A 56,604-nucleotide genomic window follows, 5' to 3' on the forward strand; every position below is an offset into this window, starting at 1 on the left:
GGCATCCGCTGCTGAACCGGGAGCTGACCACGGTGGCGGTCGTGGACGGCCGGCCGGCCGCCTTCACCGCCGCTCACACGGACGGCGGCACCCGTTATTCCACGGCCATGACGGGCACCGCCCGCGCCTTCCGGGGCCGGGGTCTGGCGAAGCTGGTCAAGAACGACTCCCTGCATCGTGCCCGCGCGGCGGGTTACCGGGAGGCGATCACGGGCAACGACACCTGCAACGGCCCGATGCTCGCGGTCAACACGTGGTTCGGGTACGAAGTCTGCGCGACGGAGGTGCGGTATGTCCGTGAACTCGGCTGAGCCGGGGACCGCGGTGGACGTGGTCCTGCTCAAGGCGGGCCGCACGAAGATCCGTTATCCGGGCGGGCTGCTCGGCGACGACGGCACCCGGATCACCGTCCGCGCCGCCTGGGCGGGCACCGCCGTCCGCGACTTCGGTTTCGTCCGCTTCGAGGCCGGTGACGTCTTCACCGAGTACTACTGGCGCGACCGCTGGTACGCGATCAAGGAGGTCCGGTCGGGTACGGGGGTCCTGAAGGGCTGGTACTGCGACATCACGCGCCCGGCGGTGCTGTCGGGCGGCGAGCTGCTCGTGGAGGATCTCGACCTGGACCTGTGGCGGTCGGCCGACGGGACGGACGTACGACGGCTGGACGAGGACGAGTTCGCCGCGAGCGGTCTGGCGGAGCGCGATCCGGCGGCGGCCGCCGCCGCCGTGGCCGCGCTGGACACCCTGGAACACCTCGCCCGCACCGCCGGTTTCCCGGCCCTGCTGGCCCAGGAGCCGCGCGAGCACCCCACGTGACCGTCCGGCGACAGACCGCCATGACGAGTGACAGGCACCACTGAGGCATCAATGACAGCCGCATCGTGACCGCCGCCACTGACAGGGCCGCGACGATGAGGAACTCTCGCGAAAAGGGTCTGCCTCCGTGAGAACACGGAACCCGGTGGACTCGCTAGGAGGCAGCCATGCGCCGTGTGACCGTGCAGAAGCCCCTGAAGTCGACGGACTCCCGCCGGGTCCGCGAAGAGTGCGACGAGCGCCCCTCCGGCCGGCCCGAGGTCCGCAAGGACATCGCCCGCACCTGGTGGCCGGACGCGTGAGCCGCCCGCCCCGCGCGGTTACCTGAGCGCAGCCTGAGCACTGCCTTAACGCGGCCATAAGGATCTCCGTCGCCCGCCCCGGGCGGGCGACTTCGCGCTCCCGTCGGTCTAGCTTGCTGATCACCCCCACGGGTTCCGGCCCCCGCCGACCCCCGCAGCAAGCGACCGTTCGAGCGTCTCCCGAGGAGTTCCCCATGCCCGCACCCCGCAGGGCCGCCGCCGTCGCCGTCCTCGGCGCCGTCCCGCTCGCCGTGGGCGCGCTCGGCGCCGCGCCGGCGTCCGCGCACGGTTCGATGGGCGACCCGGTCAGCCGGGTCGCCCAGTGCTACGCCGAGGGTCCGGAGAGCCCGGACTCGGCGGCGTGCCGGGCGGCGGTCGCGGCGGGCGGCGCCCAGGCCCTCTACGACTGGAACGGCGTCCGCATCGGCGACGCGGCCGGCCGGCACCAGGAGCGGGTCCCGGACGGCAAGCTGTGCAGCGCCGGCGACCCGGAGTTCACGGGCCTGGACCTGGCCCGCGCCGACTGGCCGGCGACCCGGGTGAGCAGCGGCGCGTACACGTTCAGCTACCGGGTGACCGCCCCGCACAAGGGCACCTTCGAGGTGTACCTCACCAAGCCCGGCTACGACCCGGCCCGGCCGTTGGCCTGGAGCGACCTGGACCTGTCCGCGCCGGTGGCGACGGTCACCGACCCGGTCGCCTCGGGCGGCTTCTACACCTTCTCCGGCACCCTCCCCGAGCGCACCGGCACGCACCTGCTGTACGCGGTGTGGCAGCGCTCGGACAGCCCGGAGGCGTTCTACTCCTGCTCGGACATCGCCTTCGACGGCACGGACGCGGAAGCCGGCGCCGGGGGCGCGACCGGCACCGGCCCGGCCACCGAGGGGGCCGACGGGACCGGCGAGGCCCCCGCGAACGCCGCCCCCGCGGCCTCCGCCCCCTCCGACGAACAGATCGAGGCCGGTGCCGACAGGTCGACGATCGAGCACCACGGCCACGGCGACCAGGACGCCACCACGACGACCGACCCGACGACCGGTCCGGCCACCGACCCGGCGCCCGCGCCCGAAGCATCTGCCGCGCCCGGCCGGCCGGAGGCGGCGGGCGCCGGTGAGTCCCTCGCCGAGACCGGCGGGGACGGCAGCACCCCGTACATCGCCGTCGTCGGCGCCGCCGCCCTGGCCCTCGGCGCCGCCGCCCTCTTCGCCTCGGTCCGCCGCCGCGCCTCCCGCGCCCGCTGACCGGTGACCCGGGTCTGTCCGCCGGCTCAGGGCGGACGGACCCGGGTCACCCGCTACGCCGCGAGCGTCCCCGGTATCACCGCCCGGGGCCCGAATCGGGCGCGGGCGCGGTCCGCGGCCTGTTCGATGCGGCGGACCTTTTCGTCCACGGGGTCGAAGGTGAGCTGGTGGGTGGCCTGTTCGGCGGGGGTGAGGCCCTCGGCGCGCAGGGCGACGGCGCGGACGCGGGCGCGCTGGAGGCCGAGCGCCTCGTACATCGCGTAGGCCGTGTCCGTCAGGGCGGCCGAGTGCGCGGTCGGCTCCCGCAGGGTGCGGGTGCGGACGGTCGCCGACCGGTCGGCGTAGCGCACGGTGAGGGTGAGGGTGCGGCAGATCCTGTCGAGGTTGCGCAGCCGGGTGCCGAGTTCCTCGGTGGCCGAGAGCAGGGCGCGGCGGTGCCGCTCGGGGTCCAGTTCGTCGCGGGTGAAGGGGCGTTCGGTGGCCAGGATGGGGGTCCCCCCGCTCGCGCGAAGCCGGGAGTGGGGGAGGGAGATCCCGTTGGGGACCACCCGGCCGCGGTCGACGCCGTTGGCCTTCTCGTGCAGTTCGCGGCCGGTCCGCGCGCCGACCAGACGCTGGAGGGTGGACAGGGGCGCGGCGGCGACCCGGCCGAGGGTGTCGAGGCCGTACTCGCACAGGGTGCGGGCGGTCGCGGCGCCGACGCCGGGCAGCGCGGCGACGGGCTTGCCGGCGAGGAAGCCGGCCACGTCGTCCCGGGGCACCGCGCGGGTCAGTCCGGGCCGGGCCTCCCGCAGCGCCATGCGGGCCAGCATCGGGCCCGGCCCGGCGCCGATCACGCAGTCGACGCCGTGCAGGGCGAGGGCGCGGACCCGGATCACCGACGCCAGTTCCACGGCGTCGCGCCCGAAGTACCGTTCGGCGCCCCGCAGATCGGCCAGCGCCCCGTCCGGCGGCAGCGCCTCGACGACCGGCGTGAACTCCTCCAGCAGGCCGAGCAGCCCCGGCAGGGCCGCCTCGTCCATGGGCGGCAACTGGAAACGTACGCAGAGAATGGTCATCCCGCACTCCCCGGACTCTGGTGCCACAACTTCCTTCCCACCGCGGGCCCTTCGCCCGCGGGGCGCAGATCGGCCCAGGGGTGCATCTCGTACCCCGTGGGCATGCGGAGGGTCCGCCGGCGCTCCATCTCGTCCGGCGCCGCGGAGCCGGCCGGCGCGGGCCGCCCGTCCGAGCCGGCCAGGCGGCGCCGAGCGGGGCCGTCCTCGGCGGCGTCGCCCCTGGTGGCGCCCCCGGCCAGGCGGGCCGCGACCCCGTCGAGGCCCTCCTGGCGCCGCACCTCCACCAGCTCCGCCAGGTTCCAGGCCGCGGCGCCCACCACGCTGAGGCTGCGCGGGCCGCGGCGCTGCACCACCCCGCGTACCAGCAGCAGCCAGGAGTGGAAGACGGTGTGGGCGCAGGCGTCGTGGGAGTCGTCGAAGAAGGCGAGGTCGACCAGGCCGGTGCTGTCGTCCAGGGTGGTGAAGACGACCCGCCGGCCGGACCGGACCGGAGGCGTCTGCGTGGCCGCCTTCGCGCCCGCGACCAGCACCGTCTCCCCGTGCCTGGCCTCACGCAACCGGCGCGCGGAGACCACGCCGAGTTCGTCGAGGAAGGCCCGGTGGTCGTCCATCAGATTGCGTGAGGCGTCCATCGACAGCACGCCCAGTTCGGCGCTGAGCCGCTCGGCCGAGGTGAGGTCGGGCAGCCCGGCGGAGGCGGTCCGCCGCCCGCCGGATGGGGGTACCTCCCACACGTCAAGTAGTGGGGGAGGGAGCTGCTCGCCGCGTCCGCCGCGGGCGCCCCGGTGCAGCTCGGTCAGGTGCAGTTGCAGGTCGCGGCGGTTGGCGCCGAACGCGTCGAGCGCGCCGACCTGGGCGAGGCGGCCGGCCAGCGGACGGCTGGGCCGGGCCCGTTCCCAGAAGTCGAGCAGGGAGGCGTACGGCTGCCCGGCGGCGATCCGGTCCGCCTCGGCCCCGCTGATGCCGTGCACGTCGGAGAGGGCCAGCCGCAGCCCCCACACCCCGGATTCAGACACCAGTTCGACCCTGTGTGCGACCCCGGACTTGTTCACGTCCAGCGGCAGGATCGGCACCCCGCGCCGCCGCGCGTCCGCGAGCAGCAGCCGCTTGGGGTACATGCCGGGGTCGTGGGTGAGCAGCCCGGCGTAGAAGGCGGCCGGGTGGTGGGCCTTCAGCCACGCCGACTGGTACGTCGGCACCGCGAAGGCCACCGCGTGCGCCTTGCAGAAGCCGTACGACCCGAACGCCTCGACGATCTCCCAGGTCCGCCCGATCGTCTCCGCGTCGTACCCGTTCGCCGCGGCGCTCTGCGCGAACCACACCTTGATCCGCCCCTGCGACTGCGGGTCGGACAGCCCGCGCCGCACCCGGTCCGCCTCGCCGCGTCCGCAGCCGGTCATGATGTCCACGATGTCGATGACCTGCTCGTGGAAGACGACGACCCCGTAGGTGCTCTCCAGCGGCCCCGCGAGGTCGGGGTGCGGGTAGCGCACCGGCGCCCGCCCGTGCCGCGCCTCGATGAAGGGGCGCACCATGTCGGCGGCGACCGGGCCGGGGCGGAAGAGGGAGATGTCCACCACCAGGTCGTGGAAGGCCGAGGGCTGGAGCCGGCCGACCAGGTCCCGCTGGCCCGGCGACTCGATCTGGAAGCAGCCCAGCGTCTCGGCGGACCGGATCAGCGCGTACGTCGCCGGATCGCCGTCCGGTACGGCGTCCAGGTCGACCCCGGTCCCCGTCGCCCGCTCCACCTCGGCGACCGCGTGCGCCATCGCCGACTGCATCCGCACGCCCAGCACGTCCAGCTTGAGCAGCCCCAGCTCCTCCACGTCGTCCTTGTCGAACTGGGCCATGGGGAACCCCTCGCCGCCGGTCGGCATGACCGGCGTACGGGACAGGAGGGAGGCGTCGGAGAGCAGTACGCCGCAGGGGTGCATGGCGACGCCGCGCGGGAGGGCGTCGAGGGCCTCGACCAGTTCCCAGAGCCTGCCGTACTTCTCCTGCTCGCCCGCCAGTTGCCTCAGCTCGGGCAGCTCCGCCAGCGCCGCGCGGGCGTCGCGGGCGCGGATGTGCGGGAAGGACTTGGCGACGCGGTCGATCTCGGCCGGGTCCATGGACAGCGCGGCGCCCACGTCCCGGACGGCGTGCCGGACCCGGTACGTCTCCGGCATCGCGACGGTCGCGACCCGCTCGGCGCCGAACCGGCCGATGATCGCGCGGTAGACCTCCAGGCGGCGCGCGGACTCCACGTCGATGTCGATGTCGGGCAGGACCACCCGCTCCTTGGAGAGGAACCGTTCCATCAGCAGCCCGTGCTCCACCGGGTCGGCGTGCGCGATGCCGAGGAGGTGGTTGACGAGCGAACCGGCGCCGGAGCCTCGCGCGGCGACCCGGATGCCCATCTCCCGTACGTCGTCCACCACTTGGGCGACGGTGAGGAAGTAGGAGGCGAAGCCGTGGTGGGCGATGATGTCCAGCTCGTGGTGCATCCGCTCCCAGTACGCGCGCCGCCGGTCGTACCCCTTGCGGACCATCCCCGCCGCCGCCCGGGAGGCGAGGGCCCGCTGGGCGGTGCGGCGCCCGGCGCCGACGAGGTGCGGTTCGGGAAAGTGGACGGTGCCCATGCCGAGGTCGTCCTCGGGGTCGACCAGGCACTCGGCGGCCGCCGCCCGGGTCTGTTCCAGGAGCCGGTGGGCGGTGTCGCGGCGGAAGCCGGCCGCCTCGACGATCCGCTCGGCGGCCCCGGCCATGGCGGTGGCGTCCTTGAGCCACGCCTCGCCGGAGTCCCGTTCCCCGGTGACGTCGACCGGGACCAGGCGGCGGGCGGCGTCCAGCACGTCGGCGACCGGGCCCTGGCCGGGATCGGCGTACCGGACGGCGTTGGTCAGCACCGGCCGGACGCGCTGCTCGGCGGCGAAGCCCACGGTGCGGGCGGCCAGCCGCAGGGAGCCGGGTCCGGTGCCGGTGCGGCCGTGCCAGACGGCCTCCAGGCGCAGGGCGTCGCCGTACACCTCCCGCCAGGGCGCGAGGAGCCGCGCCGCGCGGTCGGGGCGGCCGGCGGCGAGGGCGCGGCCGACGTCGGAGTCGGGGCCGAGCAGCACGGTCAGGCCGTCGGCGTGGTTGTCGGACCAGGCCAGCAGGGGGTTCCCGGGGGCGCGGTGGGCGGCGGAGACCAGCCGGCACAGGTCGGCCCAGCCCCGGGCGCCGTCCCGGGCGAGGAAGGTGACGCGCTGGGCCGACTCGTCGACGAAGGCGCCGCCGCGCACGGGGGTACGGCGCCGGTCCCGGCGTACGGAGGTGTCCGTGCGGCCGGGGCCGGAGTCGGGGGCGGCCACCGCCAGACCGGCGCCGAACAGCGGGCGGACGCCCTCCTTGGCGCACGCCTTGGCGAAGCGGACCGTGCCCGCGAGGGAGTCGCGGTCGGTGAGGGCGAGGGCGTCCAGGCCCCGCTCGGCGGCGCGCTCGGCCAGCTTCTCCGGGTGCGAGGCGCCGTAGCGCAGGGAGAACCCGGAGACGGTGCGCAGATGCGGGAACCCCGGCACAAGCACCTCCCGCACTGATGAGCTTCCACGTCCTATCGAACGCCTGTTCCAACTACCTCTCCCACCATACCTCCATCTTCGAATACGTGTGCGACATCCGTTCGGCCCCGCCCCACCTGCGCGAACACCCTCCGGCCAGGACCGTGGGGACATGTCGCACACCACCGGCGCCGCGTCGCAAAAGGGCTCCTTCCTGAACGAGCTGAGGGACGCCGTCACCCCGCGGGCCACGCTGCTGGTGCTCGGCGTGCTCGCGCTCCAGTTGCTGTTCATCGCCTCCTACGTCGGCGCGCTGCACGATCCCGAGCCGAGGGACGTGCCCTTCGGGGTGGCCGCGCCCGGAGCCGCCGCCGGGCGGACGGTGGCCAAGCTGGCAGGGCTGCCCGGTACGCCGCTGGACCCGCGCGTGGTGCGGGACGAGGCGGACGCCCGGAAGAAGATCATGGACCGGGAGATCGACGGCGCCCTGGTCGTGGACCCGCGCGGCACCCGGGACACCCTGCTGGTCGCCTCCGGCGGCGGCACCGCCCTCGTCACCACCCTGGAGGGCCTGGTCACCGAGGTGGAGCGGGCCGGGCGGCGGACCGTGCGGACCGTCGACGTGGCCCCCGCCTCGGCCCGCGACTTCGACGGGCTGTCGTCCTTCTACCTGGTCGTCGGCTGGTGCGTCGGCGGCTATCTGTGCGCCTCGATCCTCGCCATCAGCACCGGCGCCCGGCCCGCCGACCCGCGCCGGGCGGCGATCCGGCTGATCGTGATGGCGCTGGTCGCGATCGTCGGCGGGCTCGGCGGCGCGGTGATCGTCGGGCCGGTGCTGGGCGCGCTGCCGGGCGCCGTGGTCGACCTGTGGGGGCTGGGCGCGCTGATCACCTTCGCGGTGGGCGCCGCCACCCTCGCCCTCCAGGGCGTCTTCGGGATCGTCGGCATCGGGCTGGCGATCCTGCTGGTGGTGGTCGCGGGCAACCCGAGCGCGGGCGGTGCCTTCCCGCTGCCGATGCTGCCGCCGTTCTGGAAGGCGATCGGCCCGGCGCTGCCGCCGGGCGCGGGCACCTGGGCGGCCCGCTCGGTCGCGTACTTCAGGAGCAACGACCTGACCCTGTCCCTGCTGGTGCTGTGGGCGTGGGCGGTGGCGGGGACGGCGATCACGATGCTGGCGGCGGTACTGCGCCGGCGGCGGGAGGGGACGCGGCTGCCGACCCAGGCGGGCTGACCCGAAGGGGCCCGGGAGGCCCACGGCGGGGCCTCCCGGGCCGGCGGGGCTCAGCCGATCCGCGTCCCGGTCGCCGCCAGGGCCTCGGTGACCGGCTGGAAGAAGGTCTCCCCGCCCCGGGCGCAGTCGCCGCTGCCGCCGGAGGTGAGGCCGATCGCGTCGCCGCCGGAGAACAGCGGGCCGCCGCTGTCGCCGGGCTCGGCGCACACGTCGGTCCGGATCAGGCCCTCGACGATGTCGCCGTTGCCGTAGTTCACGGTGGCGTCGAGGCCGGTGACGGTGCCGGAGCGCACCTGGGTGGTGGAGCCGCTGCGGGTCACCGCCATGCCGACGGCGGCCTCGGCGGCGCCGGTGATCGGCTGCGCGGTGCCGTCGTAGAGGTCGACCTCGCTCGGGTGGTCCACGTCGGCGGTGTACTGGACCAGGCCGTAGTCGTCGCCGGGGAAGCTGGAGGCCACGGTGCGGCCGATGACGGTGCCGGAGGAGTCCGACCAGGTGGAGACGGACCCGGTGCAGTGGCCGGCGGTGAGGAAGTACGGCTCGCCGCCCCTGGTCACGTTGAAGCCGAGCGAGCAGCGGCCGCCGCCGCCGGTGATGGCGTCGCCGCCCGCGAGGAAGGGCCGGTACTCGCCCCGGGTGCGCCGGAGTTCGGCCCGGCCGCCGAGGTCGCCGACCGCCTTCGCCAGCCCGGCCCACTCGGCCTTGGAGACGGTGCGGTCGGCGGTGACGACGACCTTGTTGGCGGTGGGGTCGGTCACCCAGGAGGTGCCCGGGACGGCGGCGTCCCGCTCCAGTGCGGTGCGCGCTCTTTTGAGGTCGGCCAGGGAGTTCGCGACGACTCTGGCCCTCGCGCCGGCCGCCTCGGCGGTCCGGGCGGCGCCGTCGTCGAGCACGTTGACGACCAGGTGCCGGGACGCCGCGTCGTAGTACGTGCCGGCCGCGGCGTCGCCGAGGTCCTCCAGCAGGGTCGAGGCGAGCTTTCCGGCCGCCGTGACGGACAGGGTCTGGGGTGCGGGGGCCGCCGGTGCCTCGCCGGCGTTCGCGGTCTGAAAGGTGACGGCCGCGGCGACCAGGGCGGCGATACCCGCTCCGGCCACGGCGGCGCGCCGCCCGGGGGTGCGTCGGTGCTTCAACTCGGGTCCTCCTGTGGGGGGTCGGCCCGAGAGACGTGGGATTCGCGCGGGCCGGAAGGACGGTTGGCCTGGAATCCACTGTTCCGAAACGCACAGGTGGCACACAAGGCCGGCCCGGAGACGTGCGCACGACAACTCCAGTGCGGCCACACGTCCTTCACCGCCCGCCCGCCCCGCCGACCCGTCCGCTTCGCAAACACCACGGACGGGTGACCTTCCGGCGGCCGACGGGGTCTGCTGCTGTCCGGAACCGGTCCCTGCCGCCGGGCCTTCTCCCGCTCCACCGGGAAGGGCGGCACCGGGGCGGAGTCCTTCCCGGCGGCCGCGGACGAGGGGGAGCCCCCGCACGACTGGCGTGCGGGGGCTCCCGGGACTACTGGTTCCGTCCGGTGACGTCCGCTCAGTAGACGTTGACGCCGTAGGCGCTCAGCGCCTCGGTGACCGGCTGGAAGAAGGTCGTACCGCCGGAGGTGCAGTTGCCGCTGCCGCCGGAGGTCAGACCGTAGGCGATGCCGCTGCTGCTGTACAGCGGGCCGCCGGAGTCGCCGGGCTCGGCGCAGACCGTGGTCTGGATCAGGCCCGAGACGATGTCGCCGCCGCCGTAGTTGACGGTGGCGTTCAGGGCGGTGACCCGGCCGCTGCGCGTACCGGTGGTCGAGCCGGTCCTGATGACGGTGGTGCCCACCGGCGGGGTGGCCGCGCTGGTGATGTCCACGCCGCCCGCGGTGCCGGGCCGGCTGACGGACCCGGTGTACCGCACGATCCCGTAGTCGTTGCCCGGGAAGCTGGAACCGGCGGTCGCGCCGATGACTGTGGTGCGCGCGGAGTTGGAGTACCAGTTACCGGCGCCGTCGGTGCAGTGACCGGCGGTCAGGAAGTACTGGGTGCCACTGCTGTTCTGGACGTTGAAGCCCAGGGAGCAGCGCCAACTGTCCGCGTAGATGGCGTCGCCACCCTGGATCAGCTTGCTGAACGTGCCGGGCGTGCGCTTGATCGTCAGCGCGCCGGCGTTCTCGCCGGCCTGCTTCTTGATCTTGGCTATCTCGGCCGCGGACACCGTGCTGTCGGCGGTGACCACGACCTTGCCGCTCTTGCTGTCGACCGCCCAGGCGGTGCCCGGGACGTCGGCCTTCAGCACGGAGCCGCTGGCGCTCTTGAGTTCGGCGGAGCTGAAGGTGCTGGGCGCGTCCGAGGCGTTCGCGCTCGGTACCGCGATCGCTGCGGCGGCCACGAGGCCGGTCGAGACGGCGATCAGCCGGGTTCGTCTCGTGATACCGCTGCGGGGGGTGGTGCGCTTGATCCTCACTTTTCGTTCCTCCACGGGGGAAGTCGGGGGCCCATTCGTGGGGTTGTGGGCCCGTGAGGCGCAGCCAGGGGTCCGGACGTCCGGATTCCAGAACACAGCGTGCCCCTGACAAGCGCTGAGGGGGAGTATTCGGCCGAACGGCCGGTCGGCGCAAGGGTGCCTTTCGGCCGTCGGCCGTCGGCCGGACGTCCGCCCGGCTCACGCCGGCGCGCGCTCTCCCGCCTCGATCGCCAGGTCCAGGGTGTTGCCCGGGGGCGGGAAGGGGCAGATGAAGTGGTCGGCGAACGCGCACGGCGGCAGCAGCGCGCGGTTGAGATCGACCGTCGTACGGCCCTGCCCGTCCGGCGCCGGCGGCCGCAGGAACCGGAAGCGGTAACTGCTCACCCCGCTGGTGGCGTCGGCGAACACCGCCCACAGCGAGCCGTCCTCCTCGACCGACACCTGGAGGGTCAGCTCCCGCCCGTCCAGCGTGAAGGCCAGTTCCCCGGCGAGCCCGAGCCCGCGCTCCCGCCCGTCGGCGTTCGGCACCCGCACCCTGCGGTCCCCGTCGCCGTAGGGCGTGAACCGTCCGGGCACCGACCAGCGCGGATCGTACGGGGTGGCCTCGATGCCCCGGAACGCCCGGCGCGCCTCGGCGTCCGGGTCGAAGTCCCGTACGCCCCAGGAGCCTTCGCGCACCAGCACGACCAGCTTCCGCTCGCCGTGCGCCACCCGGGCCGCGCCGGCCGGGCCGTGGTCGGCGGTGAGCAGCGTCCGGCCGGTGAAGGGCCGCCCGTCCAGGGTCAGCCCGTCACCCTCCTCGGCGGTCAGCACCACCGCGTCCCGGCCGGACGTCCAGTTCCCGGGGATGCCGGGGAGCCGGCCGTCCGGGTAGTCCTCCAGCCAGTACGTGCCGGTCAGCGCGAGCGGCCCGTGCGGCGCCGTCACCGCCGCCACCCGCTGCTCGTGCCACCGCTGCCACTCGTCCGATACGTCCGTCGTCATGGCCCCAGCCTGCCACGCGACCGGAACACCACCGGTCAGCACCCGCCCTCGGTCCACGCCGGACCGATCACGTCCACGCCGGACCGATCACGTCCACGCCGGGCCGGTCAGCACCCGCAGTCGCACCCGCAGTCGCAGCCGTCGCAGCAGCCGTCGCAGCAGCCGTCCTCGCCGCAGCACTGGCAGCACTGGCAGCAGTCGCCGCACCCGCCGCAGTCGCAGTTGCCGCACTGCGCCTGCTTGCGCTCGCCGGTCCAGGGGTCGGAGTAGGTGCCGCAGCACAACTGGCAGGTGCAGGCCAGCCCCAGCCACACCGCGCACCCCGCGAGGAGCCCCCGCCGGTTGCGCGGCGGCTGCGGGGGCGGCGGGGCGGCCGGGCCCCCGGGGGTGCCGGGCGGGGCGTAGGGCCCGGCGGCACGGGGAGCGGAGGGGTGCGGGGCGGTGGAGGCGTGGGCGCAGGACGCGGTGTCGAAGGCGCGGTCGACGGAGGTGCGCAGCTCGTGCACGAGCAGCCGGTGGACCAGCCGCCCGTCGGTGAACTCCGCCTCGCGCAGCGCCAGCTTCACCCCGCGCACGGCGTCGTCGGCGAGCCGCCGGGCCTCGGCGAGCGGCGTCCCGGTGGCGGTGAGCGGGTTCCAGGCACCCGACGCGGCGTCCGCCTCCCGGTCCTCCACGGCGTCCAGGAGATGGGCGAGCCGCCCGAAGAGGCGCCCGGCCTCGGCGAGCGGTCCGGCGTTGCCCGGCCGGCCGGCGAGACGGGCGGTGTGCGCGAAGGCGGCGGCGGTGGCCGTCTCGGTCGGCTCGGTGACCGCGAGGACCGGCGTCCCCGGGCCCGCGAGGGCCTCGACGCCGGACTGCCGGTCCACCGCGTCGAGCAGGACGGCGGTGTCGAAGCCGACGGCGGTGCCGGTCCGCGCCCCGGCCGCGTCCCAGCGCGCGGCGACCCGGCGGGCGGCGCGCGCCACCGGCCGGCGGGCCAGCAGACCGTCACCGTCGGTGACGTGATCGCGGACCTTGGCCGAGGCCAGCACCAGGGAGACCGCCGCCGCGAGCCGCGCTCCCTCACCCCGCGCGACGGACGCGGTGCGCATCCCGCGCAGTGGGCAGGGCCCCGCCGTCCGGCGCCGTCCCCCGCCCGTCCCGGCCTGAGCCTCCGTCAACACCGATATCAGCAGGCCGTCATAATTGGTGACGATCCGCGCGAACTGGCCGTGGTCCCCGCGCAGCGCGAGGCACAATCCGCACAAATGGGCCATCCACTGGCTGGTGAGGCTCTCCCCGAGCCGGTGCCGGCAGGGCCTGACGATTCCGAACATGACGCTTCCCCCGTGGTGACGACGACGCTGAGCCGCGGCATCGTACCGATCGAGGACTTCACCCGGACGCCCTGCCCGTCACCCGTCCGCCGAGAAGAGTCATATTTCACTCACAGTCAGCACCCGTTTGGGAACCGACCCTTGGGACACATGGACTCTCGACGGAACCGCTGTGCACCAGTACCGTCACAAACCCCCCGCGCGGCGTCTATCCACTTGGCGCGACGTCCGCATCATGGATGACCATAGGGATGCGGAAAGCAAGGAAGACCGCTTGAGAGGAGGCGTCCATGGGATCGGTACGCAAGGCGAGTGCGTGGCTCGGCCTCGTCGACGACAACGATGACGAGCGCTACTACGACGACGACTACTCCGAGGGCCCCGAGACCCAGGACGCCTGGGTCACGGACCCGCGGGTGAAGGTGGCCGCGGACACCGCCGAGGAGCGGGGCCGCCGCATCGGCACCGTGACACCGGACAGCTTCCGGGACGCGCGGGCCATCGGCGAGCTGTTCCGGGAAGGGGTCCCGGTCATCATCAACCTCACGGCCATGGACGCCGGCGACGCCAAGCGGGTGGTCGACTTCGCGGCCGGCCTGATCTTCGGGCTGCGCGGGTCGATCGAGCGGGTCTCCAGCCGGGTCTTCCTGCTGAGCCCGGCCGACACCCAGGTCATCAGCGGCGAGCCCGCCGCCCACCGGTCGGACGGCTTCTTCAACCAGAGCTGAGGCGGGGCCGCGCACCACGGCCCCGCCCGCACGTCCCCTCCTCTTTCTTCTACCGGAACGCGTCGAGTCCGGTGAGCGCCTTGCCCAGCACGAGCTGGTGCATCTCGACGGTGCCCTCGTAGGTGAGCACCGATTCCAGGTTGGTCGCGTGCCGCATGACGGGATACTCCAGGGAGATCCCGTTGGCCCCGAGGACCGTCCGCGCGGTCCGGCAGATCTCGATCGCCTCCCGTACGTTGTTGAGCTTCCCGAAGCTGACCTGCTCGGGACGGAGGCTCCCCGCGTCCATCCGCCGCCCCAGGTGATGGGCGAGCAGAATCCCCTTGTGCAGTTCGACCGCCATGTCGGCGAGCTTGGCCTGGGTGAGCTGGAACCCGCCGATCGGCCGCCCGAACTGCTCCCGCGTCCGCGCGTACTCCACGGCCGCCTCGAAGCAGGTCCGGGCCGCGCCCATGGCGCCCCAGACGATGCCGTAACGGGCGTGCGAGAGACAACTGAGCGGCCCGCGCAGCCCGGTGACCTCCGGGAGCACCGCGTCGGCGGGCAGCCGTACGTCGTCCAGGACGAGTTCGCTGGTGACGGAGGCGCGCAGGGACCACTTGTGCTTGATCTCCGGCGCGGAGAAACCGGGGCTGTCGGTCGGGACCACGAAACCCCGGATGCCGTCGTCGGTCCGCGCCCACACCACGGCGACGCCGGCCACCGACCCGTTGGTGATCCACATCTTGCGGCCGCTGAGCACCCAGTCCGAGCCGTCGCGCTTGGCGTACGTGCGCATGGCGGCGGGGTCGGAGCCGTGGTCGGGCTCGGTCAGACCGAAGCAGCCGATGACCTCGCCGGCGGCCATGCGCGGCAGCCAGGTCCGCTTCTGCTCCTCGCTGCCGAAGCGGTGGATGGCGTACATGGCGAGGGAGCCCTGCACGGAGACCAGGGAGCGGATGCCGGAGTCGGCGGCCTCCAGCTCCAGGCAGGCCAGTCCGTACTGGACCGCGCTCGCGCCGGCGCAGCCGTAGCCGGTGAGCGACATGCCGAGGGCGCCGATCGCGCCGAGTTCGCGGGCGAGGTCGCGCAGGACGGGCAGCTCGCCCTTCTCGTACCAGTCGGCGACGTGCGGCAGGACGCGGTCGGCGGCCCAGGTGCGCACGGTGTCACGGACGGCGAGGTCCTCGGGGGACAGCAGGTCGTCGAGGCCGAGGGGGTCGGCGGGGTTGAAGGACGCGGACATGGGACACCCTCCGGGAACTTTGAAAACTAGCAGTGCTAGTCACGGCTCGGGGCCGACGTTACGACGCGGTGCCCCGCACGTCCACCCGGCCGCCGATACGGCGGCGCACCCCGCTGGCGACGTTCACCCTCCGTCGGACAGTAACCGGGGGCGGGACCGGCCGGCCGGGCGGTCCGGCGGCCGGTCGATAATCGAGCCCGTGACCGATCTTGTGACGAGCGCGGCGCCGGACCTCCGCCCCGCCGTGCGCCGGGCCGCCCCCGCGCTGCTGGGCTACGCGGCCGTACGCGCCCTGGGCCTGCTGGCACTGGCCCTGTGGAGTGCCGCACGCGACAAGAGCGCGTACACGCTGCTGACCGCCCGCTGGGACTCCCTCTGGTACGCCCGGGTCGCCGCCGGGGGCTACGGCCACGAGGTGCGACTGCCGAACGGCGACGTCCACTCCGACCTGGCGTTCTTCCCGCTGCTGCCCTGGCTGGAGCGGCTCGGCGCGGCGGTGACGCCGCTGTCGTACGCCGATGCCGGCTTCGTGGTGAGCCTGCTCGCCTCGCTCGCCGCGGCCTGGGGGATCTTCGCGGTCGGGGAGCTGGTGGCCGGGCGGCGCGCCGGGGTCTGCCTGGTGCTGCTGTGGGCCGTGCTGCCGGTCGGGATCGTGCAGTCGATGGCGTACAGCGAGTCGCTGTTCACCGCGCTGGCGGCCTGGTCGCTGTACGCGGTGCTGACCGGCCGCTGGGTGACGGCCGGGGGCCTCGCCCTGCTGGCCGGGCTGACGCGTCCGGTGGGGCTGGCCGTCGCGGCGGCGGTGTGGGCGGGCGCCCTCGCGGCCCTCGCCCGCGGCCCGGTCCCCGGCGGGCGGGCGCGGCCGGTCCTCGGCATGGCCCTCGCTCCCCTGGGCGCCGCCGGGTACGTCCTGTGGGTCGGCCGCCGCACCGGCGGGGGCCCGCTCGGCTACCTTGACGTCCAGGCCGGATGGCGCAACGGGTTCGACGGCGGCCTGGCCTTCGCCCGCTTCGTCGCCGAAAAGTTCACGTCGTTCCCGGCCGCCCTCGCGGGCCTCGGCCTGACCGCCGGCGTGGCCCTGGTGGTGTGGCTGTACGTCGTCGGCGTACGGCGGCGCCTGCCGCTTCCGCTGCTGGTGTACGGGGGGATCGTCACCGCGCTGGCGCTGTGCGCGTCGGGGTACTTCGGCTCCAAGCCGCGGCTGCTGCTGCCCGCGTTCCCGCTGCTGCTGCCGCTCGCCGCGGCCCTCGCCCGGCCGCGCGCCGCACGGTCCGCGCTGGTCGTGGCGGGTGTGGCGGTGGGGTCGGCGGTGTACGGGGCGTTCTGGCTGAACGGCACCGGTCCGCCCTGACCGCCCGGACACGCCCGGTGAGCGGCGGGAGAATTCGACCCGAGCTTTCGGTGAACGAATTCATAAGCACGATAAAACCGTCACCTTGAATGATCAAAAGAAATGCAGGGCACCGACGGCATGATGAACGGAATCCCGGGAATTAGGGTTCGTTCTGAGAGGAATCCCACATCACATCGTCATCACAAAGCCGTTGATTCGGCGGGGATCGCTCCTCACTCGCTGTAACGTCGATTGGGTGCGTACCGAACGGAACCTCACCCGTCTGGACCGGGTGTTCGCGAGGCTGGACCGTGAACCGGAACGGCCGGCCCATCTCGACGTGCCGAAGATGAGCCGGCACCGGATTGCGTTGCTCTCCGGGTCCCTCGCCGTCTATGTGGCGATCGTGTGGGCGGTGGTGATCACCTCCTGGCTGGTCCGGCTCGACTGGCAGGTCATGTTCTTCCGGCCGTACCAGCAGTGGCCGGAGATCCACGCGTTCGTCGACTACTACGTGGTGCTGGGCCAGCGCGGCCCCACCGCCGTGATGGTCGCCGCGTGGCTGGGCTGGCGCTCCTGGCGGCAGCGCACGCTGCGCCCGCTGCTGGCGCTCGGCGCCTCCCTGCTGCTGCTGAACGTCACCGTGGGCGCCGCCAAGTACGGCATGGGCCGCCTGGGACCGCACTACGCGACCACCGTCGGCTCGAACGAGATGTGGGCCGGCGGCGATATATTTCCGAGCGGTCACACCGCCAACGCCGTGGTGACCTGGGGCATCCTGGCCTATCTGGCCTCCACGCCCAGAGCGCGCCGCTGGCTGTCCGCCGTGTCCGCGGTGACCTCGCTCGGGGTCGGCATGTCCACCGTGTACCTCGGTACGCACTGGCTGAGCGATGTGATCCTCGGCTGGATCGCCGGGCTGCTGATCCTGCTGGCGCTGCCGTGGTGCGAGCCGCTGATCGCCCGCTCGGAGGCGTGGCTCCTCGGGCTGCGCGACCGCTGGTCCTCCCGGCCCGGCCGCCCGGCGACGACGCCCGTGGTGCTCGCCCCGGCCGTCACCGACCAGGACGCCCCGGCGCGCGAGCCGGTCTCGACGGCCCGCTCCCGGGGGGCCCACCTGGCCCCGGGCCCGCACACCGCCCGCTCCGAGCGCACGCCGGTCACCCCGGCGGGCAGCCGCCGTCCGACGCCGCACTCCGACCGGCATCCCCGGGGCACGGCCCCGGCCGCCCGGCCCCTCTCGGGGAGCTGACCCGGCGGCCGGCCGGCGCGGGGACCGGTACGCACGCCCCTCCCCGCGCCGTCGCCGCCGCCCGGGTCAGCCCTTCCAGGCCCGGGTCACCCGCCCGTCCCGTACTTCGAAGTTGAGCCGCCCCGCGCGGTACTCCATGGTGACGATCGCCCCGGGCGGCAGGGACCGCACCGTCGACCAGCCGCGCTCCCGCGCCCGCCGCTCGGCCGCGCCGGAGTCGAGGCCCACGTAGGCGTCCGGGCTGTCCTGGGGTTCGTCCGGGGGTGTCGGAATCGGTGCCATGGCGCCACGCTAAGCCCTGCCCGGCGGCCAGGGAACCCCGGCCCGGCGGACCGCGCGCACGATGGCCCCGGGCAGGGGCGGGTATCCGCCGCCGGTCACACTTCTGTCACAGGATCACGACACGCGTTTCGGCGGAACTCCGTCACACGGACGAGCGGTTCGGCGGTGCCGTCCGGAGCAATGGCGGGACATTATCCCGGGCCGTATCAACCCTTCGAATAACCGGGCGAAAAGGACCGGCCGAAAAAGGGCGCCCGAACCTTCATTCCCCCTCCGTTCGCCCCTTCGCCCAGGCGCGGCCGAAAACATTCGGGAAATCCGCGGACGCACAGCGGCGCCACATCGCGCGCACCTCACCTCCGTACGCCCTCTGTCGGGCGGGCCGTGGCGCGAGCATCATGGCGGGCCCGGGAGACGATCGGCGAAGGGGCGGGCGAGCGATGGGAACGCAGACCGTGCGGCCGGCGACCGGTCCGGCGGGCACGCGGCGGCCGGGCCGAGCGGTGATCGGCTGGCTGACCACCACGGACCACAAGAAGATCGGCCATCTCTACCTGGTCACGTCGTTCGTGTTCTTCCTGGTCGCCGGGGTCATGGCGCTGCTGATGCGCGCCGAACTGGCCCGGCCGGGACTCCAGCTCGTCGACAACCAGCAGTTCAACCAGTTGTTCACGATGCACGGCACGATCATGCTGCTGCTGTTCGCGACGCCGAGCTTCGCGGGCTTCGCCAATGAGCTGATGCCGCTCCAGATCGGCGCCCCGGACGTGGCCTTCCCCCGGCTGAACATGCTGTCGTACTGGCTGTTCCTGTTCGGCGGGCTGATCGTGCTGGGGTCGCTGCTGGTGCCGTCGGGGCCGGCCGCGTTCGGCTGGTTCGCCTACGCGCCGCTCAACAGCCAGGTGCACTCCCCCGGCATCGGCGCCGATATGTGGATCATGGGGCTGGCGCTGTCGGGGTTCGGGACGATCCTCGGCGCGGTCAACTTCCTCACCACGATCGTGGGGATGCGCGCGCCCGGCATGACCATGTTCCGGATGCCGATCTTCGTGTGGAACACGCTGTTCACGTCGATCCTGATCCTGGTCGCCTTCCCGGTGCTGGCGGCGGCCCTGCTGGTCCTGGAGGCGGACCGGCGGTTCGGCTCGCAGGTGTTCGCCTCGGCCAACGGCGGGGCGCTGCTGTGGCAGCACCTGTTCTGGTTCTTCGGGCACCCGGAGGTCTACATCATCGCGCTGCCGTTCTTCGGCATCGTCAGCGAGATCATCCCGGTCTTCGCCCGCAAGCCCCTGTTCGGCTATCTGACGCTGGTGGCGGCCACCATGGCGATCACCGGTCTGTCGCTGGTGGTGTGGGCGCACCACATGTTCGCCACGGGTGCGGTGCTGCTGCCGTTCTTCTCGTTCCTGAGCTTCCTGATCGCGGTGCCGACGGGCGTGAAGTTCTTCAACTGGACCGGCACCATGCTCAAGGGCTCGCTCTCCTTCGAGACGCCGATGCTGTGGGCGACCGGCTTCCTGGTGTCGTTCCTGTTCGGCGGGCTGACCGGGGTGATCCTGGCGTCGCCGCCGCTGGACTTCCACGTCACCGACACGTACTTCGTCGTCGCCCACTTCCACTACGTCGTCTTCGGCACCGTGGTCTTCGCGACCTTCGCCGGCTTCTTCTTCTGGTGGCCGAAGTTCACCGGGAAGATGCTGGACGAACGGCTCGGCAAGATCCAGTTCTGGACGCTGTTCACGGGCTTCCACACCACGTTCCTGGTGCAGCACTGGCTGGGCGCGGAGGGGATGCCGCGCCGGTACGCGGACTACCTCGCCGCCGACGGCTTCACCGCGCTGAACACCCTGTCGACCATCGGCGCGTTCCTGCTCGGCTTCTCCACCCTGCCGTTCCTCTACAACGTCTGGAAGACCGCGAAGTACGGCACGAAGGTCGACGTCGACGACCCCTGGGGCTACGGCCGCTCCCTGGAATGGGCCACCTCCTGCCCGCCGCCCCGGCACAACTTCACGGCGCTGCCCCGGGTCCGCTCGGAGTCCCCGGCGTTCGACCTGCACCATCCCCGGTACGCGGCCGAGGCCCCGCAGCCCGAGCCACAGCGGCATCAAGCCGATCCCGAGCACTCCTGACCGCCTCGACCAGCTCGGGCGGCTCCAGCACCTCGAAGTCGTAGCCCAGCATCATCACGTGCACCACCAGGCCGTCCAGGCTCGCGGCGCCGGTGCGCAGCAGGCAGCTTCCCGGCCCCTCCGCCGCCAGCACTCCGTCCGACGGCGACACCCGCCCGGCCGCCTCGGCCAGGGGCACCAGCAGCCGGACCACGGCACGGGCGGCGTACGCGTGGGTGGAGACGCCCCGGGAGACATAGGCGGCCAGGTCCTCGGCGGGCGGCTCGCGCGGCGTGAAGCGCGGCCCGTGCGGCGGCCGGGGGGTGACGCGGTCCACCCGGAAGGTCCGCCAGCCGGCGCGGTCCGGGTCGTAGGCGACCAGGTACCAGCGGCGTTCGGTGCACACCAGGCGGTACGGCTCGACGGTGCGGCGGGTGACGGTGCCGTCGTGGCCCCGGTACTCCAGGCGCAGTCGCTCGGCGTCCCGGCACAGGCGGGCCAGTTCGGTCAGGACGGCGGGGTCGACGGCGGCGGGCCCCGGGCCGCGCAGCATCGGCACGGTGAACGCGGTGAGCGCGCCGACCCGGCGGCGCAGCTTGTGCGGCAGCACCTGCTCCAGCTTGGCCAGGGCCCGCACCGAGGTCTCGCCGATGCCCTCGATGCCCTGCCCGGCGGCGGTGCGCAGGCCGACGGCGACGGCGACGGCCTCGTCGTCGTCCAGCAGCAGCGGCGGGAGTTCGGCGCCCGCGCCGAGCCGGTAGCCGCCGCCGGTGCCGGAACTGGCGTTGACCGGGTAGCCCAGCTCGCGCAGCTTGTCCACGTCCCGGCGGACGGTGCGGGGGGTGACGCCGAGGCGGTCGGCGAGGTCGGCGCCGGACCATTCGCGGTGGGCCTGGAGGAGGGAGAGCAGGCGCAGGAGGCGTGCCGAGGTCTCGAGCATGGGGCGAGTCTGGCAGCCCTCGCGGTCAGGTGCCGTCCGCGACGGCGGCGGGCACGGCACGGCCGGCCCCGGCGGTGAGGCGGGCGGGCGCGGCACGGCCGGCCTCGGCGGCGAGGCGGGCGGGCGCGGCACGGCCGGCCTCGGCGGCGAGGCGGGCGGACCGCGACACCCCGGCCTCGGCCCGTACCGCGCGAAGGGCCGCAATCGCCGCGTCCGGGGCCGGAGTTGATCGGTTGCGACCGGTTCCGGCCGGGCGGTTCGATTCCGTGCGCCGCGGGGCGTGACTCCCGCCGCGGATCGGGCGTTGTCTTCTTCATGAGCCGGGGACCCGCCCCGACCACGGGCCGGGAGCCGCCCGGTCCCGCCATGTACCGCATTCCGAGGGAGTCACCCGTGCCGCGCATGCTCGACGTCAGCGACGAGGTACGCGCCGAGATCGGCGACGAAGAAGCCGAGCGCCTGCTCGCCGGAGAGACCGCCCCGGGCAGTTACGACTGCACCTCCTGCCGTACCCCGGGCGACTGCGAGCTGGAGCGCACCAGCACCGTGCTGTTCGTCGGGGAGGAGACCGCCGTCCTCGCCTTCGCCCACGCGGGCTGTCTGCCCTCCCAGGTCGTCGAGGTGACCGAGGAACAGCTCCGGGGGGCGGTGAAATCCATCAACGGGGACACCGTCGACCACGAACCGGAGAAGTCCGTACCCGAGCAGGCGGTCCTCGGCGTGACCAGCGGACTGGTCCTGATCGCCGGGGAGCTGCACCCGGCGCTGGTCGTGGAGCCGACCGCGCCCGTGGTGCGGCCCGGCGGCCACGGGCCCGACGACGAGTTCCTGCTCCTCCTGACCGAGCAGGGCTTCCTGCCGGTCGCCGACCTGGCCGCCGTCCCGCCCGTGCTGCACGGCTGGTCCGTGCTGCTCGCCGCCGGCCAGTTGCACGCGGTGCTCCAGCCGGGCGGCGAGAGCGGCCGGCCCATCGCCTGGTGGCAGGCGCACCAGCCGCTCCAGGTCACCGAGGGCTGGCGGACGGCGGCCAACAAGCACCAGCAGGTGCTGCTGTTCGCCGCGCCGGTCGGATCGATCGGCCGGCAGCCCCGCGAGGACCTGCTGCGCGACGCCCTGGACAAGGCCGCGGCCCGCGGCAAGCTGGTCGCCGCGGCGCTGCCGCTCGCGGGCACCTGACCGGCCCCGGCGCCGGGGAGGCGCTGCTCAGCCGCATCCCTTCGGCCCCGGGGTCGTTTGCACAGATGTGCACGCATACGACGCCTTCCACCGCCAGGGCGGCCCCTCGGCCACGCCGATCTACGACGCGCTCTACGCCGAGTACCTCCGGTCCTTCCGCTCGCTGCCGGGCGACCGCAGCGGCGAGGAAGAGCTCGGGTTCATCTCGTTCCGGCTCATTCCGCGCAGCAGGGGCGCGTACAGCGCCTACAGCGCCGGGGCGCACACCGCCCGGCTGGGCGTGCACCACCACGTCCCGGCGCTGCCACCGGGCCCGCGCAGAGGCGCCTGACCGCAAGACGGTGAGACGGAAGGAAGGGCGGTCCCGCCGGGACCGCCCTTCCTTCCGTCTTCCGCTCGCTTCTTCCGCTTACTTCTTCTTGGCGCCGCGCTTCTCGCGCACCCGCACCGAGATGTGGATCGGCGTCCCCTCGAAGCCGAACTCCTCGCGCAGCCGGCGCTCGATGAAGCGCCGGTAACCGGCCTCGATGAAGCCGGAGGCGAACAGCACGAACCGCGGCGGCTTGGTGCCCGCCTGGGTGCCGAACAGGATGCGCGGCTGCTTGCCGCCCCGGATCGGGTGCGGGTGGGCGGCGACCAGCTCGCCGAGGAACGCGTTGAGCCGGCCGGTCGGGACCCGGGTCTCCCAGCCCGCCAGGGCCGTCTCGATCGCCGGGACCAGCTTCTCCATGTGGCGCCCGGTGCGCGCCGAGACGTTGACCCGGGGCGCCCACGCCACCTGGCCCAGCTCGGTCTCGATCTCCCGCTCCAGGTAGTAGCGGCGCTCCTCGTCCAGGTTGTCCCACTTGTTGAAGGCCAGGACGACCGCCCGGCCGGCCTCCACCGCCATGGTGACGATCCGCTGGTCCTGCACCGAGATCGACTCCGAGGCGTCGATCAGGATGACGGCGACCTCGGCCTTCTCGACGGCCGCGGCGGTGCGCAGCGAGGCGTAGTAGTCGGCACCCTGCTGGAGGTGGACGCGCTTGCGGATGCCCGCCGTGTCGACGAACTTCCAGGTGACGCCGCCCAGCTCGATCAGCTCGTCGACCGGGTCGCGGGTGGTTCCGGCCAGTTCGTTGACGACGACGCGCTCCTCGCCCGCCACCTTGTTCAGCAGCGAGGACTTGCCGACGTTCGGGCGGCCGATCAGGGCGATGCGGCGCGGTCCGCCGACCCCGCCGCCGCCGAAGGTCTGCTCCGGGGCCTCGGGCAGCGCCTCCAGGACCCGGTCCAGCATGTCGCCGGTGCCGCGGCCGTGCAGCGCGGAGACCGGGTGCGGCTCGCCGAGGCCCAGCGACCACAGGGCGGCCGCGTCGGCCTCGCCGCTGGGGCCGTCGACCTTGTTGGCGCAGAGCACGACCGGCTTGCCGGCCTTGCGCAGCAGCCGGACGACGGCCTCGTCGGTGTCGGTGGCGCCGACCTTGGCGTCCACCACGAAGACCACCGCGTCGGCGGCCTCGATGGCGTACTCGGCCTGCGCGGCGACCGAGGCGTCGATGCCCAGCACGTCCTGCTCCCAGCCGCCGGTGTCGACGACCTTGAAGCGGCGGCCCGCCCACTCGGCCTCGTAGGTGACGCGGTCGCGGGTGACGCCCGGCTTGTCCTCGACGACCGCCTCGCGGCGGCCGATGATCCGGTTCACCAGGGTCGACTTGCCGACATTGGGGCGGCCGACGACGGCGAGGACGGGCAGCGGGCCGTGCCCGGCCGCCTCGATCGCGCCCTCGACCTCCTCGATGTCGAAGCCCTCTTCCGCGGCCAGCTCCATGAACTGCGCGTATTCGGCGTCGCCAAGCGCCCCGTGGTCGTGCTCCTCGCCCGAGCCGCCGGAGTGGATGTCGTCGTTCATGAAGTCCGTACCTCGTTCATCGTGGTGATCGGTGGAGCACCTCTGTACCGGGTGATCCACTACTCAAGTGTTACCTAGCGCCCGGTGAGGCGCCTGGCGTTCCCCAGGTGCGCGGTGAGCTGCTTCTGGATGCGCTCGGTCGCCTCGTCCAGCGCCTTGCGTGTGCGCCGCCCGCTGCCGTCGCCCGCCTCGAAGGGGTCGCCGAAGACGACGTCCACGCGGGAGCGCAGCGGGGGCAGCGCCTTTATCAACCGTCCGGGCCGCTCCGAGCTTCCCAGGACGGCGATCGGGACGATCGGGGCGCCGCCGCGGAGCGCGAAGTACGCGAGGCCCGCGCGGAGCGAGGCGAAGTCGCCCTCGCCCCGGGTGCCCTCGGGGAATATGCCGAGGACCCCGCCGGCGGACAGCACGTCGAGCGCCCGGCCGATCGCCGTGCGGTCGGTGGTGGTGCGGTCGACCTCGACCTGGCCGATGGCGGTCAGGAACGGGTCGAGCGGGCCGACGAACGCCTCCTTCTTGATCAGGAAGTGCGTCGGCCGGGGTGCCACGCCCATGACCATAGGCCCGTCGATGTTGTGGGAGTGGTTGACGGCGAAGATCACCGGGCCGGTCGCGGGCACCTTCCAGGCGCCGAGCACGCGCGGCCGCCACAGGCCGTACATCAGGCCGACGCCGATGCGCCGCCCGATCTCGGCTCCCCGCTCGGACGGTGCTGTCACTTGGCCGCCCGCTTCTCCTCGACGAGGGTGACGACGCACTCGACGACCTGCGGCAGGGTGAGGTCGGTGGTGTCCACCTCGACGGCGTCGTCGGCCTTGGCCAGCGGGGAGGTCTTGCGGCTGGAGTCGGCCGCGTCCCGCTTGATCAGGGCCTCCCGGGTGGCCCGCACGTCGGCGCCGTTCAGCTCGCCGCTGCGGCGGGCGGCGCGGGCCTCGGCGGAGGCGGTGAGGAAGATCTTCAGGTCGGCGTCCGGCAGGACGGTGGTGCCGATGTCACGGCCCTCGACGACGATGCCGAGCGGCGCCGAGGCGGCGATCGAGCGCTGCAGCTCGGTGATCCGGGCCCGCACCTCGGGGACGGCGCTGACCGCGCTGACCTCGGCGGTGACCTCCTGGGTGCGGATCGGGCCGGCCACGTCCACGCCGTCGACGGTGATGGTGGGCTCGTGCGGGTCGGTGCCGGAGAGGATCTCGGGCTTGCCGGCCGCGGCGGCGACCGCGTGCGGGTCGTCGGTGTCGATGCCGTTGGTCACCATCCACCAGGTGATCGCCCGGTACTGGGCGCCGGTGTCCAGGTAGCTCAGGCCGAGCTGCGCGGCGACGGCCTTCGACGTGCTCGACTTGCCCGTGCCGGAGGGGCCGTCGATGGCGACAATCACTGCCGGGGCGGTCGGGGCGGCGCCGTTATCCACGGGGGGACACCTTCCTGGTGCGGTGTGGTGAGTGCGGTGCGGGGCACGAGCGCGCCCCGCACCAGGTTACTGGCTCCCCGCGAGCCTTCGGACCGGTGTGCGGTCCGGCCCCCGGCGGCCGGGACCGTACGGGGCTCGGACCTCCGCCACCGGGACCGGTACCGGCCGGACCGTCACTGCCGGATCGCCCAGCCCCGCTCCCGCAGGGCCGTCGTGAGTCCGGCGGCGGCCTGCGGTTCCACCGTGAGCTGCACCAGGCCGGCCTGCTGCCCGGTGGCGTGCTCGATGCGTACGTCCTCGATGTTGACGCCCGCCAGCCCCGCGTCGGCGAAGATCCGCGCCAACTGGCCGGGCTGGTCGTCGATGAGCACGGCGACGGTCTCGTAGGCCCGGGGGGCGGTGCCGTGCTTGCCCGGCACCCGGACCTGCCCGGCGTTGCCCCGCCGCAGCACGGCCTCGATGTCCTCGGTCCCCTGCCGGCGCTTCTCCCCGTCGGCGGACTCCAGGGCGCGCAGGGCCCGTACCGTCTCCTCCAGGTCGGCGGCGACGTCGGTGAGCAGGTCGGCGACCGGACCGGGGTTGGCGGAGAGGATGTCGATCCACATCCGGGGGTCGGAGGCGGCGATCCGGGTCACGTCGCGGATGCCCTGCCCGCACAGCCGTACGGCGCTCTCCTCGGCGTGCTCCAGGCGGGCGGCGACCAGGTTGGAGACCAGGTGGGGCATGTGGGAGACGAGGGCGACGGCCCGGTCGTGGGCGTCGGCGTCCATCACCACGGGCACCGCGGCGCAGTGCGAGACCAGCTCCAGGGCGAGGTTCAGCACCTCGGTGTCGGTGTCCCGGGTCGGCGTCAGCACCCAGGGCCGGCCCTCGAACAGGTCGGCGGTGGCGGCCAGCGGACCGGACTTCTCCCGGCCGGACATCGGGTGGGTGCCGATGTACGCCGTGAGGTCCAGGCCCCGCGCCTGGAGCTGGCGCCGGGGGCCGCCCTTGACGCTGGCCACGTCGAGGTAGCCGCGGGCGGCGCCGCGCCCCATGGCGTCGGCGAGGACGTCGGCGACCAGGGCCGGCGGGGCGGCGACGACCGCGAGGTCGACGGGACCGTCCGGGGCGGCGTCGGTGCCGGCGCCGAGGGCCGCGGCCGTACGGGCCTGCTCGGGGTCGTGGTCGGCGAGGTGGACGGTGACCCCGCGCCGGGTCAGGGCGAGGGCGGCGGAGGTGCCGATCAGTCCGGTGCCGATGACGAGTGCGGTTCTCACTGGGCGATGTCCTTGCGCAGGTCGGCGGCGGCACCGAGGTAGACGTGGGCGATGTCGGCGCGCGGTCTGTCGGACTCGACGTGGGCGAGGACCCGGACGACGCGCGGCATGGCGCCCTCGACGTCGAGTTCCTGGGCGCAGATCAGCGGTACGTCGGTGAGGCCGAGCCCGCGGGCCGCGGCGGCCGGGAAGTCGCTGCGCAGATCGGGCGTGGCCGTGAACCAGACGCTGATCAGGTCCTCGGCGGTCAGCGCGTTGCGCTCCAGGATGGCGGTGAGCAGGGCCGACACCTGCTCGTCCATGTGGCCGGCCTCGTCCCGCCGGAGTTGGACGGCGCCCCTGACCGCTCGTACCGCCACGGCTTCGCTCCTCGCTGACACGGCTCTCGGGTGGATGACCCGTCCAGCGTAGTCAGCTCCCGGGCACCCGGTGTGCGCGCCCGGTCTCCGAGACGGCGGTGCGCCCGTGCGCCGGGGGCGCGTTTTGCCCAGCTCCTCCGGGTTGCTTCCGCTTCGCCCGCTTCGATGCCAAGATGCTCAACCGGCCGGGCTCCGCCCCTCCCGATCCCCCTTCTCGATCCCCCTCGGAGTGACGACATGACCCACAGTGCGACGCGCCGCACGGTTCTGCTGGCGACGGGCGCGACGGCGCTCACCGCGGGCTGCGGCGGCGGTGGCGGAGACGGCGACGACGGCGACCAGAAGTCGGCGCCCCCCTCCGCCACCACCGGTGAACTGGCGCGCACCGGCGACATCCCGGTGGGCGGCGGCAAGGTCTTCAAGGACGAGAAGGTCGTGGTGACCCAGCCCGAGAAGGGCGACTTCAAGGCGTTCTCGGCGGTCTGCACCCATCAGGGCTGCACCGTGGCGGAGGTGGCCGGCGGCACCATCAACTGCGCCTGCCACGGCAGCAGGTTCGCCATCGCGGACGGCGCGGTGCAGCGGGGCCCCGCGACCGAGCCGCTGCCCGCGAAGCGGATCGCGGTGGAGGGGGATGCCGTCCGGCTGACCTGACGGCCCGCGCCCGCCGCACGCGCCGTCAGACGTCCCAGAGCGCCCCGAAGGTCAGCAGCTCGCCGCGGTACTCGATCCGGTCGGCCCAGTCGTCCGGCCAGGCGTCGGCGCCGAGGTGGGCGCCCGCGAAGGCACCGGCGAGGCAGGCGATGGAGTCGGAGTCGCCGGAGGTGCAGGCGGCCCGGCGCAGCGCGGTCAGCGGTTCGCAGGGGAACAGCAGGAAGCACAGCAGCCCGGTGGCCAGGGCCTCCTCGGCGATCCAGCCCGCGCCGGTGGCCAGGCACGGGTCGGTCTCGGGCGAGACGGTGCGCACGGCGTCGTCGAGCCGGCCGAGGGCCGCCAGGCACTCGTCCCAGCCGCGGGCGATGAAGTGCTCGGGGTCCGGGTCCTGGGCGCGGGTCCACAGGTCGCCGAGCCAGCGCTCGTGGTAGCGGGTGCGGTTCTCCCGGGCGTACGAGCGCAGCGCTTCGACCAGTTCGGCGGGCTCCGTACCGGTGGCCAGCAGCCGTACGGCGTGCGCGGTGAGGTCGGAGGCGGCGAGCGCGGTGGGGTGGCCGTGGGTGAGCGCGGACTGCGCCTGGGCGGCGCCCGCCCGCTGTTCCTCGCTCAGCCCGGGGGCGAGCCCGACGGGGGCGACCCGCATGTTGGCGCCGCAGCCCTTGGAGTGGATCTGGCTGGCGTCCTGCCAGCGGCGGTCGGCCCGCTCCAGCAGGTCGCAGGCGCGCAGGCAGGTGGTGCCGGGGGCCCGGTCGTTCTCCGGCGACCGGTTCCAGGCGATGAACTCCCGCCGGACGGCCTCGCGCATCCCCTCGGGCGCGAGCACCCCCCGGTCCATGGCGTCCCGCAGCCCTCTGGCCAGCGCCAGCGTCATCTGGGTGTCGTCGGTGACCAGCGCCGGCTCGGGCAGCTCCAGGCCGCGCCAGGTACCGGACCGGGCGAGGATCGCGGGCACGTCGCTGAACTCGGTGGGGTAGCCGAGCGCGTCGCCCAGGGCGAGGCCGGTGAGCGTGCCGGTGGCGGCGCGCTTGGCGACGGTGGTCGTGGTCATGCGGGGTGTCCTTCCCGGAACGTGCGGAGCAGGGGCGGGCGCAGGGCGGTGGCCGGGCCGGCGCGGTACACGGCGGCGGGTTTGCCCCGGCCGCCGGTCAGCCTGGCGGCGCCGGGGACGGGTTCGACGAAGCCGGGGGTGGCGAGGACCTTGCGCCGGAAGTTGGGCCGGTCGAGGGTGGTGCCCCAGACGGTCTCGTAGACCCGCTGGAGTTCCCCGAGGGTGAACTCGGCCGGGCAGAAGGCGGTGGCCAGGCAGGTGTGCTCCAGCTCGGCGCCCACCCGGTCCCGGGCGTCGGCCAGGATGCGGTCGTGGTCGAAGGCGAGGCCGCGGGCCTCGTCGTACGGCACCCAGCGGGCCTGGGCCGCGTCGCTGCCGCCGCGCGGCTCGGGAGGGCCGGGCAGCAGCGCGGCGAAGGCGACGGAGACGACCCGCATCCGGGGGTCGCGGCCGGGTTCGCTGTAGGTGCGCAGTTGCTCCAGGTGCGGCCCGGTGCCGTCCGTGAGGCCGGTCTCCTCGGCCAGCTCGCGCCGGGCCGCCGTCTCCGCCGACTCCTCGGGCCGCACGAAACCGCCGGGCAGCGCCCAGTGTCCGGCGTACGGCTCCTCCCCGCGCTCCACGAGCAGGACGTGCAGGGCGTCCGCGCGGAGGGTGAACACGGCGAGGTCGACGGTGACGGCGAAGGGCTCGTAGGCGTGCTTGTCGTCACCACGCACGACCGGCCACCCCCTTAATAGTCAGTTCGACTATAAAGAGGGCGGCCGGCCGGGACAACCCCTCGGTCCTGGGCGGTGCCCAGGGTCTGTCGTTCAAATCAGCTCGCAGGGAATCTGCTGCGCCTTGCCCCGCGTCTGCGGGCTGATCCGGACGAAAGGCCCTAGAGGTCGACCTCCTTCATCAGCATCCCGACCTCGGTGTTCGACAGGCGGCGCAGCCAGCCGGACTTCTGGTCGCCCAGCGTGATCGGTCCGAACGCCACCCGCACCAGCTTGTCGACCGGGAAGCCGGCCTCGGCCAGCATCCGGCGGACGATGTGCTTGCGGCCCTCGTGGAGGGTGACCTCGACCAGGTAGTTCTTGCCGGTCTGCTCGACGACCCGGAAGTGGTCCGCGCGCGCGTAACCGTCCTCCAACTGGATGCCGTCCTTCAGTTGCTTGCCCAGGTCGCGCGGGATCGGGCCCACGATGTGCGCGAGGTAGGTCTTGCGCACGCCGTACTTGGGGTGGGTCAGCCGGTGCGCCAGTTCACCGTGGTTGGTGAGCAGGATCACGCCCTCGGTCTCGGTGTCCAGGCGCCCCACGTGGAACAGCCGGGTCTCCCGGTTGGTGACGTAGTCGCCGAGGCACTGCCGCCCCTCCGGGTCCTCCATGGTGGAGACCACACCGGCGGGCTTGTTCAGCGAGAAGAACTGGTACGACTGGGTCGCCACCGTCAGGCCGTCGACCTTGACCTCGTCCTTCTCCGGGTCGACCCGCTTGCCCTGCTCCAGCACGATCTCGCCGTTGACCTCGACGCGCGCCTGCTCGATCAGCTCCTCGCAGGCCCGCCGGGAGCCGTAGCCCGCGCGGGCGAGGACCTTCTGGAGGCGCTCGCCCTCCTGCTCGGCGCCCGGGAAGGTCTTGGGCAGCTTGACGTCCTTCTTGCCCGCGTACCGGTCGCGGTTGCGCTCCTCGATCTGCGTCTCGTACTCACGAGGACGCGCCGGGGCCGTGCGCCCGCGCTGCTGGGGCTTCTTCGGGCCGCCCTTGCTGCCGCCGCGGGCCGCGGGGCCGCGGCCCGACTTCGGGCCCTCGTGGGTGGCGCCGGGGCCCACGTCGTAGCGCCGCTCCTCCGGGCGCGGCCGCTTGGGCCGGCCGCCCTGCTTGTCGTCGCGGTTGCCGCCGGCCCCGCGGGGAGTCCCGCGGCCCGCGCTGCTCCCGCCGCGGCCGCCGCTGTTGCCACCACGGCTCCCGCCGTTGTTTCCGCTGCTGTTCCTGCCGCTGCTGCTTCGCATCAAAGTTCCGTCTTGTCGTCTGCGTCCTCGGAATCCGGAGCGTCCGGATCGAACGACGGAACCCCTTCCAGTGTCTCGGCCTCGATCGCCTCCGCCTCCGGGAGGAAGGGCGCCAGCTCCGGCAGCTCGTCCAGGCCCCGCAGGCCCATCCGCTCCAGGAAGTAGTCCGTCGTCACATACAGGATCGCACCTGTTTCGGGTTCCGTGCCCGCTTCCGCGACCAGGCCCCGCTGGAGGAGGGTGCGCATCACGCCGTCGCAGTTCACGCCGCGCACCGCGGAGACCCGGCTGCGGCTGACCGGCTGGCGGTAGGCGACCACCGCGAGGGTCTCCAGCGCGGCCTGGGTGAGCCGGGCGTGCTGGCCGTCCAGGACGAAGCCCTCGACGGCCGCGGCGTACTCGGGGCGGCTGTAGAACCGCCAGCCGCCGGCGACCAGCCGCAGCTCGAAGCCGCGGCCCTGGGCGGTGTACTCGTCGGCCAGCTCGCGCAGGGCGTCCGCGATCAGCCGCCGGGGCCGCCCCAGTATCTTCGCGAGCCGTTCCTCGGTCGCGGGCTCGTCCACGACCATGAGGACGGCCTCCAGGGCGGGCTTGAGGTCGGGCTCGGCGCTCATGGCGTGCGCTCCTCCTTCGGCCGCTCGGCCGGCCGGTCGAACTCGTCGGTCACCGCCGGGCCGGCGGCCCCGTCCCCGCCGGTCCAGCGCACCAGCAGCTCGCCGAGCGCCGTCTCCTGCTCCAGGGCGACGGCCTTCTCCCGGTACAGCTCCAGCAGCGCCAGGAAGCGGGCGACGACGGTCAGGGTGTCGTCGGTGTCCCGCACCAGCTCCCGGAAGCTGGCCTCACCCAGCTCCCTGAGCCGGGCGACCACGATCCCGGCCTGCTCGCGCACACTGACCAGCGGCGCGTGGATGTGGTCGACGTACACCTGCGGCCTGGGCTTCGGCTGCATCGCCTTGACGGCGAGCCGGGCGAATCCTTCCGCCCCGATGCTGATCACGACCTCGGGCAGCAGCTCGGCGTGGTGCGGTTCCAGGCCGACGGTACGGGGGTAGCGGCGGGCCTCGGCGTCGAGCCGCTCACTGAAGATCTCGGCGATCCGCTTGTACGCCCGGTACTGCAGCAGCCGCGCGAAGAGCAGGTCGCGGGCCTCCAGCAGGGCCAGGTCGGCCTCGTCCTCGACCTCGGCGGCGGGCAGCAGCCGGGCCGCCTTCAGGTCGAGCAGGGTGGCGGCGACGACCAGGAACTCGGTTGTCTGGTCCAGGTCCCAGTCCGGCCCCATCGCCCTGATGTGCGCCATGAACTCGTCGGTCACCTTCGACAGCGCCACCTCGGTGACGTCCATCTTGTGCCGCGAGATCAACTGGAGCAGCAGGTCGAAGGGCCCCTCGAAGTTCGCCAGCTTCACCGTGAAGACACCGTCGGCGGCGTCGGCGGGCTCCACGCCGGGCACTGCTGGTTCGGGTTCCGGCCGGGTCTCCGGTCCGGGTTCCGGCTGAGGCTCGGGCTCGGGCTGAGGCTCGGGCTCGGACTGAGGCTCCGGTTCCGGCGGCTGGGGCTGAGGCTCCGGCTCCGGCCGGGATTCCGCCTCCGATGGGGCCAGCGGCCCCCGCCCCAGCGCGCGGCGGAAGCTGCCGGAAGGGCCGGGGCGGGGGGCGTCGTTCGAGGTCATGGCCTCCGCAGGCTATCGCTACCGTCCGCGCAGCCGGCGTACGAGGATGCTGGCGTCCCCCCGGGTCTCCAGGTCGGCGAGGACCACGGCGACGGCCTCGCGGACGATCCGGCCGCGGTCGACGGCCAGGCCGTGCTCGCCCCGGAGCACCAGGCGGGCGTGCTCCAGGTCCATCAGCTCCTCGGCGGAGACGTACACGGTGATCTTCTCGTCGTGCCGCTCGCGCCCGCTGGGACGGCGGGCGGCGGCCCGGCCGCGCTTGCGGGGCGCGCCGGCGGCAGCGCCTTCCTGCCCCTCTCCGCGCCGCCCGGCGCCCCGGCTGCGCGGCTCGCCGTCGGCTCCCGGCTCCGCGTCCGCGGCCACGTGCTCAGCGCCCTCGCCGCCCTGCGCGGGCACCGACTGCGGCGCGTCCTCGGCGGCGGCCGGGTCGCTCTCCCCCGCCGGCGCCGGGACCCGGGCCTCGCCGTTGGCCTGGCGTCGCGGGGTGGACGCCTGGAGCGCCGTACCCCCTGTGGTGCGGAAGAGTTCGTCGGCCCCCGGCAGACTCACTCGGCGTGACACCGGGCGAGCACCTCCCTGGCGAGCTGGCGGTAGGCGGCGGCGCCGACGGAGTTGGAGGCGTACGTGGTGATCGGCTCGCCGGCGACCGTGGTCTCCGGGAAGCGGACCGTGCGCCCGATGACCGTGTGGTACACGTGGTCGTCGAACGCCTCGACGACCCGCGCGAGGACCTCACGGCTGTGCACCGTGCGCGAGTCGTACATGGTGGCGAGGATGCCGTCCAGCTCCAGGTCGGGGTTGAGCCGCTCCTGCACCTTCTCGATCGTCTCGGTCAGCAGCGCCACACCGCGCAGCGCGAAGAACTCGCACTCCAGCGGCACGATCACCTTGTGCGCGGCGGTCAGCGCGTTGACCGTGAGCAGGCCCAGCGAGGGCTGGCAGTCGATCACGATGTAGTCGTAGTCGTCCATCAGCGGCTTCAGCGCCCGCTGGAGGGTCGACTCGCGGGCGACCTCGCTGACCAACTGCACCTCGGCCGCCGACAGGTCGATGTTGCTGGGCAGCAGGTCCATGTTGGGGACCGCCGTCTTCAGCAGCACCTCGTCGGCCGCCATGCCCCGCTCCATGAGCAGGTTGTAGACGGTGAGGTCCAGCTCCATCGGGTTGACGCCGAGCCCGACCGAGAGCGCGCCCTGCGGGTCGAAGTCGACGAGCAGCACCCGGCGCCCGTACTCGGCGAGCGCGGCACCCAGGTTGATGGTCGACGTGGTCTTGCCGACGCCGCCCTTCTGGTTGCACATCGCGATGATCTTCGCCGGGCCGTGGTCGGTCAGCGGGCCCGGGATGGGGAAGTACGGCAGCGGCCGTCCGGTCGGGCCGACGCGCTCACGGCGCTGACGGGCCGCGTCGGGCGCGAGCGTGGCCGCGTACTCCGGATCGGGCTCGTACTCGGCGTCGGGGTCGTAGAAGTGCCCCTCGGGCAGTTCGTCGTAGTCGGCGAAGTGGTTGCGGGACGCGCCACTTCCGTCACCGGCCATGGCGTTCACGTGTTGGCCATCCATGCTCATGTGTGCTGTCGGAGTTGCCTGCGGGCTCTGTTGGGCTGCGAAGGTGCGTACAGCGACGGAGCCGACAGCCTCGAACCGCCCGGGGCCTGCGGCCTGTGCGGGCATTCCTGGTTGACCACCCCCGGGAGTAAATGTCGACTCATTCACAAGTCGTCTTACCTCCTTGGTGACCAGGAAACTTCTAGACAGGTCAGCGTGGCACCATGCCGACGGTTGGCGACTCTATGGCGTGTCGGCCGTCCGCAGCAACACAATCCGCCGGACCCGGCCCGATGTGTCGGCAATGAAACATCCCTCTGTCAAGGGCGTACGGCCGTCGCACAGCAGGTTTCACCGGTGCGCGAATCGGTTGAAGCGTTACGTTCGAGGCGAGTTGACCGAGAATCGCAAAGTGACCATACACACACTTGGCCGGGCCTTGTCGACAAGGCCCGGCCAAGTGTGTGGTGTTGACGGCACGGGTTGACTGGTCACCTTCGCCGCATGGCGACTTGTCAGCCGAGCAGCGCGGCCGGCTCGACGTGCTCCAGGCCGTGGGCCTCGGCGACCTCCTTGTAAACGACCTTGCCGTCATGGGTGTTGAGACCCTTGGCGAGCGCCGGGTCGCGGCGCAGCGCCTCGGCCCAGCCGCGGTTCGCCAGCTCCACGATGTACGGCAGCGTGGCGTTGGTGAGCGCGTAGGTGGAGGTGTTGGGAACCGCGCCGGGCATGTTGGCGACGCAGTAGAAGACCGAGTCGTGGACCTTGAAGGTCGGCTCGGCGTGGGTGGTCGGGCGGGAGTCCTCGAAGCAGCCGCCCTGGTCGATCGCGATGTCGACAAGGACACTTCCGGGCTTCATCCGGGAGACCAGCTCGTTGGTGACCAGCTTCGGGGCCTTGGCGCCCGGGATGAGGACGGCGCCGATCACGAGGTCGGCCTCCAGGCACGCCTTCTCCAGCTCGAAGGCGTTGGAGACGACGGTCTGGATCTTCGTACCGAAGATCTTGTCGGCTTCCTTGAGCTTGTTGATGTCCTTGTCGAGCAGGGTGACGTGGAAGCCCATGCCGATGGCGATCTGCGCGGCGTTCCAGCCGGAGACGCCGCCGCCGATGACGACGGCCCGGCCGGCCAGCACGCCGGGGACACCGCCGGGCAGCACACCGCGACCGCCGTTGGCGGCCAGCAGGTGGTAGGCACCGACCTGCGGGGCGAGCCGGCCGGCCACCTCGGACATCGGGGCGAGCAGCGGCAGCGCGCGGTTCGGCAGCTCGACGGTCTCGTAGGCGATCGCGGTGATGCCGGACTCGATCAGCGCGTCCGTGCACTCCTTGGACGCGGCGAGGTGCAGGTAGGTGAAGAGGGTCTGGTCCTTGCGCAGGCGGTGGTACTCCTCCGCGACCGGCTCCTTGACCTTCAGCAGCAGGTCGGCGGCGGCCCAGACCTCGTCGGCGGTGTCGAGTATCGACGCGCCGGCGGAGACGTACTCGTCGTCCGTGATCGAGGAGCCGACGCCGGCGCCGCGCTCGATGACGACCTGGTGACCGTGGCGCACCAGCTCGTGGACGCCGGCGGGGGTGATGGCCACCCGGAACTCGTTGTTCTTGACCTCGCGGGGAATGCCGACCTTCACGTCGATCACGGTCCTTGGCTCAGGGATGTGGCTATGACAAGACATACCCGGGCCCACAGGGGCACACCGGGGTAGACCGCAGGAGAACGTGCGGCAGAGCCAGTCTAATGAAGGCGTTCCCGCTGTCTAGCCTTTCAAAGCATCAATCTTCAGTGGGTGTACTACGGATTTCGCAGGTGTTAGCTCCGTGTTCCGGGTCCGAGTCGTCCGATGGCCGGTTCCCGGCGGGCTCCGCGGCCAGCATCCGCTCGGCGGCGCCGCGGTGCAGCCCGGCCGCCGTGGGGTCGCCGAGGCGGTCCAGGGTGTCGGCCAGCCGCAGGTGCAGGGCCGCCTGGAGGCGTACGTCCTCGGCCCGGCGGGCCCACTCCACGGCCTCCTGGCAGGTGTGCAGCGACTCCTCGGGGCGTCCGGCGTACTCCTGGACCCGGGCCAGCTCGCTCAGCGCCCGCGCGTGCGCGGCCACGTCGCCCGACCGGCGGTGCCCGGCCACCGCCGCGCGCCAGTTGCGCAGCGCCTCGCCGTAGCGCCCGGCGTAGGTGTGGGCGGTGCCGATCCGGCCGTACAGCCGGGCGGCGTCGGGCTGCTCGCCGCGGGCCAGGCGCTGGGCGAGGGCGCGGCCGAACCAGTCGGCGGCCCGGTCGTAGTCGCCCAGTTCCAGATGGGCGCCGCCTACGGATTCCATCGCGCGGCCGGTCGCGTACGGGTCGTCCGCCTCGCGTCCGGCGTCCAGCGCGGCCCGGTAACGCACCAGCGCCTCGGCGGTGCGGCCGGTACGGGCGTCCAGGTCGGCCAGGTTCAGCAGGGCCGCCGCCTTCTCCCGGGGCAGCTCGCGCCGCTCGGCCACGTCGAGGACGAGCCGGTGCACGCCGTACAGGTCGGGGGCGGCGGCCCGGGTGCCGAAGTGGGCGGCCATGGCCCGGACCAACTGGGACATCAGCCGCCGGGCGAGGGTGTCCAGCTCCCCGTCGGCGACCGCGAGCCGGGCCGCGGCCAGCAGGGCGGGCCGGCGCAGCTTCAGCCACTCGGCCGCGTCCCGGGGGGTCGCGAAGCGCAGGGCGCGCGGCATCCCGAGGAGTTTCTCGCGGGCCTGCGGGCTGTCGGTCTCGGTGATCGCCCGGCAGGACTGGAGGAGCCGGACGGTCCGCTCCAGCATCCGGGCGCGGGCCAGTTGCAGTTCGGCGGGCCGGTCGTGCTGCTCGGCGAGGGCCCGCAGCAGCGGGTGCAGACAGCCCGGGACCTCGTACTCGGGCAGCGGGGAGCGGGCCGGGCGCAGCAGGCCGAGGGCGACGAAGTCGTCCAGGGTGGTGCGGGCGCCGCTCACCGAGCAGCCGGCGAGCGCGGAGGCGGTGTGCGGGTCGACCAGGCCGGCCGGGGCGAGGGAGAGCAGGCGCAGTATCCGGGCGGCGGGGCTCGGCAGGGCGGCGTGGGCGAGCCGCAGGACGCGGCCGACCGGGCCGCTCTCCCCGGTCTCGGCGTGCAGGTGCTTGGCCAGGTCGGCGACGGCCGCCTTGGGGCGGGCGGCGAGCCAGCCGCCCGCGAGGGCCAGGGCGGCGGGCTGGCCCTGGCACTCCTCGACCAGGCACTCGGCGGCGCGGGGGTCGACGGTGATCCGGACCGAGCCGATGCGCCGGGACAGCAGCTCCACGGCGGACTTGGTGTCCAGGCCGCCGAGCGTGCAGGGGCGGACGTCCGCGATGCCGGTGAGCGGGCCGCCGGAGACGACGACGGCCAGGCAGCCCGGGGTGTCCGGCAGCAGGGCGTCGACCTGGCCGGCGTCGGCGGCGTCGTCGAGCAGCAGCAGGGCCCGGCGCTCGGCCAGCGCGGTGCGCAGCGCTCCGGTCAGGTCGTCCTCGCCGGCGCCGGGCGCGCTGGTCTCGCCGAGCGCGGTGAGCAGCTCCCGGGCGAGGCGGTCGACCGGCACGCGCGTGCCGTCCGGTTCGCTCAGCCGGGCGCGCAGCACCCCGTCGGGGTAGGCGTCCGCGACCCGGGCGGTCAGTTCCTCGGCGAGGGCGGTGCGGCCGGAGCCGGGCCGGCCGGCGATGAGCAGCACGCGGGCGCGGGGGGCCTTGCGGCCGGACAGGGTGTCGAGTCCGGCGCGCTCGATGTCGGCGCGCAGCTCCTTCAGTTCCCGGGTGCGGCCGAGGAACCAGGGCTCCCCGGACGCCTCGTCCGACAGCCTCACGCCGTCCGTGTCCACCGCCTGATCCGTCACGGGCCACACTCCCGATCCCACCGCGCACCGGCGCCCGCCGGAACTCCGGTTCGGGCGTTTCCCGAGCCTAGTTCAGCTCCCGGCGCGTTCCGGGCGGAGCACGACGGCAGGGTCGCCCGATCGGATCAGCAGATCGTCACACCAAAGGTGTCCGGGTGCCGCTCACGCCTCGAACGGCCGGGCCGGCCAGGGCGCCTGCGCCGGGCGCAGCGCGTCCAGGCCGTCGCCGCCGCGGGCGGCGACCAGCGAGAGCACGCCCACGACGAGGCAGTTGTTGTGCAGCTCCCCCGCGAGCACCCCGCGCACCAGCTCGGCCACGGGCACCCGGGCCAGCTCCATGTCGGCCTCCTCGTGCTCGACCTCGAACCGCTCGCCCTCGGCCTCGGACAGCTCCCGGGCGAGGAAGATCCGTACCGCCTCGTCGCAGCCGCCGGGGGTGGTGTAGACGTCGGTGAGCACCCGCCAGTCCTCGGCCTTGACGTGCGCCTCCTCGTACAGCTCGCGCTGGGCGGCGTGCAGCGGGTTCTCGCCGGGGACGTCGAGCAGCCCGGCCGGGATCTCCCAGAGCTTGTGGCGCACCGGGTGGCGGTACTGGCGCAGCACCAGCACCCGGTCCTCCTCGTCCAGGGCGAGGACCGCGACCGACCCGGGGTGCACCTGGTAGTCGCGGCCGACCACGGTCCCGTCGGGCATGACCACCTCGTCCGTGCGGACGGAGGTCTTGTTGCCCCGGAAGGGGGTCTCGGTCGCCCGGATCTCCCATTCCTCGGGGATGTCCTCGATACTCATGCCCTGTCCCTCCAGACGTGCCCGAAAAGCCGGGGTGCGCCCTGTTCTGAGGGGCGCTCCCCGGCCACCGTACAACTGTCGTGTTACTTCGCGGTCTTCCGCTCGACCGCGGCCTTCACCAGGCCCGCGAAGAGCGGGTGCGGGCGGGTGGGCCGCGAGCGCAGCTCGGGGTGCGCCTGCGTGGCGACCAGGTAGGGGTGGACCTCGCGCGGGTACTCGACGTACTCGACCAGCTTGCCGTCCGGGGAGGTGCCGGAGAAGACGATGCCCGCCTTCTTCTCCAGCTCCGCGCGGTAGGCGTTGTTCACCTCGTAGCGGTGGCGGTGGCGCTCCTCGACGTACTCCTTGCCGTCGTACACCTCGCGCACGATGGAGCCCTCGGCCAGCTTCGCCGGGTACATGCCGAGCCGCATGGTGCCGCCCATGTCGCCCTCGCCGGCCACGATGTCGAGCTGCTCGGCCATGGTGGAGATCACCGGGTGGCCGGTGGCGGGGTCGAACTCGGTGGAGTTGGCGTCGGAGATCCCGGCCAGGTTGCGCGCGGCCTCGATCACGATGCACTGCAGGCCCAGGCAGAGGCCGAGCAGCGGGATCTTGTGCTCGCGGGCATACTCGATCGCGCCGACCTTGCCGAGCACACCGCGGTCGCCGAAGCCGCCCGGGATGCAGATGGCGTCGACGTCGCCGAGCTGCGCCTGGGCGCCGGCCGGGGTCTTGCAGTCGTCCGAGGTGACCCACTTGATCTTGACGCGGGCGCGGTTGGCGAAGCCGCCGGCGCGCAGCGCCTCGGTGACCGAGAGATAGGCGTCGGGCAGGTCGATGTACTTGCCGACCAGCGCCATCGTGATCTCGTGCTCGGGCTGGTGGACCCGCTCCAGCAGGTCGTCCCAGGTCGTCCAGTCCACGTCGCGGAACGACAGGTCCAGCTTGCGGACGACATAGGCGTCCAGGCCCTCGGCGTGCAGGACCTTCGGGATGTCGTAGATCGAGCGGGCGTCGGGGCAGGCCACGACGGCGGCCTCGTCGACGTCGCACATCAGCGAGATCTTCCGCTTGATCGCGGTGGGGACCTCGCGGTCGCAGCGCAGGACGATCGCGTCCGGCTGGATACCGATGTTCCGCAGGGCCGCCACCGAGTGCTGGGTCGGCTTGGTCTTCAGCTCTCCCGACGGGCCGATGTAGGGCAGCAGCGAGATGTGGACGACGAACACGTTGTCCCGGCCGACCTCGTGCCGGACCTGGCGGACGGTCTCCAGGAACGGCAGCGACTCGATGTCGCCGACCGTGCCGCCGACCTCGGTGATCACGACGTCCACCTCGTCCGTCGCCATGCGGCGGATGCGGTGCTTGATCTCGTTGGTGATGTGCGGGATGACCTGCACGGTGTCGCCGAGGTACTCGCCGCGGCGCTCCTTGGCGATCACCGTGGAGTACACCTGGCCGGTGGTGACGTTGGCCGAGCCGTCCAGGTCGCGGTCGAGGAACCGCTCGTAGTGGCCGATGTCCAGGTCGGTCTCGGCGCCGTCGTTGGTGACGAACACCTCACCGTGCTGGAAGGGGTTCATCGTGCCAGGGTCGACATTGAGGTAGGGGTCGAGCTTCTGCATCACGACGCGCAGGCCCCGGGCCTTGAGCAGCATGCCGAGGCTGGAGGCGGTCAGCCCCTTGCCGAGAGAGGAGACGACACCCCCCGTGACGAAGATGTGCTTGGTCGTCGAGGATGTGGGCGGCATGGCCAAGAGGGGGCTCCCGTGGTCGCGGTCTGGAGGTGCGCTGCGGCCGCCTGCCGGAGGTCTCCGGGCGGGGTGCCGACGCTGCGGTTCGGGGGTGCCTTGTCGGGGTTCGCCTCCGGGGAAAGCACCCACCGGTCCACGGGCTACCAGCGTAACAGCGCCGGAAGGGCCTGGCTCCCGGCCACGCTCCGCAGCCGTACGGACACGGGCGGGCGCGTCCGGCCGCCGGTCACCGGGCGCTCACTCATTCGGCGCAGCCGGGTTGTCCCGAGCGGCACACAGATCATCTACGTGCGTCGTATCCTGCTCGGACGTTCGCTGCCGAGCCCGTTTCCGCGATACGGCACCACCCCTCGCCCGTCAGCACCGGAACGCGGGAGCTCGTCAGTCCGTTGAGCAACAATTGTCCTTCGGCGTCACAGATATTGGCTTCACCCCCGGGCGACTGCTTTGCTTCGCCGCCCGACGACGCAGGACAACCACCCCTTGACCGCACTAGCGACAACCCCCCTGTGGGGTGACGTGGCCGTTCGACTGGAGTTGCACGTGGCCGGGCGCATCGAAGACTACGCACTCATCGGAGACATGCAGACCGCCGCACTGGTCTGCCGGGACGGCACAGTCGACTGGCTGTGCCTGCCCCGCTTCGACTCGCACGCCATCTTCGCCGGTCTGCTGGGCACCGAGGAACACGGGTTCTGGCGGCTCGGACCGGCCCACGCGGCCGGGGCCGAGCCCCCGACGGCGGCCCGGCGGACCTACCGGGGCGACTCGCTGATCCTGGAATCGGAGTGGGACACCCCGCGCGGCACGGTCCGTGTGACCGATTTCATGCCGCCCCGGGACGGCGCCCCGCAGCTCATCCGCATCGTGGAGGGCGTCTCCGGCCGGGTGCCGATGCGCTCGGAACTGCGGATGCGGTTCAGCTACGGCCGGGTGGTGCCCTGGGTGCACAAGCACGAGGGCCGCACCGTCGCCGTCGCGGGCCCCGACTCGGTCTGGTTCGACACCCACGCCGAGACCTACGGCAAGGCGCTGACCACGTACGCGGACTTCACCGTGGCACCGGGCGAACGGGTGGCGTTCACCATCTCCTGGGAGCCCTCGCACAAGCAGCCGCCGCCGCTGCCCGAGCCGGAGCAGTCGCTGGAGGCGACGGAGGACTTCTGGCGCGAGTGGGTCGAGCACTGTACGTACCACGGCCCCTACCGCGAGGCCGTGATCCGCTCCCTGATCACGCTGAAGGCCCTGACGTACGCCCCGACCGGGGGGATCGTCGCCGCGCCCACCACCTCCCTGCCGGAGGAGATCGGCGGCGTGCGCAACTGGGACTACCGCTACACCTGGCTCCGCGACGCCGCGATCACCCTCTCCTCGCTGCTGCGCACCGGCTACCGCGAGGAGGCCCGCGCCTGGCGCGAGTGGCTGCTGCGCGCGGTGGCCGGCGACCCGGAGAACCTCCAGATCATGTACGGCATCGCCGGCGAGCGGGAGCTGGGCGAGGCCGAGCTGGACTGGCTGCCGGGCTACGAGAACTCGGGCCCGGTCCGGGTCGGCAACGGCGCGGCCCACCAGCTCCAGCTCGACGTGTACGGCGAGGTCACCGAGGCCCTGCACCTGGCCCACATGACGGGCCTGGCCCGCAACGACTACGCCTCCGTCCTCCAGCTCAAGCTGATCCGCTACCTGGAGGACCACTGGCAGGAGCCGGACGAGGGTATCTGGGAGGTGCGCGGCCCGCGCCGCCACTTCGTGCACTCCAAGGTGATGGCCTGGGTCGCGGTGGACCGCACCATCAAGCTCATCGAGTCCGGCGACGCCGACGGCCCGCTGGAGCGCTGGCGGGAGCTGCGCGACGACATCCACCGGGACGTGTGCGAGAGGGGCTACGACAAGGAGCGCAACACCTTCACGCAGTCCTACGGCTCCAAGGAGCTGGACGCGTCCTTGCTGCTCATCCCCCAGATGGGCTTCCTGCCGCCGGACGACAAGCGGGTCATCGGCACCATCGAGGCGATCCAGCGGGAGCTGTCCACGCCGGACGGCTTCATCCTGCGCTACCCCACCGAGGGCGAGGACGAGGGCGTCGACGGCCTCCCCGGCGACGAGGGCGCCTTCCTGGCCTGCTCGTTCTGGATGGCCGACGACCTGGCGATGATCGGCCGGGTCGACGAGGCCCGCAGGCTGTTCGAGAAGCTGCTCTCGCTGCGCAACGACCTCGGGCTGCTGGCGGAGGAGTGGGACCCCCGCCTGCAGCGCCAGGTGGGCAACTTCCCGCAGGCGTTCAGCCACGTCCCCCTGATCGACACGGCCCTGCGCCTGACCGCCTCGGGGGCGTACGGCGGCTGAACCGGGCCGGGTAGCGTCCCGCGCATGAACAGCGGGATCGAAAGCGGGTACGACGGCCGGGGCGCCGGCATCACCGTGCGGCGCGCGCTGGAACTGCCCGCACTGCGCGGCGGGCTGCCGGAGGTGGTGTCGGGCGCCGAGAAGCTGGGGCGCCCCGTGCGCTGGGTGCACGCGGGCGAGGTGCCGAACATCGCCTCGCTGCTCAAGGGCGGCGAGCTGCTGCTGACCACGGGCGTCGGGCTCGGCGCCCGGCCCGCCGACCAGCGGGCGTTCGTCCGGACGCTCGCCGAGCGCGGCATCGCGGCGCTGGTGGTGGAGCTGGGCCCGCGCTTCGCCACGCTGCCGGCCGCCCTGGTCGACACCGCGCGGGCGGCCGGGCTGCCGCTGGTCCAGTTGCACCGCGAGGTGCCGTTCGTCACGGTCACCGAGGAGATCCACACCGAGATCGTCAACGGCCACTACGCGCTGCTCCAGCGCGCCGAGGAGGTGCACCGGCGCTGCACCGAGGCCCTGCTCGGCGGCGGCGGGGTGCCGCGGGTGCTGGACATCCTGGCCGGCTTCGGCGGCAACCCGGTCTTCCTGGAGACCGCCGAGGGGCATCTGCTGTACGCCGCCGGGGCCGGGACGGAGGGCGCCGGTCCGCTCCAGGTCTGGGCGGGGCTGCGCGGCCCGCGCAAGGACACCCCGCCCCCGGCGGGCTCGGTGCTGGTGGACGTGCCCGGCGGCGGGCCGGGCGCCGGGTCGGTGCGGGCCCGCCTGGTGCTGCTGCCGGTGCGGTCGCCGCTGGCGCCGGTGCACCGGATGGCGGCGGAGCGGGCGGCCGGTGTCCTGGCCGTGGTGCTGATGCAGGCGCGGCAGGAGGAGGAGCTGGCGGCGCGGGGGCGCGGGGACTTCCTCACCGACCTCGCCGAGGGCCGGATCACGGCCGGGGACGCCCCGGCGCAGGCCCGGGTGCTGGGGTTCCGGCCGGGCGACGGTCCGCTGCTGCCGGTGGTGATGAAGCTGGGCGACGGGCTGTCCCCGGCGGGCGGCGACTGGGCGGTGCTGGCCCGCGCGGTCGCCGAGGAGCTGACGGCGGTCGGCGTGCCGGTGCTGCTGGGGGTGCGGCCGGTGGAGGGCCGGGTGCCGCTGCTGCTGGGGCTGCGGGCGGAGTCGGAGCGGCCGGCGGTCGCGGACCGGGTCGCGGCGGCGCTGCGGGCGGGCGTGGAACGCGCCGGGATGCGCCACCCCGGGGCCCCGCCCGTCGTGGTGGTCGGCGTGGCCGGCAACTGGGCGGCGGCGTCGGCGGGGCTGCGGCACGCGGCGGAGACGGCGACCGCGGCCCGGGGCCTGGGCGACCGTCCCTGGTACGACGCCCGCCGCCTCGACATCGACCTGCTGCTGTGGAAGCTGCGCGGCCATGCCGACCTGGCGGCCTTCGTGGACCGGGCGATCGGCCCGCTCCGGGAGCACGACAGCCGCTCCCGGCCGCCGCTGCTGCCGACCCTGGAGACGTATCTGGCGCACGCGGGCCGCAAGGCGGAGACCGCCCGCGAGCTGCACCTGAACCGGCAGACGCTCTACAACCGGCTGGCCCGCATCGGCGAACTGCTCGGCACCGACCTCGACGACCCGCAGACGGTCCTGGCCCTGAGCCTGGCCCTACGCGCCCGCCGCCACGTCACGGGAACGGCCCCCACCCCACCGTGACCCCCCCCGAACCGGCACCGCACGCCGCATCACCCCCGCCACGGACACCGGCGGCACGCGGACCGGGCCGCCTCCTCCACCCCGCGCCCAGAGCCCGACAGCGGACACCACGCCACCCCACCGTGACCCCCCGGACCCGCACCGCACACCGCACCACCCCCGCCACGGGCACCGGCGGCGCGGACCGTACCACCGCGTCGCGGCCTCCGCGAGCCGCCCCGCTCACGCCAGCAGTGCCGACCGGGTCAGTTCGTCGTAGACGCTGAGCACTTGGGCGACCGTCTCGTCCTCCGTCGGCCAGGTGGCCGCCTGGGCCTGCCCCTTGTCCCGCAGCCACTGCCGCCGCGCGGGGTCGTCGAGGAGGCGGACCACGGCCTCGGCGAACGCCACGGGGTCGCCGGGCGGCACCAGTTCGGCGGCGTCGCCGACGAGTTCGGTGATGCCGCCGGTCCGCCCCGCGACGAGCGGCACACGCGCGTGCAGGGCCTCCTGCGCGAAGACCGAGCGCGCCTCCGCACGGCCCGGCAGCAGCGCCAGGTCGGCCGCGGCGAGCAGTTCCGTGACGTCGTCGCGGCGCCCGATCAGCACGACCGGCAGCTCCTCGTCCTCGATCCGCCGCTGCAGCGCCGCCCGCTGCGCCCCCTCCCCCGCCACGACGACCAGCGGCACGGGATCGAGGCGGCGCCAGACCCGCGCCGCGTCGAGCAGCAGGTCGTAGCCCCGGTGGGGTTCGAGGGAGCCGACCGCGATCAGCAACGCGCGCCCCGTGGCGCCGAGTTCGGCCCGCGTCTTGAGGCGCAGCTCGTCGGGGTCGTCCGGGTCGGCGGGCCGCGCGGGCGCGGGGTGCCCCACGGCGGCGAGCCGGGCGTCGCGGGCACCGGTCCGCCGCGCCAGGTCGACCAGTTCGGAGGTGGTGCCGAGGACCACCGTGGCGGCCCGCATCACCCGCCGCTCCAGCACCCGCAGCAGGTGCGCGCGGGGCCCGTCGGCGGGCGCGCGGTCGTGCCAGGTGACGACCAGCGGGGTACGGGTGCGGCGTCCGCCGAGCGCGAGCACGGTACGGAAGGAGGCGTGCAGGCCGTGCGCGTGCACCAGGTCGGCACGGGCGCAGGCCGCCCGCAGCCCCGCGACGGAGACCGGGTCGCTGCTCCGCGGCACGTGCAGGTGCTCGGCACCGGCGCCCGTGAAGTCGTAGGCGCGCTCGGCCTCGACGGGAGCGCACACCGTGACCTTCACACCCCGGGCGACCAGCCCCGCGGTCAGCGTGCGCACGTGCGCGCTGCTGCCGGCGTTGCCTCCGCCCAGCACCTGCACGGTGCGCAGCGGGGACTGGCGCGGTGCGCGGCTGCTCACGGGGGTCACGTGGCCGGGGCTCCTGGTTCTGCGTCGGGGGTCACGAACGAAAGTACAGAAGGGTGGAGCGGGGAGGTGCGCCGCGCGGTCGCCCACGCGTACACCGCCAAGGATGCCAGGACGTACGGCTGTTCCGGGAACGGCCGGCACCCGCGAGGGCGCCGGCACCGAGGCAACCCGGGGCCCCCGGTCACTCACACGAGTGACCGCGCCCAGGCGCTGACCCGCTCCCCGTACACCGCCGCGGCCACCACGGCGGCGGCATGGGCGACCAGCCCGGCCCGCTGGTTGCCCGCGACCACGGCGGCGCCCAGGGTCGCGCCGAGGGCGTGCGCTCCCGTGTCGCCCAGCATCGCGCGCTCCCCGAGGTCGGCGGGCAGCACGGCGGCGGCGACCCCGGCCGCGACGGCCGACAGTTCCGCGGCGGGTCCCCGCTTCAGCAGCCCCGGCGCCCCGAGCGCCAGCCCGGCCAGGGCGGCCCGGCCGGGGCGTACGTCCACGAGGTTGACGAAGTGCGCGGCCCCGGCGACGACGACGCCGGCCAGGACCTTGTCCAGCGGCCGTTCCTTCATCCGGGCGCCCGCGAGCAGCGCGGCCGCCGAGATCCCGAACAGCTTCACCGCCCCGCTGGTCACCTCGCCGTGCCCGAGCGCCGACAGATGCGCCCGGAAACCCCGCCGCTCGTCCCCGGCCAGGTCGTCGTACGCCCCGCAGGCCCCCGCCGCCAGCACCGCGGCCCCGGCGGCGGGCCGCACCAGCCCGGCCGCCACCGCCGCCGACAGGGCCGACGCGGGCCCGGCGAACAGCTCGACGGCCCGGCCGGCGTGGTTCCGCCGCAGCCAGCGCGCCCGCCCGCCCGGCGGCGCCGCCCGCAGCGCGGCGACGCCGGCCCGGGTGAGGGCCGCGGCGAGGGCGAGGGAACGGGTCCGGCCGAAGACGTCGACGATCATGCGGCCAGCCTACGGAGACCCTCCCCTCCCTCCTACAGTTCGGCCCGAGCCGTGGCCAGCAGTTCCTCGGCGTGCGCCCGCGCGGTCTCCGAGTCCTCCTGCCCGGCGAGCATCCGGGACAGTTCACGGACCCGGTCCTCGCCCTCCAGGGACTTCACGCCGGACCGGGTCACCGATCCGTCGTTCGTCTTCTCGACCAGCAACTGCCGGTCGGCGAAGGCGGCCACCTGCGGAAGGTGCGTGACGACGACGACCTGCGCGGTCTTCGCCAGCTTCGCCAGGCGCCGCCCGATCTCGACCGCCGCCTTGCCGCCGACCCCGGCGTCGACCTCGTCGAAGAGGTACGTCGGCACCGGGTCGGTGCCCGCGAACACCACCTCGACGGCCAGCATCACCCGCGACAGCTCACCGCCGGAGGCCCCCTTGGCGATGGGCCGCGCCGGGGCACCGGGGTGCGGGGCGAGCAGCAGCTCGACCTCGTCGGCGCCGGACGGCCCGTAGGCGACCGTCCGGCCGCCGACCTCCACGCCGTCGGGGTCCTCGGTCTGCCGGAGGGCGAACGACACGCGGGCGTGGGGCATCGCCAGCGACGCCAGCTCGGCGGTCACGGCGGCGGCGAACCGCTCCGCCGCCTCCGTCCGGGCGTCCGTCAACGCCTGTGCCAGTCCGCCCAGTTCGGCCCGGAGCGCGTCCCGCTCGGCGGTCAGCTCGCCGATCCGCTCGTCGTCGCCGTCGAGTTCGGTCAACCGCGCGGCGCTCCGCTCGGCCCAGGCCAGCACCTCGGTGACGTCCTCGCCGTACTTGCGGGTGAGCCCGTTGATCGCGGCCCGCCGCTCCTCCACGGCCGCCAGCCGCAGCGGATCGGCGTCCAGGTCGTCGGCGTACCCGGCCAGCTCCCCGGCCACGTCCCGCAGCAGGATGCCGACCTCGGCGATGCGGTCGGCCAGCGGCGCCAGGGCCGGGTCGTGCGAGCGCACCGCGTCGAGGGCCCGCTGCGCGCCCGCCACGAGCGTCGCCGCGTCCACGCCCTCGGGGTCCTCCGGGTTGCCCGCGAGCGCGGCGTGCGCGGCCGTCGCGGCGGACGCCAGCGCCTCGGCGTGGCCGAGCCGCTCCGCCTCCTCGGCCAGTTCCACGTCCTCACCGGCCCGCGGCTGAACGGCCGCGATCTCGTCCAGGCCGAAGCGCAGCAGGTCGGCTTCCTGGGCGCGCTCCCGGGCGCGCGTGGTGATCTCCTCCAGCTCCGCGGAGACCGCCCGCAGCTTCCGGTACGCCTCCGTGTACTTGGCGAGCGGCACGGCGACCGCGTCCCCGGCGTACCGGTCCAGCGCCTGCCGCTGCCGGGCCTGCTTCAGCAGCCCCTGCTGGTCGGTCTGCCCGTGCACGGCCACCAGCTCGTCGGCGAGTTCGGCGAGCACCCCGACGGGCACCGACCGACCGCCCAGGTGCGCCCGCGAGCGCCCCTCGGCGGACACGGTACGGCTGATCAGCAGCGCCCCGTCGTCCAGCTCGGCCCCGGCCTCCTCGGCCCGTACGGCGACCTTGGCGTCGGGCGGGACGGTGACCCGTCCCTCCACCACCGCGTTCTTCGCCCCGATCCGAACCAGCGCCGCGTCCGCCCGCCCGCCCAGCAGCAGGCCCAGGCTGGTGACCACCATGGTCTTGCCCGCGCCGGTCTCACCGGTGACGGCAGTGAACCCGGGCGACAGCTCGACCACGGCGTCGTCGATCACGCCGAGCGACCGTATCCGCATCTCCTCCAACACGCACACGACCTTACGAGGTCCGACCGGGTGAGCGCACACGCCCCACCCTCGTCACGCCGGGAAGGACGTGCCGCTCAGGGGCGCGGGGAACCGCGCGACCAGCCCAAAGGGACCCGCCCCCGCCCACGGCGGGAACCACCCCTTCGAGACCGCGCTAATGCGGCGCCCCCCGCCACCCCGAAACCGGCAGCGCGAACTTCGCCACCAGCCGATCGGTGAAGGAGGCATGGTGCAGCCGGGCCAGCCGCACCGGCACCGCCCCCCGCCGCACCTCCACCCGCGCCCCGGCGGGCAGCTCGACCGTCCGCCGCCCGTCGCACCACAGCACCCCCGGCGGAATGTGCGGCAGCACCTCGACGGCCAGCACGGAGTCCGGCGAGGTCACCAGCGGCTTGGCGAACAGCGCGTGCGCGCTGATCGGCACCATCAGCAACGCCTCCACCTCCGGCCACACCACCGGCCCCCCGGCCGAGAACGCGTACGCCGTCGACCCGGTCGGCGTCGCCAGCACGACCCCGTCGCACCCGAACCCGGTCACCGGCCGCCCGTCGACCTCCAGCACCACTTCGAGGAGTTTCTCCGCGCCGGCCTTCTGCACGGCCGCCTCGTTCAGCGCCCAGTCGGTGTGCACGACGTCGCCGTTGCGGTGCACGACGACGTCGACGGTCATCCGCTCCTCGACCTCGTAGGCCCGGCTGACCACCCGGTCGACGACCTTGTCGAGGTCGTCCCGCTCGGCCTCGGCGAGGAACCCGACCCGCCCGAGGTTGACGCCGAGCATCGGCACCCCGGAGGCCCGCGCGAACTCGGCGCCGCGCAGCAGCGTCCCGTCGCCGCCGAGCACGATGAGCAGCTCGCACCCGTCGAGGCACCGCGGGGTGGCCTCCCGGACCAGCTCGACCTCGCCCGGCAGCGGCAGGTCGCACGCCTCGGCCTCCAGCACCCGTACGCCGATGCCCGAGTCCAGCAGCCCCCTGACCACCAGCTCGGCGCTGCGCACGGCCGCGGGCCGTCCGGTGTGGGCCAGCAGGAAGACCGTACGAGCCAGGTTCTGTGTCACTGCGGCCCCTCCGCCACTGCGCGATCGACGTCGGCCGGGTCCAGTGCGTCGGCCCCGGCCCGCAGCCACAGAAAGTACTCGACGTTCCCGGAGGGTCCCGGCAGCGGACTCGCCGTGACGCCCCGCACCCCGAGGCCCAGTTCCCAGGCCGTGCGGGCCACGCCCCGCACGGCCTCGGCCCGCAGTTCCGGGCTGCGGACGACGCCTCCGCTGCCCAGCCGTTCCCTGCCCACCTCGAACTGCGGCTTGACCATCATCACCAGGTCGGCGTCGGGTGTCACGCACCGCGCCAGGGCGGGCAGGACCAGTCCGAGCGGGATGAACGACAGGTCCCCGACGACCAGGTCCACCGGCGTCCCGCCGATCGCGTCGAGCGTCAACTCGCGCACGTTGGTACGGTCCTTGACGGTGACGCGCGCATCGCTCTGGAGCGACCAGGCGAGCTGCCCGTAGCCCACGTCCACGGCGACGACGTGCGCCGCGCCCGCCCGGAGCAGGACGTCGGTGAAGCCGCCGGTGGAGGCGCCGGCGTCCAGCGCCCGCCGCTTTGCCACGACCAGCCCGCGCGGTACGAAGACCGCGAGCGCGCCGGCGAGCTTGTGCCCGCCCCGCGAGACGTACTCGGGGTCGCTGTCGTCGGCCGCGACGACGATGGCCGCCGCGGTCTCCACCTGGGTGGCGGGTTTGGTCGCGACGGTCCTGCCGACGGTGACCCGGCCGGCGGCGATCAACTGGCTGGCGTGCTCGCGGGAGCGCGCGAGCTTACGGCGGACCAGTTCCGCGTCGAGACGGCGGCGTGCGACTCCTGCCACGTTCGGTTCAGCTCCTACTGCCATACGTCGAGGGGGGCGCCGGAGGTCCCGGGCTGGCGTCGAGCGCGGTGAGCGCGTCGCGCAGCCCCCGGTGTACATCCTCGTACACCTCGATGTGCCCCTCGGTGGCCAGGTGGCCGGCGTCGCCGAGCCGCTCCAGGAGGGCGTCCACCTCCGCGTCCCCGGTGGGGGTGCGGGGGACGTCCAGGGGGGCGGGGCCGGCCGGCTCGTCCCCGGCGGGGACCCCGGCCGGGGAGGTCTCCGGCCGGGTCTCTTCCGGGGCCTCCGGCTGGATCTCCGTCCGGGGGGCTGCGTCGCTCATGCCCTGACGCTACCCCGAACCACTGGGGTACGGTCGGTGCCGATGGCGACGATCGAGGAGTGCCGCGCCGCACTCGAGAAGCTTTCGGACAGCGTGGGCCGAGCCGAGGGGGACGTCCGGGCGGCCACCGCGCTGGACCGTTCGGTGAGCTGCCACATCACGGACCTGGACGTCACCTTCGCCGGCCGTATGACGGACGGCCGGATCGACGTGCGCGAGACCCTGACCGGTCCGCCGCGCCAGCGGGCCGACATAAGGCTCGCGATGACCGGCGACGACCTGGTCGCCCTGGTCGACGGCGAGCTGCACTTCGCCAAGGCGTGGGGCTCGGGCCGGGTGAAGCTGGAGGCGGGCCTGCGCGACCTGCTCCGGCTCCGCAAGCTCCTGTAGCCGCCCGCCCGCCTTCAGGACGCCCGGTCGGCCACCACGCGCGCGCGTGCCGTGCGCGCGGCCGGCACCACCAGTGGCGTCCCGGTCTCCGGGTCGTCGATGACCTGGCAGCGCAGTCCGAAGACCTCCTCGACCAGGCCGGCGGTGACGATGTCCGCGGGCGCCCCCTCGGCGATCACCCTGCCGTCGCGCAGGGCGATGAGATGGGTGGCGTACCGGGCGGCGTGGTTGAGGTCGTGCAGCACGGCGACGAGGGTGCGGCCCTGCTCCTCGTGGAGGTCGGCGCAGAGGTCGAGGACGTCGATCTGGTGCTGGATGTCGAGGTACGTCGTCGGCTCGTCCAGCAGCAGCAGCGGGGTCTGCTGGGCCAGGGCCATGGCGATCCAGACGCGCTGGCGCTGGCCGCCGGAGAGTTCGTCGACGTACCGGTCGGCGAGTTCGGCGACGCCGGTCTGCCGCATCGACTCCCGCACCACCCGCTCGTCCTCCGTCGACCACTGGCGCAGCAGGCCCTGGTGCGGGTAGCGGCCCCGGCCGACGAGGTCGGCGACGGTGATGCCGTCGGGCGCGATCGAGGACTGGGGCAGCAGACCGAGGGTGCGGGCGACCTGCTTGGCGGGCATCGACTGGATGACCTCGCCGTCCAGCAGCACCCGGCCCTGGCTGGGCTTGAGCATCCGGGACAGGGCGCGCAGCAGGGTGGACTTGCCGCAGGCGTTGGGGCCGACGATCACCGTGAAGGAGTTGTCGGGGATCTCCACCGACAGGTGCTCGGCGATGACGCGCTGGTCATAGGCGAGGGTGACGTTCTCGGCGGACAGGCGGTTCACGATGCTCCTCTGGTTGTCCATCCCGCTGCCGGTGGCGGCGCTCATATCCGGCCCGCCTTGCGTTCGGTGACCAGCAGCCACAGCAGGTAGACGCCGCCGAGCACACCGGTGACGACGCCCACGGGCAGTTGGTCGGCGCCGAAGACCCGCTGCGAGATCCAGTCGGCGCTGACCAGCAGGGCGGCGCCCATGCACAGGGACGGCAGCAGGTTGGGGCCGGGCGCGCGGGTCAGGCGGCGGGCCAACTGCGGCGCGGTGAGCGCCACGAAGGCGACCGGCCCGGCGGCGGCGGTGGCGGAGGCGGTGAGCAGGACGGCGGCGACCAGCAGCAGCATCCGTACGCGCTCCACGCGCACCCCCAGGGCGTACGAGACGTCGTCGCCCATCTCCAGCATCCTCAGCCCCCGCCCGTTGGCGAGGCACAGCGGCACCAGGACCGCGCACAGGATCAGCAGCGGCCAGACCTGTGCCCAGTCGCGGCCGTTGAGGCTGCCGGTCATCCAGACCACGGCGCGGGAGGCGTCCACGATGTCGGCCCGGGTCATCAGATAGCCGTTGACCGCGGTGACGATCGCCGAGACGCCGATGCCGACCAGGACCAGCCGGTAGCCGTGCACCCCGCGTTTCCAGGCGAGGACGTAGATGCCGAGGCCGGTCACCAGGCCGCCCACGAGGGCGCCGAAGGTGACCTGGGCGGTGCTCCCGGAGAACAGCACGATCATGATCAGCGCGCCGGCCGTCGCGCCCTGTCCGAGGCCGAGGACGTCCGGGCTGCCCAGCGGGTTGCGGGAGATGGCCTGGAACAGGGCGCCGCCCAGCCCGAGCGAGGCGCCGACCAGCAGTCCGACCAGGACCCGGGGCAGCCGCAGCTCGCGGACGATGAACTCCTGGCCCGGGTCGCCGCCGCCGAACAGCGTCTTGAGCACGTCCCCGGCCGGGATCGGGAAGTCGCCGGTGCCGATCAGGACGACGCTCGCGGCGAGCGCGACGACCAGCAGCGCGACGACGACGGTGAGGGTGCGGACGTCGACGCGGACCGAGAGGCCGCCCGGGGTGCGCACGGCACGGTTGGTCTTCACAGTTGCGCCGTCCTCCGCCGTCGTACGAGGTAGATGAAGACCGGTCCGCCGAGGATCGCGGTGACGATACCGACCTGGAGTTCGGCGGGCCGGGCGGCGATCCGGCCGAGCACATCGGCGCCGAGCAGCAGCACGGGCGACAGGATCGTGGCGTACGGCAAGATCCAGCGCAGGTCGGGGCCGGTGAAGGAGCGGACGACGTGCGGGACCATCAGGCCGACGAACAGGATCGGCCCGCACGCGGCGGTCGCCGCCCCGCACAGCACGGTGGCGGCCAGCATCGACAGCGCCCGGGTCCGGTTGAGATTGGCGCCCAGGGCCCTGGCGGTGTCGTCGCCCATCTCCATCGCGTTCAGCGGCCGGGCGAGCAGGAGCGCGAGCACCGAGCCGGCCAGCAGGAACGGCAGTACCTGGGTGATGGTCTCGTCGTTCGCCGAGGACAGCGAGCCCACCGTCCAGAAGCGCATGGTGCCCAGCGCCGCCTCGTCCGTGATCATGACGGCTTGGAGGTAGCCGTAGAGGGCGGCGCTGATCGCGGTGCCGGCCAGCGCCAGCCGCACCGGGGTGGCCCCCCGGCTGCCGCCCAGGAACCAGACCAGCGCCCCGACCGCCGCCGCGCCGGCGAAGGCGAACCAGACGTATCCGGTCAGCGAGGTGACGCCGAAGTAGGTGATGGCGGTGACGACGGCGGCGGAGGCGCCCGCGTTGATGCCGAGCAGGCCGGGGTCGGCCAGCGGGTTGCGGGTGAGCGCCTGGAGGACGGCCCCGGCCAGGCCGAGCGCGGCACCGGCGAGCAGGCCGAGCGCGGTCCGCGACAGCCGCTCGCCCACCACCACGTCGCCGTAGGAACCGGAGTCCTCGAACAGCCCGTGCCACACCTGGCCCAGGGTCAGGTCCTTGGCGCCGACGGCGAGGCTCGCCAGCGCGACACAGACCAGGATCGCGAGGGACACCAGCAGCCCGGCCACGCGGATCGCCCGGCGGTTCGGGGGCGCGGGGGCGGTCTCCGCGCGCTGTTCGGGAGGACTGTCGACCAACACCCGGTTAGGTTAGCCTACCCTCCTATTGGATCACGATCCCCGCAGCTCACCGGCGACTTCGATCACGATCCCGCAGCTCACCGGCGGCTCACAGCCCCAGCTTGGCCAGCGCCTTCTCCGCGTCCAGCGCGCACCCTTCCTCCCCGCCCGCCGTCCAGGCCGCCGCGCACAGCGCCCGCAGCCCGTCGAGGGCCGCGCCGTCACCCGCCAGCTCCAGGCGATCCGCGCCCGCCGTGGCCGTCCAGCCTCCGCAGCGGAACCCCTCCTGCGCCGTCCCGGAGACCTCCGGCTGCCCGGTGAGCAGCCCGCGCAGATCCGCGTCCACGTACGTCGGCCGGTGCTCCGGCGGCGCGGCCAGCAACCGGGCGCCGTCGGTCACCCCGGTCAGCACCAGCAGCGAGTCCACCCGCCCCTCGAACGCGCCCTCGATGTCCGTGTCCAGCCGGTCCCCCACCACCAGCGGCCGCTCGGCCCCGGTGCGCAGCACGGTCTCCCGGTGCATCGGGGGCAGCGGCTTGCCCGCGACCCGGGGCTCGGCCCCGGTGGCGATCCGGACGACCTCCACCGCCGCCCCGTTGCCCGGGGCGATCCCCCGCGCGCTCGGGATCGTCAGGTCGGTGTTGGACGCGAACCAGGGCACCCCGCGAGCGATGGCGTAGCACGCCTCCGCGAACCGCCCCCACGGCAGCTCGGGCCCGCCGTACCCCTGCACGACCGCCACCGGGTCGTCGTCCGCCGACTCCACCGGCATCAGGCCCCGCTCGCGCAGCGCCACCCGCAGCCCCTCACCGCCGACGACCAGCACCCGCGCGCCCGACGGCACCTCGTCGGCGACCAGCCGGGCCACCGCCTGCGCCGAGGTGATGACGTCCTCCGCGCCGGCCGGTATGCCCAGCTCGGTCAGGTGACCGGCGACCGCGTCCGGTGTCCGCAGCGCGTTGTTCGTGACGTACGCGAGCCGCATCCCGCCGTCGCGGGCGGTGGCGAGGGACTCCACGGCGTGCGCGATCGCGTCCCCTCCGGCGTACACCACGCCGTCCAGGTCGAGCAGCGCCGTGTCGTACGCCTCGCTCAGGGCCTGCCCACTGCCCTCGGGCCTGGTCCGGACGCTCCGGCTCATCTCGATCGCTCCTCGTTCGACGCCTTTCCCCCGATCATCCCCCATGCCACCGACACACGTACGATGCCGGGATGAATACAGCAGGTCACTCGGAAGCAACGGAGCGCCGGGGCCTGGAACTCACCCCGTTCCGAGGTCTCCGCTACGACCCCGACCGGGTCGGCAGCCTGGCCGCCGTGACATCACCGCCGTACGACGTCGTGGTCCGTCCCGACGGCCTGCTCCATCTGGAATCCGCCGACCCGCACAACATCGTCCGGCTGATCCTCCCCCAGGCCGCCACCCCCGACGCCCGCAACGAGCAGGCCGCGCGCACCCTGCACCGCTGGCGCGCCGAGGGCGTCCTGACCGCCGACCCCGAACCGGGCCTGTACGTCTACGAGCAGCGCGACGGCGACGGCCTGGTGCAGCGCGGCCTCATCGGCGCCCTGCGCGTCTCGGACCCGGACGAGCGGGTCGTCCTCCCGCACGAGGACGTGATGCCGCACGTGGTCGCCGACCGCGCGGCCCTGATGCGCGCCACCCGCGCCAACTTCGAACCGCTGCTGCTGACCTACCGCGGCGGCACAGGCGCGGTGTCCGGCCTCATCGACACCACCGCCGAGCGGCCCCCGCTCCTGGCGACCACCACCGAGGACGGCTTCGGCCACCGCCTGTGGCAGCTCACCGACCCCGGCGACCTCGCCCGCGTCCGGTCCGAACTGGCCCGGCACCAGGCCCTGATCGCCGACGGCCACCACCGCTGGGCGACCTACCGCCGCCTCCGCGCGGAGCACCCCTCGCCCGGCCCCTGGGACTACGGCCTGGTCCTCCTGGTCGACACGGTCCGCTACCCGCTCCGGGTCCGCGCCATCCACCGGCTGCTGCACGACCTCCCGGTCGACGCCGCCGTGACCGCCGTGAAGGACCGTTTCCGCGTCCGCCGCCTGGACGCCGGCACCTCACTGCCGGCGGCCCTGGACGTCCTGGCCGGGGCCGCGCGCCAGGGCAACGCCTTCCTCCTGGCCGGCGACGGCGCCTTCCACCTCGTCGACCGCCCCGACCCCGGCCTGCTGGCCCGCACGGTGCCCGCCGACCGCCCCGAGGCATGGCGCACCCTGGACGCGACCGTCCTGCACGCCACCCTGCTCCCCCATGTCTGGCATGTCCCGGACGATTCGGCGGCGCACGTCTCCTACATCCACGACACGGCGGCCACGGTCGAGAAGGCGGAACGCGACGGCGGTACGGCGGTCCTGATGCACCCGGTCCGCGAGGAAGTCGTCCGCGAGCTGGCCCGCCAGGGCGTCACCATGCCCCGCAAGTCCACGTCCTTCGGGCCGAAACCGGCCTCGGGCCTGGTGCTGCGCGCCCTCGACCTCTGAGCTACGCATACGAAAAAGGGGCGGAACCGCTTCCGGTTCCGCCCCTTCATCCGTAGCCCGGGTCAGTCCTCGCCACGCTCCCGCGCGGCGGTGCCGCCGTCCTCGTCACCGCCGTCGTTCTCGTTCTCGTCTTCGTTGAGGGCGTCCACGAACTCGACGCCGTCCAGCTCGGCGAGCCGGTCGGAGGCGTCCGTGCTGCCGTCCCGGTCGGACTCCACGGCCTTGGCGAACCACTCCCGAGCCTCGCCCGTCCGGCCGGCCGCCAGCAGCGCGTCGGCGTAGGCGTACCGCAGCCGAGCGGTCCACGGCTGTACGGAGTGGGAGGCCAGCTCGGG

The 56,604-nt window shown here is 73.7% G+C and carries 52 protein-coding genes and 1 pseudogene (2 of these 53 running past the window's edge); 16 read left to right on the forward strand and 37 right to left on the reverse strand.

From position 1 onward, the window contains the following. From ACFY32_RS10400 to ACFY32_RS10415, 4 genes are all read left to right on the forward strand, one after another. Window positions 1-311, forward strand: partial view of a GNAT family N-acetyltransferase gene (locus ACFY32_RS10400; protein WP_359203160.1) — the 3' end only. 619 nt of this gene lie to the left of the window's left edge; only the last 311 of its 930 coding nucleotides appear in the window; its start codon lies beyond the left edge, outside the window; it ends in the stop codon at window positions 309-311. Then, complete coding sequence (locus ACFY32_RS10405) at window positions 292-816, forward strand: DUF402 domain-containing protein (RefSeq protein ID WP_359203163.1); 525 nt, start codon at window positions 292-294, stop codon at window positions 814-816. Before ACFY32_RS10400 ends, ACFY32_RS10405 begins: the two co-directional genes overlap by 20 nt. Before the next feature lie 167 nt (window positions 817-983). Next, window positions 984-1,118, forward strand: a complete 135-nt coding sequence (locus tag ACFY32_RS10410; protein WP_359203166.1) for a hypothetical protein — start codon at window positions 984-986, stop codon at window positions 1,116-1,118. Window positions 1,119-1,312: 194 nt separating this feature from the next. Then, window positions 1,313-2,359, forward strand: a complete 1,047-nt coding sequence (locus ACFY32_RS10415) for a lytic polysaccharide monooxygenase (protein ID WP_390673892.1) — start codon at window positions 1,313-1,315, stop codon at window positions 2,357-2,359. Between the two features lie 53 nt (window positions 2,360-2,412). Here ACFY32_RS10415 and ACFY32_RS10420 read toward each other — a convergent pair whose 3' ends face one another. Both ACFY32_RS10420 and ACFY32_RS10425 read right to left on the reverse strand, forming a co-directional pair. After that, window positions 2,413-3,417, reverse strand: a complete 1,005-nt coding sequence (locus tag ACFY32_RS10420; RefSeq protein ID WP_359203171.1) for a hypothetical protein — start codon at window positions 3,415-3,417, stop codon at window positions 2,413-2,415. Beyond that, a complete protein-coding gene (locus ACFY32_RS10425; RefSeq protein WP_390673916.1) occupies window positions 3,414-6,956 on the reverse strand; it encodes a DNA polymerase III subunit alpha in 3,543 nt (1,180 codons plus the stop codon). Before ACFY32_RS10425 ends, ACFY32_RS10420 begins: the two co-directional genes overlap by 4 nt. Before the next feature lie 151 nt (window positions 6,957-7,107). Here ACFY32_RS10425 and ACFY32_RS10430 point away from each other — a divergent pair, with 151 nt between their 5' ends. Beyond that, complete coding sequence (locus ACFY32_RS10430) at window positions 7,108-8,166, forward strand: DUF3533 domain-containing protein (protein WP_390673893.1); 1,059 nt, start codon at window positions 7,108-7,110, stop codon at window positions 8,164-8,166. Between the two features lie 50 nt (window positions 8,167-8,216). Here the strand turns inward: ACFY32_RS10430 and ACFY32_RS10435 are convergent, their stop codons facing one another. The 4 genes from ACFY32_RS10435 to ACFY32_RS10450 form a co-directional block, all read right to left on the reverse strand. Next, complete coding sequence (locus ACFY32_RS10435) at window positions 8,217-9,299, reverse strand: S1 family peptidase (RefSeq protein ID WP_359203177.1); 1,083 nt, start codon at window positions 9,297-9,299, stop codon at window positions 8,217-8,219. Window positions 9,300-9,699: 400 nt separating this feature from the next. Beyond that, complete coding sequence (locus tag ACFY32_RS10440; protein WP_359203180.1) at window positions 9,700-10,605, reverse strand: S1 family peptidase; 906 nt, start codon at window positions 10,603-10,605, stop codon at window positions 9,700-9,702. 198 nt (window positions 10,606-10,803) lie between these two features. Continuing rightward, entirely contained in the window at window positions 10,804-11,589 is a 786-nt protein-coding gene (locus ACFY32_RS10445) for a DUF1684 domain-containing protein (protein ID WP_359203182.1), read from the reverse strand. A 107-nt stretch (window positions 11,590-11,696) separates the two neighbouring features. Further along, window positions 11,697-12,905, reverse strand: coding sequence for a DUF5685 family protein (locus ACFY32_RS10450; protein WP_390673894.1), 1,209 nt, complete (start codon window positions 12,903-12,905; stop codon window positions 11,697-11,699). Between the two features lie 290 nt (window positions 12,906-13,195). On the opposite strand from ACFY32_RS10450, the gene ACFY32_RS10455 reads away from it, so the two are divergent. Further along, the gene (locus ACFY32_RS10455) at window positions 13,196-13,633 is read left to right on the forward strand and encodes a cell division protein SepF (RefSeq protein WP_359203188.1); all 438 of its coding nucleotides are present in this window, start codon (window positions 13,196-13,198) and stop codon (window positions 13,631-13,633) included. Between the two features lie 49 nt (window positions 13,634-13,682). Here the strand turns inward: ACFY32_RS10455 and ACFY32_RS10460 are convergent, their stop codons facing one another. Continuing rightward, window positions 13,683-14,858 (reverse strand): acyl-CoA dehydrogenase family protein, encoded by a 1,176-nt coding sequence (locus ACFY32_RS10460; RefSeq protein ID WP_359203191.1) that lies wholly within the window; start codon window positions 14,856-14,858, stop codon window positions 13,683-13,685. 199 nt (window positions 14,859-15,057) lie between these two features. Between ACFY32_RS10460 and ACFY32_RS10465 the strand changes: the two genes are divergently transcribed. Continuing rightward, window positions 15,058-16,209: a hypothetical protein gene (locus ACFY32_RS10465; protein ID WP_359203194.1), complete on the forward strand. Its 1,152-nt coding sequence runs from the start codon at window positions 15,058-15,060 to the stop codon at window positions 16,207-16,209. A gap of 238 nt (window positions 16,210-16,447) precedes the next feature. Continuing rightward, window positions 16,448-17,443 (forward strand): phosphatase PAP2 family protein, encoded by a 996-nt coding sequence (locus ACFY32_RS10470; RefSeq protein WP_390673895.1) that lies wholly within the window; start codon window positions 16,448-16,450, stop codon window positions 17,441-17,443. A 66-nt stretch (window positions 17,444-17,509) separates the two neighbouring features. On the opposite strand, the gene ACFY32_RS10475 is transcribed toward ACFY32_RS10470, so the two are convergent. Beyond that, window positions 17,510-17,725, reverse strand: a complete 216-nt coding sequence (locus ACFY32_RS10475) for an I78 family peptidase inhibitor (RefSeq protein WP_359203199.1) — start codon at window positions 17,723-17,725, stop codon at window positions 17,510-17,512. 440 nt (window positions 17,726-18,165) lie between these two features. On the opposite strand from ACFY32_RS10475, the pseudogene ctaD reads away from it, so the two are divergent. Continuing rightward, a pseudogene (gene ctaD, locus ACFY32_RS10480) lies at window positions 18,166-19,848 on the forward strand (cytochrome c oxidase subunit I); the annotation flags it as partial. On the opposite strand, the gene ACFY32_RS10485 reads toward ctaD, so the two are convergent. Both ACFY32_RS10485 and ACFY32_RS10490 read right to left on the reverse strand, forming a co-directional pair. Then, window positions 19,736-20,776, reverse strand: a complete 1,041-nt coding sequence (locus ACFY32_RS10485; RefSeq protein WP_359203202.1) for a YafY family protein — start codon at window positions 20,774-20,776, stop codon at window positions 19,736-19,738. The pseudogene ctaD and the gene ACFY32_RS10485 overlap by 113 nt on opposite strands. A 25-nt stretch (window positions 20,777-20,801) precedes the next feature. Continuing rightward, window positions 20,802-20,945 carry a hypothetical protein gene (locus ACFY32_RS10490; protein ID WP_390673896.1) on the reverse strand — a complete coding sequence of 48 codons (144 nt, stop codon included), beginning with the start codon at window positions 20,943-20,945 and terminating at the stop codon, window positions 20,802-20,804. Between the two features lie 224 nt (window positions 20,946-21,169). Here ACFY32_RS10490 and ACFY32_RS10495 point away from each other — a divergent pair, with 224 nt between their 5' ends. Both ACFY32_RS10495 and ACFY32_RS10500 read left to right on the forward strand, forming a co-directional pair. Next, a complete protein-coding gene (locus tag ACFY32_RS10495) occupies window positions 21,170-21,952 on the forward strand; it encodes a hypothetical protein (RefSeq protein ID WP_359203204.1) in 783 nt (260 codons plus the stop codon). Between the two features lie 67 nt (window positions 21,953-22,019). Then, window positions 22,020-22,283 carry a hypothetical protein gene (locus tag ACFY32_RS10500; RefSeq protein WP_359203207.1) on the forward strand — a complete coding sequence of 88 codons (264 nt, stop codon included), beginning with the start codon at window positions 22,020-22,022 and terminating at the stop codon, window positions 22,281-22,283. Window positions 22,284-22,361: 78 nt separating this feature from the next. On the opposite strand, the gene der is transcribed toward ACFY32_RS10500, so the two are convergent. From der to aroH, 5 genes are all read right to left on the reverse strand, one after another. After that, window positions 22,362-23,843 carry a ribosome biogenesis GTPase Der gene (gene der, locus ACFY32_RS10505; RefSeq protein ID WP_359203210.1) on the reverse strand — a complete coding sequence of 494 codons (1,482 nt, stop codon included), beginning with the start codon at window positions 23,841-23,843 and terminating at the stop codon, window positions 22,362-22,364. Between the two features lie 74 nt (window positions 23,844-23,917). After that, window positions 23,918-24,505 (reverse strand): lysophospholipid acyltransferase family protein, encoded by a 588-nt coding sequence (locus ACFY32_RS10510; RefSeq protein WP_390673917.1) that lies wholly within the window; start codon window positions 24,503-24,505, stop codon window positions 23,918-23,920. 53 nt (window positions 24,506-24,558) lie between these two features. Then, entirely contained in the window at window positions 24,559-25,254 is a 696-nt protein-coding gene (cmk, locus tag ACFY32_RS10515) for a (d)CMP kinase (protein WP_390673897.1), read from the reverse strand. A gap of 173 nt (window positions 25,255-25,427) precedes the next feature. After that, entirely contained in the window at window positions 25,428-26,513 is a 1,086-nt protein-coding gene (locus ACFY32_RS10520) for a prephenate dehydrogenase (RefSeq protein WP_359203216.1), read from the reverse strand. After that, entirely contained in the window at window positions 26,510-26,872 is a 363-nt protein-coding gene (gene aroH, locus ACFY32_RS10525; RefSeq protein ID WP_359203219.1) for a chorismate mutase, read from the reverse strand. The genes ACFY32_RS10520 and aroH overlap by 4 nt, the downstream gene beginning before the upstream one ends. A gap of 237 nt (window positions 26,873-27,109) precedes the next feature. On the opposite strand from aroH, the gene ACFY32_RS10530 reads away from it, so the two are divergent. Next, window positions 27,110-27,526 (forward strand): Rieske (2Fe-2S) protein, encoded by a 417-nt coding sequence (locus ACFY32_RS10530; RefSeq protein WP_390673898.1) that lies wholly within the window; start codon window positions 27,110-27,112, stop codon window positions 27,524-27,526. Between the two features lie 25 nt (window positions 27,527-27,551). On the opposite strand, the gene ACFY32_RS10535 is transcribed toward ACFY32_RS10530, so the two are convergent. The 11 genes from ACFY32_RS10535 to ACFY32_RS10585 all read right to left on the reverse strand — a co-directional run bounded on the left by ACFY32_RS10535 (window position 27,552) and on the right by ACFY32_RS10585 (window position 40,148). Further along, complete coding sequence (locus ACFY32_RS10535) at window positions 27,552-28,574, reverse strand: ADP-ribosylglycohydrolase family protein (protein WP_390673899.1); 1,023 nt, start codon at window positions 28,572-28,574, stop codon at window positions 27,552-27,554. Continuing rightward, window positions 28,571-29,290, reverse strand: a complete 720-nt coding sequence (locus tag ACFY32_RS10540; RefSeq protein ID WP_359203229.1) for an NUDIX domain-containing protein — start codon at window positions 29,288-29,290, stop codon at window positions 28,571-28,573. Before ACFY32_RS10540 ends, ACFY32_RS10535 begins: the two co-directional genes overlap by 4 nt. 161 nt (window positions 29,291-29,451) lie before the next feature. Next, window positions 29,452-30,567 carry a pseudouridine synthase gene (locus ACFY32_RS10545; RefSeq protein ID WP_359203232.1) on the reverse strand — a complete coding sequence of 372 codons (1,116 nt, stop codon included), beginning with the start codon at window positions 30,565-30,567 and terminating at the stop codon, window positions 29,452-29,454. Continuing rightward, entirely contained in the window at window positions 30,567-31,181 is a 615-nt protein-coding gene (gene scpB, locus ACFY32_RS10550) for an SMC-Scp complex subunit ScpB (RefSeq protein ID WP_359203235.1), read from the reverse strand. The genes ACFY32_RS10545 and scpB overlap by 1 nt, the downstream gene beginning before the upstream one ends. Next, window positions 31,178-32,236 carry a segregation and condensation protein A gene (locus tag ACFY32_RS10555; protein ID WP_390673900.1) on the reverse strand — a complete coding sequence of 353 codons (1,059 nt, stop codon included), beginning with the start codon at window positions 32,234-32,236 and terminating at the stop codon, window positions 31,178-31,180. Before ACFY32_RS10555 ends, scpB begins: the two co-directional genes overlap by 4 nt. Window positions 32,237-32,254: 18 nt before the next feature. Further along, the gene (locus ACFY32_RS10560) at window positions 32,255-32,797 is read right to left on the reverse strand and encodes a hypothetical protein (protein ID WP_359203241.1); all 543 of its coding nucleotides are present in this window, start codon (window positions 32,795-32,797) and stop codon (window positions 32,255-32,257) included. Continuing rightward, on the reverse strand, window positions 32,782-33,909 hold the full coding sequence (locus tag ACFY32_RS10565; RefSeq protein WP_359203244.1) for a ParA family protein: 1,128 nt from the start codon (window positions 33,907-33,909) through the stop codon (window positions 32,782-32,784). Before ACFY32_RS10565 ends, ACFY32_RS10560 begins: the two co-directional genes overlap by 16 nt. Window positions 33,910-34,298: 389 nt before the next feature. Further along, complete coding sequence (gene ald, locus ACFY32_RS10570) at window positions 34,299-35,423, reverse strand: alanine dehydrogenase (RefSeq protein ID WP_359203247.1); 1,125 nt, start codon at window positions 35,421-35,423, stop codon at window positions 34,299-34,301. Between the two features lie 133 nt (window positions 35,424-35,556). Further along, complete coding sequence (locus ACFY32_RS10575; RefSeq protein ID WP_390673901.1) at window positions 35,557-37,626, reverse strand: tetratricopeptide repeat protein; 2,070 nt, start codon at window positions 37,624-37,626, stop codon at window positions 35,557-35,559. Window positions 37,627-37,788: 162 nt separating this feature from the next. After that, window positions 37,789-38,415 (reverse strand): NUDIX hydrolase, encoded by a 627-nt coding sequence (locus tag ACFY32_RS10580; RefSeq protein WP_359203253.1) that lies wholly within the window; start codon window positions 38,413-38,415, stop codon window positions 37,789-37,791. 83 nt (window positions 38,416-38,498) lie between these two features. Continuing rightward, a complete protein-coding gene (locus ACFY32_RS10585; protein ID WP_359203256.1) occupies window positions 38,499-40,148 on the reverse strand; it encodes a CTP synthase in 1,650 nt (549 codons plus the stop codon). 546 nt (window positions 40,149-40,694) lie between these two features. On the opposite strand from ACFY32_RS10585, the gene ACFY32_RS10590 reads away from it, so the two are divergent. Together ACFY32_RS10590 and ACFY32_RS10595 are read left to right on the forward strand one after the other, a co-directional pair. Further along, complete coding sequence (locus ACFY32_RS10590) at window positions 40,695-42,497, forward strand: glycoside hydrolase family 15 protein (protein ID WP_359203268.1); 1,803 nt, start codon at window positions 40,695-40,697, stop codon at window positions 42,495-42,497. Between the two features lie 24 nt (window positions 42,498-42,521). Then, window positions 42,522-44,186: a PucR family transcriptional regulator gene (locus ACFY32_RS10595; RefSeq protein ID WP_390673902.1), complete on the forward strand. Its 1,665-nt coding sequence runs from the start codon at window positions 42,522-42,524 to the stop codon at window positions 44,184-44,186. Between the two features lie 222 nt (window positions 44,187-44,408). On the opposite strand, the gene ACFY32_RS10600 is transcribed toward ACFY32_RS10595, so the two are convergent. The 6 genes from ACFY32_RS10600 to ACFY32_RS10625 form a co-directional block, all read right to left on the reverse strand. Further along, a complete protein-coding gene (locus ACFY32_RS10600; protein ID WP_390673903.1) occupies window positions 44,409-45,548 on the reverse strand; it encodes a glycosyltransferase family 4 protein in 1,140 nt (379 codons plus the stop codon). Between the two features lie 185 nt (window positions 45,549-45,733). Beyond that, complete coding sequence (locus tag ACFY32_RS10605) at window positions 45,734-46,489, reverse strand: hypothetical protein (RefSeq protein ID WP_390673904.1); 756 nt, start codon at window positions 46,487-46,489, stop codon at window positions 45,734-45,736. Window positions 46,490-46,521: 32 nt separating this feature from the next. Next, window positions 46,522-48,240 (reverse strand): DNA repair protein RecN, encoded by a 1,719-nt coding sequence (gene recN, locus ACFY32_RS10610; RefSeq protein WP_390673918.1) that lies wholly within the window; start codon window positions 48,238-48,240, stop codon window positions 46,522-46,524. 166 nt (window positions 48,241-48,406) lie between these two features. Continuing rightward, on the reverse strand, window positions 48,407-49,312 hold the full coding sequence (locus ACFY32_RS10615; protein ID WP_359204634.1) for an NAD kinase: 906 nt from the start codon (window positions 49,310-49,312) through the stop codon (window positions 48,407-48,409). Beyond that, window positions 49,309-50,124, reverse strand: coding sequence for a TlyA family RNA methyltransferase (locus ACFY32_RS10620; protein ID WP_390673905.1), 816 nt, complete (start codon window positions 50,122-50,124; stop codon window positions 49,309-49,311). The genes ACFY32_RS10615 and ACFY32_RS10620 overlap by 4 nt, the downstream gene beginning before the upstream one ends. Window positions 50,125-50,131: 7 nt before the next feature. Continuing rightward, window positions 50,132-50,446, reverse strand: coding sequence for a hypothetical protein (locus ACFY32_RS10625; RefSeq protein WP_359204640.1), 315 nt, complete (start codon window positions 50,444-50,446; stop codon window positions 50,132-50,134). 42 nt (window positions 50,447-50,488) lie between these two features. On the opposite strand from ACFY32_RS10625, the gene ACFY32_RS10630 reads away from it, so the two are divergent. Then, entirely contained in the window at window positions 50,489-50,836 is a 348-nt protein-coding gene (locus ACFY32_RS10630) for an SCP2 sterol-binding domain-containing protein (protein WP_390673906.1), read from the forward strand. A 14-nt stretch (window positions 50,837-50,850) separates the two neighbouring features. On the opposite strand, the gene ACFY32_RS10635 is transcribed toward ACFY32_RS10630, so the two are convergent. The 4 genes from ACFY32_RS10635 to ACFY32_RS10650 form a co-directional block, all read right to left on the reverse strand. After that, a complete protein-coding gene (locus ACFY32_RS10635) occupies window positions 50,851-51,711 on the reverse strand; it encodes an ABC transporter ATP-binding protein (protein ID WP_359204646.1) in 861 nt (286 codons plus the stop codon). Next, the gene (locus ACFY32_RS10640; protein ID WP_390673907.1) at window positions 51,708-52,745 is read right to left on the reverse strand and encodes a FecCD family ABC transporter permease; all 1,038 of its coding nucleotides are present in this window, start codon (window positions 52,743-52,745) and stop codon (window positions 51,708-51,710) included. The genes ACFY32_RS10635 and ACFY32_RS10640 overlap by 4 nt, the downstream gene beginning before the upstream one ends. Further along, a complete protein-coding gene (locus ACFY32_RS10645) occupies window positions 52,742-53,785 on the reverse strand; it encodes an iron chelate uptake ABC transporter family permease subunit (RefSeq protein ID WP_359204651.1) in 1,044 nt (347 codons plus the stop codon). The genes ACFY32_RS10640 and ACFY32_RS10645 overlap by 4 nt, the downstream gene beginning before the upstream one ends. An 88-nt stretch (window positions 53,786-53,873) precedes the next feature. After that, a complete protein-coding gene (locus ACFY32_RS10650; protein ID WP_390673908.1) occupies window positions 53,874-54,905 on the reverse strand; it encodes an HAD hydrolase-like protein in 1,032 nt (343 codons plus the stop codon). Window positions 54,906-54,976: 71 nt separating this feature from the next. On the opposite strand from ACFY32_RS10650, the gene ACFY32_RS10655 reads away from it, so the two are divergent. After that, complete coding sequence (locus ACFY32_RS10655) at window positions 54,977-56,269, forward strand: DUF1015 domain-containing protein (protein ID WP_390673909.1); 1,293 nt, start codon at window positions 54,977-54,979, stop codon at window positions 56,267-56,269. Between the two features lie 62 nt (window positions 56,270-56,331). Here the strand turns inward: ACFY32_RS10655 and ACFY32_RS10660 are convergent, their stop codons facing one another. Beyond that, window positions 56,332-56,604 carry the 3' end of a tetratricopeptide repeat protein gene (locus tag ACFY32_RS10660; protein WP_359204663.1) on the reverse strand. It continues 477 nt past the right edge of the window, so only the last 273 of its 750 coding nucleotides appear in the window; the start codon falls outside the window, past its right edge — the gene reads right to left on this strand; it ends in the stop codon at window positions 56,332-56,334.

It is taken from the genome of Streptomyces sp. NPDC000134 (assembly GCF_042899225.1).
Classification (GTDB): Bacteria; Actinomycetota; Actinomycetes; order Streptomycetales; family Streptomycetaceae; genus Streptomyces.

What these genes read in the sequence shown, in the direction of transcription:
- ACFY32_RS10405 (WP_359203163.1), top strand. Translation starts at nt 292, where the DNA reads ATGTCCGTGAACTCGGCTGAGCCGGGGACCGCGGTGGACGTGGTCCTG.
- ACFY32_RS10410 (WP_359203166.1), top strand. Translation starts at nt 984, where the DNA reads ATGCGCCGTGTGACCGTGCAGAAGCCCCTGAAGTCGACGGACTCCCGC.
- ACFY32_RS10415 (WP_390673892.1), top strand. Translation starts at nt 1,313, where the DNA reads ATGCCCGCACCCCGCAGGGCCGCCGCCGTCGCCGTCCTCGGCGCCGTC.
- ACFY32_RS10420 (WP_359203171.1), bottom strand. Translation starts at nt 3,417, where the DNA reads ATGACCATTCTCTGCGTACGTTTCCAGTTGCCGCCCATGGACGAGGCG.
- ACFY32_RS10430 (WP_390673893.1), top strand. Translation starts at nt 7,108, where the DNA reads ATGTCGCACACCACCGGCGCCGCGTCGCAAAAGGGCTCCTTCCTGAAC.
- ACFY32_RS10445 (WP_359203182.1), bottom strand. Translation starts at nt 11,589, where the DNA reads ATGACGACGGACGTATCGGACGAGTGGCAGCGGTGGCACGAGCAGCGG.
- ACFY32_RS10450 (WP_390673894.1), bottom strand. Translation starts at nt 12,905, where the DNA reads ATGTTCGGAATCGTCAGGCCCTGCCGGCACCGGCTCGGGGAGAGCCTC.
- ACFY32_RS10455 (WP_359203188.1), top strand. Translation starts at nt 13,196, where the DNA reads ATGGGATCGGTACGCAAGGCGAGTGCGTGGCTCGGCCTCGTCGACGAC.
- ACFY32_RS10460 (WP_359203191.1), bottom strand. Translation starts at nt 14,858, where the DNA reads ATGTCCGCGTCCTTCAACCCCGCCGACCCCCTCGGCCTCGACGACCTG.
- ACFY32_RS10475 (WP_359203199.1), bottom strand. Translation starts at nt 17,725, where the DNA reads ATGGCACCGATTCCGACACCCCCGGACGAACCCCAGGACAGCCCGGAC.
- ACFY32_RS10485 (WP_359203202.1), bottom strand. Translation starts at nt 20,776, where the DNA reads ATGCTCGAGACCTCGGCACGCCTCCTGCGCCTGCTCTCCCTCCTCCAG.
- der (WP_359203210.1), bottom strand. Translation starts at nt 23,843, where the DNA reads ATGAACGACGACATCCACTCCGGCGGCTCGGGCGAGGAGCACGACCAC.
- ACFY32_RS10510 (WP_390673917.1), bottom strand. Translation starts at nt 24,505, where the DNA reads ATGTACGGCCTGTGGCGGCCGCGCGTGCTCGGCGCCTGGAAGGTGCCC.
- ACFY32_RS10530 (WP_390673898.1), top strand. Translation starts at nt 27,110, where the DNA reads ATGACCCACAGTGCGACGCGCCGCACGGTTCTGCTGGCGACGGGCGCG.
- ACFY32_RS10535 (WP_390673899.1), bottom strand. Translation starts at nt 28,574, where the DNA reads ATGACCACGACCACCGTCGCCAAGCGCGCCGCCACCGGCACGCTCACC.
- ACFY32_RS10545 (WP_359203232.1), bottom strand. Translation starts at nt 30,567, where the DNA reads ATGCGAAGCAGCAGCGGCAGGAACAGCAGCGGAAACAACGGCGGGAGC.
- scpB (WP_359203235.1), bottom strand. Translation starts at nt 31,181, where the DNA reads ATGAGCGCCGAGCCCGACCTCAAGCCCGCCCTGGAGGCCGTCCTCATG.
- ACFY32_RS10555 (WP_390673900.1), bottom strand. Translation starts at nt 32,236, where the DNA reads ATGACCTCGAACGACGCCCCCCGCCCCGGCCCTTCCGGCAGCTTCCGC.
- ACFY32_RS10565 (WP_359203244.1), bottom strand. Translation starts at nt 33,909, where the DNA reads ATGCCCGCACAGGCCGCAGGCCCCGGGCGGTTCGAGGCTGTCGGCTCC.
- ACFY32_RS10580 (WP_359203253.1), bottom strand. Translation starts at nt 38,415, where the DNA reads ATGAGTATCGAGGACATCCCCGAGGAATGGGAGATCCGGGCGACCGAG.
- ACFY32_RS10585 (WP_359203256.1), bottom strand. Translation starts at nt 40,148, where the DNA reads ATGCCGCCCACATCCTCGACGACCAAGCACATCTTCGTCACGGGGGGT.
- ACFY32_RS10595 (WP_390673902.1), top strand. Translation starts at nt 42,522, where the DNA reads ATGAACAGCGGGATCGAAAGCGGGTACGACGGCCGGGGCGCCGGCATC.
- ACFY32_RS10605 (WP_390673904.1), bottom strand. Translation starts at nt 46,489, where the DNA reads ATGATCGTCGACGTCTTCGGCCGGACCCGTTCCCTCGCCCTCGCCGCG.
- recN (WP_390673918.1), bottom strand. Translation starts at nt 48,240, where the DNA reads ATGCGGATACGGTCGCTCGGCGTGATCGACGACGCCGTGGTCGAGCTG.
- ACFY32_RS10625 (WP_359204640.1), bottom strand. Translation starts at nt 50,446, where the DNA reads ATGAGCGACGCAGCCCCCCGGACGGAGATCCAGCCGGAGGCCCCGGAA.
- ACFY32_RS10630 (WP_390673906.1), top strand. Translation starts at nt 50,489, where the DNA reads ATGGCGACGATCGAGGAGTGCCGCGCCGCACTCGAGAAGCTTTCGGAC.
- ACFY32_RS10635 (WP_359204646.1), bottom strand. Translation starts at nt 51,711, where the DNA reads ATGAGCGCCGCCACCGGCAGCGGGATGGACAACCAGAGGAGCATCGTG.
- ACFY32_RS10650 (WP_390673908.1), bottom strand. Translation starts at nt 54,905, where the DNA reads ATGAGCCGGAGCGTCCGGACCAGGCCCGAGGGCAGTGGGCAGGCCCTG.
- ACFY32_RS10655 (WP_390673909.1), top strand. Translation starts at nt 54,977, where the DNA reads ATGAATACAGCAGGTCACTCGGAAGCAACGGAGCGCCGGGGCCTGGAA.